The organism is Streptomyces sp. NPDC030893 (assembly GCF_055571535.1).
Window position 1 is genome coordinate 794,897 of record NZ_JBVIFC010000001.1, and the last position, 55,675, is coordinate 850,571.

A 55,675-nucleotide genomic window follows, 5' to 3' on the forward strand; every position below is an offset into this window, starting at 1 on the left:
CGGCGAGTCCGTACCCGGCGACGACCCGCGCCCACTCCTCGTCGAACGTGCTGTGTTCTCCCGGGGGGTGCCCCCGGACCCCCGGATCACGTGAGCGTGCTGCGGGGGTCAGTGGCGGCGGAGGCGGCCGGCGATGGTGTGGCCGATGAACAGGTAGACGACGGCGGCGAGTCCGTACCCGGCGACGACCCGCGCCCACTCCTCGTCGAACGTGAACAGATCACGTGACCAGGCGGCCAGCCAGTTGGCCGCGTCATGGACGAACTGGACCAGGTCGTTGGCCCGGTTGGCGTCCAGCAGGTACATCAGAATCCACAGTCCGAGGATGACGGCCATGATGTCCGCGATCACCGCGATGACCGTCCCCGCGGAGGTGGAACCAGAGCGATATCGAGGGGACATACCTTCCGACTGGCCCCGAACGTCCGGTTGAAACCCGGGACGTTCGGGGCCGTGGCGGAAGCCGGGCGTCGGCTCAGCCGTGGGTGAGCAGCAGCCGCCACGCCTCCGGGCCGCGCTCCTGGTACTCCACCGAGAAGACACCGGGGTGCCGGTCCTCGATCTGCCGCAGCAGCGGCAGCGGGTCGTGCGGGGCGACCAGCACCATGGCCCGCCCGGCCGGTACGGCACCGAGCGCACCGAACACCGTCGCGTGCCGCAGCGCGTGCGGGACCTCCCGGACGTCGAGTTCGGGCACGTCGGCGTCGTCCGAACCGCCGCAGCCGCAGGTGCCGCCGCAGCCGCCGCCCGACGGCTCGCCCCCGGCCTGCTCGCCGCCGCCGAGCAGTTCGTGCATACCGCCCAGCAGGTCGGCCAGGGAGATGTCGGGGGCGCCGGCGAGCAGCGGCAGGACGAGGTCGTTCTCCTTGGCCAGGTGCTCCTCGAACAGCACCTGGAGCGCCCGCCCGTCGGCCGCCGCCCGTACGGCGGGACCGGCCTCGCGCAGCGCGTCGACCAGGGCGACGAGCCTGCGGTGCTCGGCGAGCATGCCGTCGACGAGGAGACGGGCCTCGGGCAGGTCGCGGGCGGCGGCGTACAGGGTGCTCTCCTCGGCGACCGCGTGCGGGAGCAGGTCCCGGTCGCAGAAGGCGACCAGTCCCGTGCGGACCTCGTCCGCCTCGGCCGGATCGCGGTCCGCCGCGGCGACCAGCATCGCCACCCGTCCGCCCAGCTCACCGGCGAGCTGGGCGTGATGCGCCTCGACGGCTTCGACGGCCGCCGCGTCCTTGGGGTCCGATGCGAGGGTCAGAGTGCTCATCAGGGGGCCGTTCCTTCCAGCCGTCGACGACCCGTCCGAATGGACCGGGCCGGTACCTGCAATATAGTACGGACATGACCGTGGAAAATAACGGCCCGCTCCCCGGCAGCGGAGCACACCGCGACCCGCTGTCCCGGCAGCGGCGCGGTGTCCTGCAGTACCTGCGCGGCCAGTCCGGTCCCGTCACCGCCACCGCCCTCGCCCAGGTGTGCGCGCTGCACGTCAGCACCGTCCGCGAGCACCTGGACGCCCTGGTGGACGACGGCCTGGCGAACCGTGAACGGTCCGCCCCCGCCGGCCGCGGCCGGCCCGCCTGGCGTTACCGGGCCCGCCCGCCGCAGGAGTCCCCGGCCCGGCAGTACGCGGGGCTCGCCGCCGTACTGGCCGCGCGGATCGCCCGTACCAGCGACGATCCGCGCGGGGACGCCCTCGCCGCGGGCGAGGACTGGGGGCGGGTCCTGACGGACGGGCAGGAACCGTCGGCGGATCCGCGGGAGGCACGCGAACGCGTGCTGAACCTCCTCGGGGAGATCGGCTTCGCCCCGGAGGCCGACGCGGAGGCGCGCCGGGCGCGGCTGCCGCGCTGCCCCTTCGTCGAGACGGCCCGCGAACACCCCGGCGTCATCTGCGGCGTCCACGAAGGACTGGCCCGGGCCGCCCTCGCCGCCCTGAGCCCGACCCCCCAGCAGGTCGAACTCCTCCCCTTCGCCGAACCCCACGCCTGCCGCCTCCACCTGGACACGAGCACGACCCCGGCCGACACGGCCGCCGGCCCGGGCGCGGGCGGGGCCGCCGGGCCCGCCGGTGCTCCGGGGGCCGATGCCGCATCCGGGTCGGGTGCGGCCGCCGGGCCCGCCTCCGGTCCCGCGCCGGACGGGAGTTCCCCGCCGCCCGCCACCCGTGCGCGTCGGGGCGGTGCCGGGTCCGGGGAGGCGCCGTGACCGCCGTCGCCCCGGCCGCCCGGCGCGCGGGCGCCCGCCGCGCACCCCTGCTGCTGGCCGCCGGCGCCTGCCTCCTCGCCGGGCTCGATGCCGCGCTGCTCCTGCTCGGGCTCCCCGCCCCGGTCACGAGTGACCGTCTGCCCCAAGTGCACGGTGTGCTGCTGGTGCTGGGGTTCGCCGGCACGCTGGTGGCGCTGGAACGCGCCGTCGCCCTCGGCAGCCGCTGGGCCTACCTCGCCCCCGCCGCGCTCGGCGCCGGGGGCCTGCTGCTGCTCGGCCCCGTGGACCCGGCCGTCCCGCGGCTGCTGCTCGTCGCCGGGACCGCCGTACTGACCGCGCTGTACGTACGGTTCTGGCGGCGGCAGCCCGGCGCCGCCCTGCTCGCCCAGGCCGCCGGCGCCGTGTCGGCACTCGGCGCGGCACTGCTGTGGCTGGGCGGACTCGACGTCCCGCGCCTGCTGCCCTGGCTGGTCGCCTTCCTCGTCCTGACCATCGCCGGCGAGCGCCTGGAACTCGCCCGCGTGGCCCTCCTCGCGCCCCGCGCCGAGCCGGCCTTCCTGGCCTGCGTCGCCGCCGTCGGCGCCGGCGTCGTCACCACCCTGATGTGGCCGGCCACCGGCACCCTGCTGCTCGGCGCGGCCCTGCTCGCGCTGGTCGCCTGGCTCGTCGTGCACGACGTCGCCCGCCGGCTGCTGCGCTCCACCGGACTGCCCCGCTTCTCCGCCGCCTGCCTGCTCGCCGGCTACGCGTGGCTGGGCCTCGCCGGAGCCCTGTGGCTGCTGGGCGGTCCGGTCGCCGAGGGCAGCCGCTACGACGCCGTCGTGCACGCCGTGTTCCTCGGCTTCGTGATGTCGATGATCATGGCGCACGCCCCGGTGATCCTCCCCGCCGTGCTGCGCCGCCCGCTGCCCTACCACCCCGGGCTCGCCGTGGCGGCCTGGCTGCTGCACGGCTCCCTCGCCCTGCGCGTGGTGGTCGGCGACCTCCGGGGGATCCGCGGGGCCTGGCAGCTCGGCGGGGCGCTCAACATCGCCGCGGTCCTGCTGTTCCTCCTGACGGCGGCGGCCGCGTCGGTGACCGCCACCCGGCGCGCGGCCGTCGCCGCCCCGCCCACGCCCCCCGCCGATCCCGCCCCCGTGCCCGCCGACCCGAGGAACGACCGGTGACCACGCAACTGTCCGCACCCCCGGCGAACGGCCCGGCCCCGAAGCCGCCCGGACGCTCACCCCGCGCCCTGTGGCATCTCGGCGTGAACGCCGTCGTCGTGGCCTGGCTCGCCCTGTTCGCCGTCGTCGGCAGCGCCCACCACTTCCTGCCGCACGCCTACTGGCTGCTCGTCCACACCCTGCTGCTCGGGGCGGTCACCAACGCCGTCGTCATCTGGTCGGGGCACTTCGCCGCGTCCGTACTGCGGCTGCCGGAGGCGAACCGGGGCGCCCCCGCCGCGCTGCGGCTGGTCTGCCTGAACGCCGGAGCCGTCGCCGTCATCGGCGGCATTTTCACCGACCGGTGGCCCGTCGTGCTCGTCGGCGGAATCCTGGTCGCCGCCGCCGTCACCGCCCACGCCGTGTGGCTGGTCCGGCTGCTGCGCCGGGCGCTGCCCGGCCGGTTCTCCATGACCGTGCGGTACTACATAGCCGCCGCCGCCCTGCTGCCCGTGGGCGCCGCGCTGGGCGTCGTCATGGCGCGCGGCGATCTCGGCGGTGATCTGCCGGAACGGATGCTGCTCGCCCACGAGATGATCAATCTGCTCGGCTGGGTCGGTCTCACGGTCGCCGGGACCCTGATCACCCTGTGGCCGACGATGCTGCGCACCCGGGTGGTGGACGGAGCGGAACGGGCCGGGCGCCGGGCACTTCCCGTGCTGCTCGCCGGGCTCGGCGCGGCCGTCGCCGCCGCGCTGCTCGCACCCCCGCCGCTGGCCGCCCCCGGTGTGGCCGTCTACACCGCCGGGCTGGTGATCGCGGGCATCCCCTGGGTGCGCGAGGCCCGCGCCAGGGTCCCGCACTCCTTCGCCGCATGGTCGGTGGCCGCGGGCAGCCTCTGGCTCGCCGGGTCCCTGCTGGTCCTGGCCGGCATCCTCCTCTCCACGACCTCCTGGGTCACGGTGGGGGAGCGCACGTCGATGCTCACCGCGCCGCTCGCCGCCGGCTGGATCGCCCAGGTACTGCTCGGCGCCCTCAGCTTCCTCGTCCCCGTGGTCCTCGGCGGCGGCCCCACGGCCGTACGGGCGGCCACCGCCGGACTCGAACGGGCCTGGCCCGCCCGCCTGACCATCACCAACACCGCGCTGCTGCTCTGTGTCCTCCCGGTGCCGTCCACGGTCCGGGTGGTCTGCTCGGTGCTGCTGCTGGTGATGCTGCTGTACTTCCTCGTCCTGCTGGTCGGCACGGTCGTACGGGGCCTGCGCGACCGCCGGAACGCGACGCCCGTACCGGCGCCCGCCCAGGTACCCGACCAGGCACCGGCGGCCCCGTACCGCGTGCTCGGGGGCGTGGCCCTCGGACTCGCCGTGGTGATGCTGGCCGTCGCGGGCGGCGGCGCGGCGGACGTGCGGTCGCTGCCGATCCTGGAACGCTCCGCCGCGACGAGCGCGGACGGCGGGGAGGTGACACCCACCGGCCGCACGACGACGGTTCAGGTGACGGTCCGCGGCATGCGGTTCTCCCCGGCCTCCGTCGACGTGCCCGCCGGCGACCGGCTGGTGATCGAGCTGCACAACACCGGCACCGACACCCACGACCTGGTCCTGGAGAGCGGCGCCCGCACCGACCGGATCACCCCGGGCGAGCGGGCCACGCTGGACGCGGGCGTCGTCGGCCGGAACCTCGACGGCTGGTGCTCGGTGGTCGGGCACCGGCAGATGGGCATGGTCTTCGGGGTACGGGTCACCGGACGCCCCGCACCCTCCGAGGACCCCGGCACCGCGCACGACCACACCGCGACGGAATCCGAAGGCACGAGCACGTCCGCCGCCGACGCCTTCGACCCGATGGCCGAACCCGCCGCCGGCTTCACCGCCCGGGACGCCCAACTGCCCCCCGCCGGCGAGGAGTCCGGGCCCACCGTGCACCGGCGCACCCTCACCGTGAAGGAGGCGGAGGCCGAAGTCGCCCCCGGCGTACGCCAGACGCTGTGGACCTTCGGCGGAACGGCCCCCGGGCCCGTCCTGCGCGGCCGGGTCGGCGACACCTTCGAGATCACCCTCGTCAACGACGGGACCATCGGCCACTCCGTCGACTTCCACGCCGGAGCGCTCGCCCCGGACCGGCCGATGCGCACCATCCAGCCCGGCGAGTCGCTGACGTACCGCTTCGAGGCCACCCGCAGCGGGGTGTGGATGTACCACTGCTCGACCATGCCGATGTCCCTGCACATCGCCAACGGCATGTTCGGCGCCGTCGTCATCGACCCGCCCGAACTGCCGCGCGTCGACCGTGAGTACCTGCTGGTCCAGTCGGAGTTCTACCTCGGCGAACAGAACGGCACCGCCGACCCCGCCAAGGTGAACGCCAAGGAGCCCGACATGGTCGCCTTCAACGGGTACGCCAACCAGTACGACCACGACCCGCTCACCGCGAGGACCGGCGAGCGCGTACGGATCTGGGTGCTGACGGCCGGACCGAACGTGCCGAGCGCCTTCCACGTCGTGGGCGGCCAGTTCGACACGGTGTTCCGTGAGGGCGCGTACGACCTGAAGCCGGGGAACGCGGAGCACGGTGGCGCGCAGGTCCTCGATCTCGCGCCCGCGTCGGGCGGGTTCGTCGAACTGACCCTGCCCGAGGCCGGCACCTACCCGTTCGTCACGCACATCATGAGCGACGCCGAACGCGGCGCGCACGGCGTTCTGCGCGTGCGCTGACCGGGCACGCGCGGGGGCGACGCACGGCGACGGCCCCCCGCCCGCGGGGGCGAGGGGCCGTGACGAGGAGGGGCCGGGGATCAGCCGCGCTGGATGCCCGAGGTGTCCTGCAGCACGCCGCGACGGCCGTCCTGCGTCTGCGCGACGAGCGCCTGACCGCGCTGCTCGACCGCCAGGTACCAGGTGCCGGGCGCGAGTTCGGCGATCGGAGTCGGCGAGCCGTCCTCCGGGAACAGCGGCCGGGCCACCGGCACGGCGAACCAGAACGGCGAGAAGTCGGCGGCGGGCGCCGGAGCGGCGGGCTGGCCCTGCTGCGGCTGGCCCGGGAAGGGCTGCTGCCCCGGCTGACCGGGCTGGCTCTGCTGCGGCTGACCGCCGAAGGACGCCTGCTGGGCGCCCGGGTAGCCGTAACCGCCGGGCGGCTGGGCGCCGTAGGGCTGAGGGGCGGCCGGACGGGCCGCCGGGACGAGGGCACCCTTGAGGGCCGGCACCAGCGGGGTGGCGACCGCTGCGGCGGCCATGACGAGCGTGGCGACGAGGGCCAGGATCAGACCGACACCCGCGTCGGGGCCGTCGCCCCCGCCGCCGAAGTTGTCGGCGCCGCCGGCCACGTCGAAGATGTTGCCGAGCGCGCTCCACGCCGCGAACACCGTGAACGCGATGCCGAACTGGGCCAGGTCGAGCCCCGCGACCTTCGGCGGCTGCGGCAGGCCGCGGGCGACCACGATCAGCGTGGCGCCGATGAGACCCGCCAGCACGACACCGAGCACCACCGGCCCGCTCGACCACAGGCTCGGCATGTCCAGGCTGTCGGGCGCGCCATCGACGGAGTACAGATCGAGGAACGACGCGATGAACAGCAATACCGCTGCTCCGATCACCACGCCGTCGCCTCGAGTGAGGGAGCGGATATTCACTTCAGGTCCTTCGTAGGTCGTCTCGTCGTCGGAAGAGGCGTCGCTGTCACCATGTCGCCCGAAGGTTCCGGTGCGAAGCGCGGGGGTGGCCCCTCATCGTACGGAGGACACTATCGTCCGCGGGATCCGCCTGTCCGCCCGGAGCACCGCGCGAATCCCTACCCGCGCAGGAAACTCACGATTCCGTCGGAAATCCCTCGCGCCGCCTTCTGCCGCCAGTCACCGCTGGTCAGCAGCGCCGCGTCCTTGCCGTCACGCATGTTGCCGCACTCGATGAACACCTTCGGAACCGTTGACAGATTGAGACCGCCCAGGTCCTTACGCGTGACGAGTCCGGTACCGCCGCCGGTGTAGTTGGAGGGCGCGCTGCCGGTGGCGCGCACGAAGTTGCCCGCGATGCGCTCACCGAGGTCGCGCGAAGGCTCCACGATGGCGCGGGTGTCGGCGGCACCGGCGTCGACGGCACCCGGCAGGATGACGTGGAAGCCGCGGTTCCCGGCGCCGGAGCCGTCCGCGTGGAGGGAGACGACGGCGTCGGCCTTCGCGTCGTTGCCGATCCGGGCCCGTTCGTCCACGCACGGCCCGAACGGCCGGTCGTCGTCCTGCGTCAGCTTCACCGTGGCACCCTGCTCCTCGAGGAGCGCGCGCATCCGGTGCGCGAGGTCGAGCGTGAACTCGGCTTCGGCGTACCCGTCGTTGGTGGCGGTGCCGGTGGTGTCACAGGCCTTGCGGTTCGTGCCGATGTCCACCTGGCGGTTGATCTCGGTGGTGTGCCGGAAGTTGCCCGGGTTGTGCCCCGGGTCGATGACGACGACCTTGCCCTTGAGCGGACCCGTCCCGGCGGGGGCGGAGGCGGAGGCGGAGGGGGACGTCGTGGTGGCGGGGGCGCCGGGCTTCCGGTCCCCGGCGGACGGCGACGCGCTCCCGTCGGAGGGCGACGGCGTCCGCGACGCGGCGGACCCGGAAGCGGAGGGCGAGGCGCTCGCCGACGCCCCGTCGTCCCCCGGCCCGCCCACGGCCGCGTACACCGCCCACCCGAGCAGCCCCCCGGACACGAGCGCGGCGAGCGCCACGGTCAGGGCGCGCCGCCGGGACCGCCGGGGCGGGGAAGGTTCGAGACCGGGACCTGTGTACGACACGCAGCCACCCTAACGGTGTCAGACGCCCGCTCCCGTACGGCGCAGTACGCGCAGCGAACCGGTGGCCGACACCTCCGTGAACGCTCCGGAGGCGAGCGCGCGGAGGTGGACGCGGTAGGGGGCCTGCCCGGTGAACTCGTCGGCCGGGTCGGGGAACACGTCGTGGATGACGAGGAGACCGCCCTCGGCGACATGCGGGGCCCAGCCCTCGTAGTCGGCGGTGGCGTGTTCGTCGGTGTGGCCGCCGTCGACGAAGACCAGGGCGAGCGGGGACGCCCACAGCGCCGCGATCTGCGGGGAGCGGCCGACCAGGGCGACCACGTGGTCCTCCAGGCCCGCCCGGCGCAGGGTGCGGCGGAAGGCGGGGAGGGTGTCCATCACGCCCAGTTCGGGGTCGACGGTCTGCGGATCGTGGTACTCCCAGCCGGGCTGCTGCTCCTCGCTGCCGCGGTGGTGGTCCACGGTGAGCGCGGTGACACCGGCCGCGCGGGCCGCGTCGGCGAGCAGGATCGTGGAGCGGCCGCAGTAGGTGCCGATCTCCAGGAGCGGCAGCCCCAGCCGCCCGGCCTCGGCCGCCGCCGCGTACAGGGCCAGGCCCTCGTCCACGGGCATGAAGCCCTTCGCCGCCTCGAACGCGGCCAGGATCCCGGGCCCGGGTGCCATCGACATGGGGCTTGCCTCTCCCGAGGTCGTACGTGTGTCCACGCGCCCATGCTGCCGTACCTCCCGCGCGGGCGGGACGACAGGGGGTGGGAGGCCCGCTCCCCGTCGGCCCGGGAACGCGGCGCGGTCGCCTACGCCGGGCGACCGAGGCCGCGTCGGCCGAAATGCCGATGCGGGGGACGCGCGCCCGTTGAGAGCATGGCCGGCATGCTCGAAGCCACCGACACCACCCGCATGCCCGGACGCACCGCACCCCCCATGTGGCTGGTGGTGGCCCTCGCCTGCGCCGGCCAGTTCCTCGTCGTGCTCGACATCTCGGTGGTGAACGTCGCCCTGCCGTCGATGCGCAGCGCCCTCGCGCTCGACGAGCGGGGACTGCAGTGGGTGGTCAACGCGTACGCCATCGCCTTCGCCGGTTTCATGCTGCTCGGCGGACGCGCCGGTGACCTCTACGGGCGCAAACGCATGTTCCTCGTCGGCCTCGGCCTGTTCACCCTGGCCTCGCTCGCCGGCGGGCTCGCCCAGGAGGGCTGGCAGCTGCTGCTGGCGCGGGCCGTGCAGGGGCTGGGGGCGGCCGTGCTGGCGCCCTCCACTCTGACCATCGTCACCTCGGCGGTGCCCGAGGGCGCGGCCCGTGCCCGCGCCATCGCGACCTGGACGGCCGTCGGGGCGGGCGGCGGCGCGGCCGGCGGCTTCGTCGGCGGGGTACTGGTGGACACGCTGTCGTGGCGGTGGGTGCTGCTGATCAACGTGCCGATCGGCGCGGTGGTGCTGGCCGGGGCCGCCCGGTGGCTGACGGAGAGCCGGGCCGGGGACGGGCGCCGGCTCGACCTGCCCGGCGCGGTCCTGGTGACGGCCGGCCTCGCCACCCTCGCCTTCGGCATCTCACAGACCGAGGCCGAGGGCTGGACGGCGGGCGCCACCCTCGTGCCGCTGTGCGCGGGGCTCGCCCTGATCGCGCTCTTCCTCCTCGTCGAGGCCCGGGCCAAGGCCCCGCTGATGCCGCTCGGGCTGCTGCGGCTGCGGTCGGTGGCGTCGGCGAACGCGGCGATGTTCCTGAGCGGCTCGGCGATGTTCTGCATGTGGTTCTTCATGACCCTGTACGCGCAGAACGTGCTCGGCTACACCCCCCTGGAGGCCGGCCTCGCCCTGGTGCCCAGCTCGCTCGCCGTCGTCCTCGGCTCCAAACTCGCGCCCCGCCTGATGCGCACGGCGGGAGCGCGCACGGTGGCGGTGCTCGGCACGCTGATCGCGCTGGCCGGGTTCGGCTGGCAGGCGACGATGACCGCGGACGGGGCCTACCTGACCGCGATCATGTTCCCCGGCATCCTGATGATGCTGGGCGCGGGCCTCGCGGGCACCCCGCTCGCCGCACTCGCCACGTCCGGCGCGGCACCGCAGGAGGCCGGCCTGGTCTCCGGCCTGGTCAACACCTCCCGCACGATGGGCGGCTCCCTGGGCCTCGCCGTCATGTCGACCCTCGCGGCGGCGCACACGGCGGGCGTCCGCACCCCGGAAGCCCTCACGGCGGGCTACGCGCTGGTGTTCGGCGTGGGGACGGGGGTCCTGGCGGTCGGCGCCCTGGTGATGTGGTGCTGGCTGCCTGGACGGAAGGCGGCGGCACACTGATGATCAGGAGCAGGTGATCCGGCGAACCGGCGATCAGGAGACCCATGCCCATCGACGCAGCCCGGGCGCTCGCCGCCCCGCCCCGCACCACCCGGATCTCCTGGACCGCCGACGACGTCCTGCTCTACCACCTCGGCATCGGCGCGGGCCGCCCCGCCACCGACCCCGGCGAGCTGCGCTACACCCTGGAGTCCCGGCTGCACGTGCTGCCCAGCTTCGCCACCGTCGCGGGCGGCGGACCGCCGGGTGTGATCGGCGCCCTGTCCATGCCCGGCGTCGACGTCGACCTCGCCCGCGTCCTGCACGGCGGCCAGTCGCTCACCGTGCACCGCCCGCTGCCGCCCGAGGGCACCGCCACCACCACCGACAGGATCACCGCCGTCCACGACAAGGGCGAGGCGGCCCTCCTCGTGCTGCGCACCGAGGCGGCCGACGGCGAGGGCCCGCTGTGGACCTGCGACGCGCGGGTCCACGTACGCGGCGAAGGCGGCTGGGGCGGCGACCGCGGCCCGTCCGGCCGGGGCGAGCCGCCCACGGGCCCGCCGGACCGGACCCTCGACCTGGCCGTCCGGGAGGACCAGGCCCTGCTCTACCGCCTGACCGGCGACCGCAACCCGCTGCACGCCGACCCCGACTTCGCGGCGCTCGCCGGGTTCGAACGGCCCGTCCTGCACGGGCTGTGCACCTACGGCATGACCCTCAAGGCGGTCGTCGACACCCTGCTCGGCGGTGACGTCACCCGCGTCCGCTCCTGCACCACCCGGTTCGCCGGGGTCGCCTACCCGGGGGAGACGCTGCGGGTCCGGATGTGGCGCGGGGACGGCGAGGTGTCCGTCACCGTGAGCGCGGCCGGCCGGTCGGAGGCCCCCGTGCTCACGGACACCACCGTCACCCACTCCTGAACGGGCGGACGGCGAACGGCCCCGCCCGTCGACGTGCGACGGGCGGGGCCGTTTCGGACCGTACTGCCTGACCTCTCGTCAGGCGGCCGACTCCGCGTGCTCGTTCTCCGGTGCCGGCCTGCGGTGCCGGCCGCGCGGGGACACGTCGGCCTCCTGCGTGGAGACCGGCCCCCGGTGCCTGCCGTGCCCGGCAGTGGCCTGCCCGTCCTCGGCGGTCCGCGCCTGGTTCGTGCTGACGTCGTTCATCGGTAGGAATTCACCCCGTAGACATGATCTTTCCTGCAAACCGGGCGAGTGTAACCGGCCGACCACGCCCCGAATCCAGGCGGCCACGCCAACCGGCACTACTTCGTTACAAGCCGTCCCAAAGGCGCCTGTTGCAGCGGAACGGGGCGTGGAGCGGAGAGCGTTTCGCAGACGCCGTACGCCACGGGAGCGGCGGCGCAGGGCAGTTCACCGGGTGGTGCCTGCGACTCACCCGCCTCCGCGGGGAGTTCACCCGGCGCCGGTGACGGGCCCGCCGCCGCGCGGACCTCCAGCCCCTCCGGCTGCCGCTGCTGCCCCGGCATCCGCAGCACCGCGACACCGCACGGCACCGCCCGGGTCGCGTACGGCAGTCGCAGCGCCCCGTCCGCCGTCCACAGCCCGGAACCCGCCAACCACCCCGCCGGAGCCGGGAAATGGCGCACCTTGCGCTCCGCCGGCCGCCACACCCCGAGCCAGCTCCCGGCCGCGCCGTCGACGCGCAGCGCCACCGCGCAGCCCTCCGGGGCCAGCATCTGGCCCGGCTGGATCGCGAACGGTGTCACCGTGCAGTCCGGCAGCAGCAGGCACTGCGGGAAACGCACCGGCAGGGTGCTGCCCAGCACCCCCCAGCCCAGCCGGTCCCGCCCCGGGGAGGGCGCGTCCGAGCGGATCAGCAGCAGCCCGCTGTCCGGGTCGGCGAGCAGTACCCGGTCGTCGCTGCCGTCGGTGATCTGCAGCAGCGGGGACATCTCGCCGCCGCGCCCCAGGTCCACCACGACCGCCTTGGTGCACCCGCCCGTCTCCCGGTCCAGGGCCAGCATCCGCCCCGCCCGGTCCAGCCACACCCCGCCCGAGCAGCGGCCGGGGACCTCCGCGACCCGCTCGGGCCCGTGCGCGCCGCCCGCCACCAGCCACACCGCCGTCGTGTGCCGGCCCACGGCGACCGCGTACGCCCGCTGCCCGCCCGGCGCGGGCGGCAGCAGCCGCAGCCGGGTGTCCTCCTCCGGGCGGTCGACCGTGCCCAGCGGCAGCTCGCCGGTGCCGGTGCCGGCCGGGTACAGCAGGGAGAAGGCGTGCCGTCCGTCCGCCGGCCGGTGGATGAGGACCCGCCCGTCACCGAGCGGCTGCACCTCGGTGCCGGGCTCCTCCGGCCGGTTTCCGGGCAGGGGGACGGCGTAGGGCTCGGGGCCGTCCAGGGTCCAGCGCTCCGGGAAGAAGGAGTCGCCGGCGGGGACGAGGCGTGCGCCGTAGGCCCCGTCCGCGGTGATGGTGCAGCCCGCCCGCCCGGCTCCGTCCTCGTGTCCCGCCTGGTGTTCCGCCACAGGTTCGATGGCACAGACCGTCATCGTTCGGTCACCTCCGGTGACGAACGGTAGTTTTCGCCCGCACGGACGGTGGACGGGTGGGCCCCCGCTTCACACATACGGGTGCTCCAGGAACGATTCGCCCGAGGTGAGGGGGAAGCTGTGCTCCACCGCGGCGCGGGGATCACTTCCCGGTGGCGCCGCGGGGACCCCTCGCGGTGGCCACCGCGACCGACGACCGGGCGGCCGGGACGGCGGGCGGGCGCCCGCGGGGGAGCGGAGCCGGTTCGGGTGCGCGGGCCAGGCAGGTAGCCTTGCAGGCGTGCCCCGTCTGTCAGAAGTCATCGCCGCGCTGGAGAACCTGTGGCCCGCCGAGCGGGCCGAGTCCTGGGACGCGGTCGGCACCGTCGTGGGCGAGCCCGGCCAGGAGGTCACGCGCGTCCTGTTCGCCGTCGACCCGGTCCAGGAGATCGTCGACGAGGCGGTGGCGCTCGGCGCCGACCTGCTCGTCACCCACCACCCGCTCTATCTGCGCGGGACGACCACGGTCGCGGCGTCCACCTTCAAGGGCCGCGTGGTGCACACCCTCATCAAGAACGACATCGCGCTGCACGTCGCCCACACCAACGCCGACACCGCCGACCCGGGTGTCTCCGACGCCCTCGCCGGCGCCCTGGACCTGAGGGTCGTACGGCCCCTCGTGCCGGACCCGTCCGACCCGGACGGCCGTCGGGGTCTGGGCCGCGTGTGCGAGCTCGACCACCCGCTGACCGTCCGCGAACTCGCCGCCCGCGCCGCCGAACGGCTGCCCGCCACCGCGCAGGGCATCCGCGTCGCCGGCGACCCCGACGCCCCCGTGCGCACGGTCGCCGTCAGCGGCGGCTCCGGCGACAGCCTCTTCGACCACGTCCGGGCCGCCGGAGTGGACGCCTTCCTCACCGCGGACCTGCGCCACCACCCCGTGTCCGAGGCCCGCGCCGCCCACAGCCCCCTCGCGCTGCTCGACGCGGCGCACTGGGCCACCGAGTGGCCCTGGTGCGAGCTGGCCGCCGCCCAGCTCGACGAAATCTCCGACCGCCATGGATGGGGCCTGCGCGTCCACGTCTCGAAGACGGTCACCGACCCCTGGACCGCCCACGCGGCGTCCACCGCCACCACCGACACCTCTGGAGCCCCCAACTGAACGCCGAGCCCGCCGACCAGATCCGACTCCTCGACGTCCAGGACCTCGACGTCCGTCTCCAGCAGCTCGCCCACAAGCGCAGGACCCTTCCCGAGCACGCCGAGATCGAGTCGCTGAACCGGGACCTCGCCCAGCTGCGCGACCTGCTCGTCGCCGCGCAGACCGAGGAGAGCGACTGCGCCCGCGAGCAGACCAAGGCCGAGCAGGACGTGGACCAGGTGCGCCAGCGCGCCGCCCGCGACCAGAAGCGCCTCGACTCCGGCGCCGTCTCCTCGCCCAAGGACCTGGAGAACCTCCAGCGCGAGATCGCCTCCCTCGCCAAGCGGCAGGGCGACCTCGAGGACGTCGTCCTGGAGGTCATGGAGCGCCGGGAGTCCGCGCAGGAGCGGGTCACCGAACTGACCGAGCGGGTCGGCTCCGTGCAGGGCAAGACCGACGACGCGACCGCGCGCCGGGACGCGGCCCTCGAGGAGATCGACGGCGAGGTGGCCTCCGTGACGAAGGAGCGCGAGGTCATCTCGGGCGCCGTGCCCGCCCCGCTGCTGAGCCTGTACGACAAGCTGCGCGAGCAGCAGGGCGGTATCGGCGCGGCGAAGCTGTACGCCCGTACCTGCCAGGGGTGCCGTCAGGAGCTGGCCATCACCGAGCTGAACGAGGTCCGCTCGGCCGCCCCCGACACGGTGGTGCGCTGCGAGAACTGCCGCCGCATCCTGGTGCGTACGTCGGAGTCGGGGCTGTAGGGGTCCGGGCCGTGCGGGAGTTCATCGTCGAGGCGGACGGCGGGTCGCGGGGCAACCCGGGACCGGCCGGCTACGGGGCCGTGGTGAGCGACGCGGCGACGGGGGAGACCCTGGTGGAGGCGGCCGAGTACATCGGTGTCGCCACCAACAACGTCGCCGAGTACCGGGGCCTGCTGGCCGGGCTCACCGCCGCCCGTGAACTGGACCCGGGGGCGCGGGTCCACGTCCGGATGGACTCCAAGCTGGTCATCGAGCAGATGACCGGCCGCTGGAAGATCAAGCACCCGGCGATGAAGCCGCTCGCGGCGGAGGCGGTACGCGCCTTCCCGCCGGAGCGGGTGACGTACGAGTGGATCCCCCGCGAGCGCAACAAGCACGCCGACCGCCTGGCCAACGAGGCGATGGACGCGGGCAAGCGCGGCGAGCAGTGGTCACCCGAGACGTCCCGCGCGGCACTGGACACGCCGACGGCGCGTCCGGCGACGCCCGAGCCCTCCGGCCCGCCCGGAGACGCGAAGGCGGGCGCGGCCCGGGCCCGCGCGGCCCTGGCCTCCGCGGCAGACGCCTCACGCCGCTCCGCCGAGCCCGTCGCGGAACCCGCGACCGACGACGCCACCACCGAGACCCCGGCCGCCGACCGCACCGTACCCGGGCCGGAGCCCCGGGACGCGACCGCGGCGCCCGGGACCGGTACCGGCGGCCCCGCGCGGGCCGGGTCCGGGAGCGGGAGTGGCCAGGAGGTGTCCGGGGCCGAGGGTGCTGGCGTGGACCGGGCGGGTGCCGGTGCGGCCCGGGCCGGCGTTGGTGTTGAGGTGCCGGCCGGGCGCCCGCCCGGAGGCCGGGGTGACAAGGTTGACGCCGACCGCCGGGCCGCGCAGGCCGTCGCCACCCCGGTCTCCGGGTGGGCGCCCGCCGACATGGGCGCGCCGGCCACCTTCGTGCTGCTGCGGCACGGGGAGACCCCGCTGACTCCGCAGAAGCGCTTCTCGGGCAGTGGCGGCAGCGACCCGTCCCTCTCCGGCCCTGGACGGGAACAGGCGGAGAAGGTCGCCGAGTTCCTCGCCCGGCGCGGCACCGTCCAGGCGGTCGTCGCCTCACCCCTCGCCCGTACCCGCGAGACCGCCGCCATCGTCGCCGCCCGCCTCGGTCTCGAGGTGAGCGTGGAGGACGGGCTGCGCGAGACGGACTTCGGTGCCTGGGAGGGCCTCACCTTCGGCGAGGTCGGCGAGCGTCACCCCGACGACCTGAAGGCCTGGCTGTCCTCCCCGGACGCCGAACCCACCGGCGGCGGCGAGAGCTTCGCGGCGACCGCCGCCCGGGTCGCCGAGGCCCGCGACAGGCTGATCACCGCGTACGCGGGGCGCACGGTCCTGCTCGTCACCCACGTGACACCCATCAAGACGTTCATACGGCTCGCCCTGGGCGCCCCGCCCGAAGCCCTGTTCCGCATGGAACTGTCCGCCGCCTCACTCTCCGCCGTGGCCTACTACGCCGACGGCAACGCCAGCGTCCGCCTGTTCAACGACACCTCGCACCTGCGCTAGACCCCCTCGGCCCGCAGTCCCGCCGCCTGCCGCGCCAGCCCTTCGATCCGCGTCCAGTCCCGGGCGGTCACCGCGTCCGCCGGGAGCATCCAACTTCCGCCCACGCACCCTACGTTGGGCAGCGCGAGGTACTCCGGCGCGGAGTCGGGGCCGATGCCGCCGGTCGGGCAGAAGCGGGCCTGGGGGAGCGGCCCGGCGAGCGACTTCAGATACGCCGTCCCGCCCGCCGCCCGCGCCGGGAAGAACTTCATCTCCGGTACCCCCCGCTCAAGGAGCGCCATCACTTCGGAAGCCGTGGACACCCCCGGCAGGAACGGCACCCCGGACGCCCGCATCGCTTCCAGCAGTACGTCCGTCCACCCCGGGCTGACCAGGAACCGCGCCCCCGCCGTCACCGCCTGGCCCACCTGATCCGGTGCGATCACCGTCCCAGCCCCGACCACGGCCTGAGGCACCTCACCGGCGATCGCCCGGATCGCGTCGAGCGCGGCGGGCGTCCGCAACGTCACCTCGATCGCGGACAGCCCCCCGGCCACCAGCGCACGCGCCAGCGGTACGGCGTCGGCGGCGTCGTCGATGACGACGACGGGCAGGACGGGCGCGAGATCCAGCACGGAGCCGGACGAGGGCAGGGGAGAGCTCATACCGTCATCCTGCCGCCCCCGCCGCACCCCGCGCAAAGCCCGTTGCGCAGAGCGCAATGCACCCCGCCCCCAACCCCTGCGGCCGGCTCAGTGCACCTCGTCCACCAGCACGTCGAGCGCCCACGCCGTCCCCGCCCGGGCCGGCGCCGCCGCCTCCACCTCGTACCCGAGGTCCCGCAGCGCCGTCACCAGCTCGGCGGGGTCCCCCGGCGCCGCCCCGGACGTCAGCAGGCTCCGTACGATCCGGCCCTTGGTCGCCTTGTTGAAGTGGCTGACCACCTTCCGCGTCGGCGCGTGCAGCACCCGCACGGTCGCCGTCCGCGCCGCCACCTCGCCCTTCGGCTTCCACGCCGCCGCGTACGCCGCCGACCGCAGGTCGAGGACCAGCCCGCTGCCCGCGGCCTCGGGCAGCACCTCGGCCATCGGCGTACGCCAGTGCCCGCCCAGCGCCCCGAGCCCCGGCAGCTTCACGCCCATCGAGCAGCGGTAGGAGGGGATCCGGTCGGTGACCCGGACCGCGCCCCACAGGCCGGAGAAGACCAGCAGCGACCTCGCCGCCCGCCGCTTCGCCGCCGTGTCGAGGGACGCCAGGTCCAGGGCGTCGTACAGCACCCCGGTGTAGATCTCCCCGGCCGGCCGGGCGCCGGCGGTCCGCAGCCCGGCGTTCTTCGCGACCTCGCCCCGCAGCCCCTCACTCAGCCCGAGCACCTCGCGCGCCTTGTCCTCGTCGCCCGCGCACAGGTCCACCAGCTCGGTCAGCACCGCTTCCCGCGCGGCGGCCAGCCCGGGCAGCGACAGCGACTCGGACTTCAGCGGGGCACCGCGGCCGGAAGCGGCCTTGCCCTCGGACGGCGGCAGCAGGACAAGCACACGTACTCCTTCGGTCGAACCCGTCAGTCAGGGTACGGCCTGGTCAGCGTGGACAGCTCGGCGCCGTAGAGGAGGGAGGAGTCGAAGCCCATGCCCGTGAAGTGGCCCGCCAGCTCCAGGGAGAGCACACCGTGCAGGCGGGTCCAGAAGGTCAGCGCGCGGCGCAGGGCGGCAGGGTCCGCGGGGTGGTCGCCGGCCCACTGCCGGTGCCCGGCGAGATGCTCGTCGAGTCCGCCGTCCCCCGCCGGGCCCTCGACCCCCCGGGCCCCGTCGAGCAGGGCCGTCATGATCTCGCGCGCGATGCCGGTGACGTCCTCGGGGGCGTGGTAGCCGGGGACGGGCGTGCCGAACACGAGGAAGTAGCGCTGGGGGTCGTCCAGCGCCCACGCGCGCATGACGTGCCCCAGCCCCTCCAGGTCCGCCCCGGACGCGGCGGCGGCGCGGAAGGCGTCGGCGAGGCCGCGGTAGGCGTCCCGGATCAGCTCGGTGATCAGTTCGTCACGGCCGGAGAAGTACCGGTACAGCGCGGGCCCGCTCAGGCCCATCTGCTTGGCGATGGCGTTCAGCGACAGCCCCGGCGCCCCCGAGGTGGCGATCTGCTCCCAGGCACGCTCCTTGATCTCCGCGCGCACCTGGCTCCGGTACCGCTCGCGGGGCGTCCGCCCCTCCTTGCCCGCCACGTACCGTGCCCCTTCCTCCGCCGCCCGTCCCTCGCCCGTCGGCTGCCCGGGCCGTCCGGTGAGAAGGTATCACTGCGGGGAGAGGGTGCAGCGAGCGTGCGTACGGGCCGCGCGGAGTGGTCCGCGCGGCGGCCGACCACACGCCGATGCCGTACTTGCGCCGGGCCATCCACAGCCAGAGGCTCATCATCGGCCGCGGTCCGTGCCGGGCCGGCGCCCCCGCGGAGCGCGCCCCACGCGCACGCCCCTCACGGCCGTCCCTCCGCGACGATCCGCACCATACGGCGGAACACCTCCGCCTGGGCCGGCGCAAAGTCGGCGTAGAGCGCCTCCAGGAAGCCGTCGATCCCACCCAGGCCGGTCCCCTCCGGGACCAGCCCTTCCGGCACCGTCGCGGCGAGCGCCCGGGCCGCCTCCTCCACCCGCGGGTCGTCCGGATCGGCGTCGGCGAGCGCGTCGAGCATCGCGTACAGGGCACGCGCCCGCTCCGCACCGCCCGGTGCGCTCACCACCCCGCCGAGCAGCCCGATCAGCCGCTCCCGCTCCTCGGGCGAGGCCGCGGTCTCGACGAGCGCGAGCATCTCGCGGTCCTTGACGGCCATGGGGGAGTCGGACAGAGGGGCCGTGTCCCGGAACAGCGCCGCCAGTTCCGGCGAGACCGGCCCCTCGGGGCTCGGCCCGCCCTCGCTCTCCAGCAGGCCCCGCAGCCGCGCCCGCCGTTCCCGGATCGCCGCCTCCTGCCGCGCCAGGTCCTCGTCCAGCTCGGTCAGCACCTCGACGAGGTCCTTCCCGGCCTCGTCCGCGAGTACGTCCCGCACCTCGGCCAGCCCCAGCCCCAACTCGGTCAGCCGCCTGATCCGCGCCAGCACGACGGCGTGCCGCAGCGTGTAGTCCCGATACCCGTTACCGAGCCGCTCCGGCTCCGGCAACAACCCCGCCTGGTGGTAATGCCGCACCGCCCGCGTGGTGACCCCGACAACGGCGGCAAGCTCTCCGATCCGCATGCCCCCAGTAGAAACGTTGACGCCGCGACAGGGTCAAGCGACCCGATCGAGCGAACACCCCGGCCCGCCTCCTCCTGGACTGGTTCGTCACCCCGGACGCCCCGGACGGCTTCCCGGCGGAACCGGTCCCCACCCCGAGACCGACCGGCGAACGAGAGCTCGACCGCGCTGTTCAGCGATCCGGAGAGGGACGCATACCGCGAGCGGTGCACCCGCCTCTTCGGCGAACCACGCGCACTCCGCGCCCCCCTTCGACTTCGACCTGGACACCACCGGCTTCCTCCGACCCTCACGGGGACGGCCGCCGCGCCGGAGCCGGCCTCACGCCCGGTACCATGGTCCACACGGCAGACGAGCCGGGCGGGCGGCCGCGTGGAGTCCCTCAGGGGACTTCCCGAGGAACGTCCGGGCTCCACAGGGCAGGGTGGTGGCTAACGGCCACCCGGGGTGACCCGCGGGACAGTGCCACAGAAAGCAGACCGCCGGAGGCCTCGGCCCCCGGTAAGGGTGAAACGGTGGTGTAAGAGACCACCAGCGCCTGAGGTGACTCAGGCGGCTAGGTAAACCCCACCCGGAGCAAGGTCAAGAGGAGACGCCTCCTCGGAAGAGAAGGCGTCTCTGCGCGGACGTTCGAGGGCTGCCCGCCCGAGTCCGCGGGTAGACCGCACGAGGCCGGTGGCAACACCGGCCCTAGATGGATGGCCGTCGCCCGGGGCTCCGTGAGGAACCCCGGGAACAGAACCCGGCGTACAGCCCGACTCGTCTGCCGGCCCGCCGTCGGAGCGGGCGTGACGGGCAGGTCACCGGGGCCGGCGCCGCCGCGCGCCGCCGAGGAAGCGCCTCCGCCCCTGCTCACCCGACGGACACCCGGGCCGCCATCAGTCGCTCGGGCCGTACGTCGCCGTCAGACCGTCCACCGTGAATCCGGACCGGGACACCGCGACCAAGGGCGTGTCCTCGTCGGGGCCGGGGACGGCGAGGGTGTCCCAGGCCGGCGAGGCCAGGGCGCGGCGGTCGAAGGAGCCGTGCTCGTGCCACTTGATCGAGCCGACGAACCCGGTCACGCGCGCCGGTGACCGGTCCGCCCCGACGAGGTCGACCTCGGGGTTGTTGGTCCGGGGCCACCAGCCGCCAACCTCCCGCACCCGCGGCCACGTGCCGTCGGGCAGGAGCCGCGCCAGGGACTCCCGTACGACGGGTTCGATCGCCCGCCCACGCCACGAGGTCCAGCCGCGCTCGACCGCCTCGGCCACGATCCGCCCCTTGAGGGGCAGGCCGCCGGTGATCGGATGCGCGTCGAAGGCTTCGGCGGCGGACAGCCCGGTCATGGTCATGACCTCGGCGGGGGAGAGGGGAGCGAGGACCATCTCGACCCCTCGCTGGTGGACGGAACCGGGGGCGGGGGTCGGGGTTCCTGCGGGTGTTCGGGCGGCGGAGGACGCTGTGCCGGATCAGGGTGGGGCTGGAGCGGGCGGAGGTCGGGGCGCGGGCGGGGTACTCGGCGTCCACCATCGCGGCCTACGAGCAGGGGCGGCGGATCTCCGCCGGTTGTCGGTGGGGAACTCCCCGGCCCTGTCCCTGAAGACGCGTTCGACGTCCTCGTACCGCGACACGGTGGAGCTGCGCGTGGCCTCACGACAGGAGGCGGGCCGCCGGGGGACACGAGCGGGCACCCGTGGTGCCCCATCGGGCAGCTCACCCTGTCCCCGAGGCCGGTGACGACGTGCCGCGGGCTCGCTAGCGTCGGGGCGTGAGCGACCGATACACCCCGCCGCCGGCACGCCTCGCCGTCGCGCCCTCCTGGAGTCGGCCCGGCAGGTGACCAAGGACAGGGACGGCACGGTCCACCCCCACGCGGCGGGGACGACCGTGGACGAGAACACGCGCGACGAGCCCGCGGGCGGCGAAGCGGAACAGCCCGAGCCGCAGACGACCGCCACGCAGCCGCCCGCCGCGAAGAAGCGCCGTCGCCGCGGTCCCGGTCCGTTCACCCTGATCGTGCTGCCCAGCCTGGTGACGCTCGGCGGGGTCTTCGCCTTCCTCTCCCTGGCCGGCGGCCTGGACAGCGCCCCGGCGGCGGGCCCCGCGCCGGGCCCGTCGGCGGTCAGCAACGTCGACGGCTCCTACGTCCCCTGGCTGCGCAGGGCGACCGCGGACTGCGCGGGTGTCACGCCCGCGCTCCTCGCCGCGCACATCGACCAGCTCTCCGGGTGGCAGGACGACACCGCGAGCCTCTCCGAGCAGGGCATCGCCCGCTTCACGGACGCCGGCTGGAAGAAGTGGGGCCGGGACGACGACGGCAACGGCACGGCCTCGCCGCGCGACGCGGTGGACGCGATCATGGCGCTGGGGCGGCAGGACTGCTCCCTGGCGGAGAAGATGACCGCGCTGCGCACCAAGGGCACCGTCAACGGCGACCTCGCCGACCTCACCCTCGCCGCGTACGCGGTGGGCCCGGACGAGGTCAAGGAGGCCGGCAAGGTCCCGGCCGGGGCCCGCGCCTTCGTCGCCGAGGTCAGGAAGCGGCTGCCGCAGTACGACGCCCTGGTCCGGCAGAACCCCGAGCAGGAGAACGGCCCGGCCGCCGGCGCGCTGCTGGCAGCGCCCGTCACCACGCCCACCGTCACCTCGCCCTTCGGTTCGCGCGCACACCCCCTGACCGGGGTCACCAAGCTCCACACGGGCGTCGACTTCGCCGCGCCGCAGGGTGCCCAGGTGTCCGCGGCATGGGAGGGGCGGGTCACCTTCGCGGGCATGACCCCGGCCTACGGCTACCGCGTGGTGATCGACCACGGCACGGTCGACGGGAAACGGCTGGAGACCACCTACAGCCACCTGTCCGCCCTCCAGGTGACCACCGGCCAGGGCGTGGCCACCGGCCAGGCCGTCGGGCTCGTCGGCTCCACAGGCCTGTCCACCGGCCCGCACCTCCACTTCGAGGCCCTCCTCGACGGCCAGTACACGGACCCGACCGCCTGGCTCGAAGGCGGCGGCCGGCAGTGAGCCCCCCGGCCCCCGGGGGCTCCCGGACGGAAAATCAGACGACAGCACGGATGGGGCGCCGATAGATTCCCCGTGTTCGAAAGAGGGGGACGACGTGGCGAAACTGAACCAGATCATCGCGGTCGAGAAGGGTGTCAAGAGCAAGTCGCTCCAGGACATCACCGCCGCGCACCACAAGGTGCAGAAGCCGGCCCTGCTGGCCGGAATCTCGCGTACGTACCAGCCGAAGGACGAGGAGGGTGAGCAGCTGCCGCCCGAGTCCACCCGGGTGCAGGTGCAGGGTGAGGACGTACTGCGGGAGATGGCCGCCTCGCTGACCCGGCTGTTCGACGTGACCGCCACCAAGGACTGGGCGAACTGCGCGGCGCGCGCGGACGTCACCGTCGACGGGCGGACCGTCGTCGCCGATGTGCCGGTCAGCTACCTGCTCTTCCTGGAGAAACAGCTCACCGACCTGCACACCTTCGTCAAGAAGCTCCCCACCCTCGACGCCGCCGAGTCCTGGTCGCACGACCCGTCGACCGACTGGTGGAAGACGGACCCGGTGCGGACCATCCGCACCAAGAAGGTGCCGCGCAACCACGTCAAGGCCGAGGCGACCGACAAGCACCCGGCGCAGGTCGAGGTGTACTACGAGGACGTGCCCATCGGGTACTGGACGACCGTGAAGTTCTCCGGGGCGCTCCCCGCGCGGCGGGTCAACGAGCTCGTCGAGCGGGTCGAGAAGCTCCAGCAGGCGGTGAAGTTCGCCCGCGAGGAGGCCAACGGTGCCGAGGTCACCGACCGGCGGGTCGGGGACGCGGTGTTCGGGTACCTGTTCGGCTGACGCCGGACGCGGGTACCACCACCATGAACGCCCCCGCGTGCGAGCGCGGGGGTGCGCGACGGCGCGGGCCGGATTGAGGACCGGTTCGCGCGACGAGCGCAAGCTGACGCTGAAGTTCAGCCTGAAGCAGCGGCCCGCCGAAACGGCGGCCGTGGTCAATCTCAGACTCTCGCTCCAGTCTCAGCATCGCCGCCGATCGCCGGAGCGACCGGGGACGGACGAACGCCGTCGGATGCGAGTTCGAATCTCGCCTGCGCCTCTTGCCTGGCGCGGTAGTTCAAAGGAAGAACACGACGGCTTCATGACTGATCCGTCCTCTTAAACGCCACCGGCGTGCGCAATTGGGTGGCATCCCCAGGGGCCCGGGAGCTGGATACGACTCCCGGGCTCCGCCACGTCATGCCCAGGCCGCGACCAGGAGGAGCGGGTAAAGCAGGCCCAGGGATCCCGTTACGAGCCCGATTCCGCACCGGACCCGGTGGAGTCCCCGGCCCAGGCCGAGCAGCGCGAAGGTCACGGCCAGGCTGCCGCAGAGCAGGGGGATCGCGAGGCCGAGGAGGCCGGTGAACGCGGCGGTGACCAGGGCGGCCGTGCCGAAGGTGAGGGAGACGGGCCCGTAGAGGGCCGCAGGGCTGTCTGCGGATCCACTGGCCATGGTGGGCTCCTCGCTGAGGGTGGTCGGCTCGTCGGCGTGCGGGTGGCGGACGCCCGTACCGCCGGCATGGCACGTCGGACCACTTATTTGAACACGTTCAAAATGATGACAGGCGAGGGCGTCTCTTCGCAACGGCGGGAGCGCGTCGAGTAGTTGATTCGCGCAACCCCTTGACCGGAGCATGCCTATCGGTATGGTCTAGACCTAAGTCGTTCAGGTCTAGACCTTTACTGAAAGGGGTACGGCATGAACTCGAAGAGACGAGTGGCCGTCGCCGTAGGGGCGCTTCTCGCTCCCCTCCTCGCCGTCAGCCTTCCGGCCGGCACGGCCAACGCCCACGGCTGGGTGACCGACCCGGGCAGCCGGCAGGACCAGTGCGCCGCGGGCGTCGTCGACTGCGGGCAGATCAAGTACGAGCCGCAGAGCGTCGAGGGGCCGAAGGGCCTGCGCAGTTGCAGCGGCGGGAACGCGCAGTTCGCCGAGCTCGACGACGACGGCAAGGGCTGGCGGGTCACACCGGTCGGCAGCACGCACACGTTCAACTGGCACCACACGGCACGGCACGCCACCGACACGTGGCAGTACTTCATCGGCAACCAGAAGATCGCCGAGTTCGACGGCCACGGTGCGCAGCCCCCCGCCGACGTCAGCCACCAGGTGAACTTCGGCGGCTTCACCGGCCGTCAGAAGGTCCTGGCCGTCTGGAACGTCGCCGACACGGGCAACGCCTTCTACGCCTGCGTCGACGTCAACATCGGTGGCGGTGGCGGCGACGACGGCGGTGGCGGTGACGGCGGTGGCGACGACGGCGAGCCGGGCGCCTGTGCCGCACCGCTCTGGAACGCCGGGAACGTCTACCACGGCGGCGACACCGTCTCCCACGACGGACACACCTGGCGCGCCAAGTGGTGGGTGACGGGCGAACAGCCCGGGACCACCGGGGAGTGGGGCGTCTGGGAGGACCTCGGAGCCTGCGCGGCCGGCTGACCGCGGCCACGGCGGCGCGCGCGTGAAAGCCGCGCGCGCCGTGACGCGCGGACGGCCGGTGCCCGCCCACCCGGCCGTTTCGCGCGGCAGCCGTTCCACCCACCGGAGCGACCCGCGGTCCCGCGCGGGTCCACCCCCCACCGATGGCGTGGAACGGCTGCCGCCTCCCCCCTGGACATGGCCTGCGGAAACGCCCTGCTCCAAGTGTGAAGCTTTGGTGTAGGAGAGTTGAGCATAAGTCCGTTACCGGCCGCAATGGGGCGGACTCGAGAACTCCGTTTGTGGAAGGTCCCCACGCCCGCCCGCCCCGCGTCCGTGGGTCCCCGCCGTCCGGCCCCCTCAGCCCCGCCCCACGTACGGCATCCCCGTGGCCAGGACCGTCGCGAACTGCATGTTCGCCTCCAGCGGCAGCTCCGCCATGTGCCGCACCGTACGGGCCACGTCCGCGACATCCATCACCGGCTCGGGAGCGGTCTCCCCGTTCGCCTGGAGGGCGCCCGTCTCCATGCGCCGTGTCATGTCCGTCGCCGCGTTGCCGATGTCGATCTGGCCCACCGCGATCCGGTACGGACGCCCGTCCAGGGAGAGGGACTTGGTCAGGCCCGTCAGCGCGTGCTTGGTCGCGGTGTAGGCGACCGAGAGGGGACGCGGGGTGTGCGCGGAAATCGAACCGTTGTTGATGATCCGGCCGCCCCGGGGGTCCTGCTCCTTCATCTGCCGGTACGCCGCCTGAGCGCACAGGAACGCCCCGTTGAGGTTGGTGTCCACCACGTGCCGCCACGCCTCGTAGGGCAGTTCCTCCACCGGCACCCCGCCGGGGCCGAACGTGCCGGCGTTGTTGAACAGCAGGTCCACCCGGCCGAACCGCCCGACGGTGTCCGCGAACAGGGCGTTCACCTCCTGCGGGCGTGACACGTCCGTCCGTACGGCGAGCGAGGGGCCGCCGGACTCCCGTGCGGCGAGCGCCGCCGTCTCCCGCAGGGTCTCCTCGCGGCGCCCCGCCAGCGCCACCGACCAGCCCGCGCGCAGCAGTTCCAGCGCCACCGCCCGTCCGATGCCGGAGCCCGCCCCGGTCACCACCGCGATCCCTGCCCGTCCGTCCGTTTCCTTGGGGTTCATGGCTCCGCAGCGTACGGGAGGGTCCGCCATGCGGAACTCATCCGACCGCCATCCGGATGCTGTGTACGCGTCAACACAGGGTCGTCCCCGCGCACTCCAATGCCTTCCGTATCCACACGCCAGGGGAGGAACGGATGACACCCGAGGTCCGCCGGACACAGCACGCCCCCGAACTCCGCGCAGCCGCCCGGCACATCGGCCGCCGCCGCTTTCTGACCGCCACCGGCGCAGCCGCGGCACTCGCCTTCGCGGTGAACGTGCCCGGCGCGGGCACCGCGGCCGCCGCCGAACTCGACGCCGCCCGCATCACCGAGGACCCCTTCACCCTGGGCGTCGCCTCCGGCGACCCCCACCCCGACTCGGTCCTGCTGTGGACCCGCCTCGCACCCGCCCCGTACCGGGTGGACAGCGGACTGCCCGCCCGCCGCGTCGTCGTCGACAGGGAGATCGCCCTCGACGAACGGTTCCGCCGTGTCGTCAGACGCGGCAAGGCCACCGCCCACCCCGAGTTCCACCACTCCGTCCACGTCGAGGCCGGCCGTCTCGCCCCGGGCCGGGTCTACTTCTACCGCTTCCGGGCGGGCCGCTTCCTGAGCCCGGCCGGCCGCACCCGCACCGCACCCGCCACCCGTGGCCGAGCCGCCGGCCTCACCTTCGGCCTGGTCTCCTGCCAGCGCTACGACCAGGGCTACTGGACCGCCTACCGGCACCTCGCCGAAGAGGACCTGGACCTCGTCCTCCACCTCGGCGACTACCTCTACGAGTACGCCGTCAACGACGTCGCAGGCGCCCGCGCCTACCCGGCCGGCACCCTGCCGGACCTGTTCCGGCGCGAGACGGTCACGCTGGAGGACTACCGGCTGCGCTACGCCCTCTACAAGTCCGACGCCGACCTGCGGGCCGCGCACGCCGCGCACCCGTTCGTCGTCACCTGGGACGACCACGAGACCGAGAACAACTACGCCGGCGACACCCCGGAGAACAGCGTCCCGCCGGAGGAGTTCCTGCTCCGCAGGGCCGCCGCCTACCGGGCCTACTGGGAGAACATGCCGCTGCGCCGCCCCCAGTTGCCCGACGGGCCGGACCTGAAGCTGTACCGCCGCCTGCACTGGGGCAGGCTGGCCCAGTTCGACGTGCTCGACACCCGCCAGTACCGCTCCGACCAGGCCTACGGCGACGGCTGGCAGTACCCGGGCCCCGCGTCCGAGGACCCCGCACGCACCCTCACCGGCGACGCCCAGGAACGCTGGCTCGTCCAGGGCTGGCACCGGTCGGACGCCCTGTGGAACGTCGTCCCCCAGCAGGTCACCTTCTCGCAGCGGTTCAACTCGACCACCATGCCGTCCAAGGTCTCCATGGACTCCTGGGACGGCTACCCGGCCTCCCGCGAACGGGTCCTGGTCGGCGCGCAGGCCGCCGGTGTCGAGAACCTCATGGTCCTCACCGGCGACGTGCACGTGCACTACGGCTTCGACATCAAGCGCGACTTCTCCGACCCCGGCTCGAAGACCGTGGGCACGGAGATCGTCACCTCGTCCGTCTCCAGCGGCGGCGACGGCTCGGCGAAACCGGCCAACTGGGAGACGTACCTGGCCGCCAACCCGCACCTGCGGTTCTACAACGGGCTGCGCGGCTACACGACGGTGACGCTCGGGCGTGAGCTGGCGCGCGCCGACTTCAAGACCGTGTCCCACGTGACCACGCCGGGCGCGCCGCTCACCACCGCCGCCTCCTTCGTCACGGAGGCGGGAGAGCCGGGGCTCAAGCCGGCGTGACCCCGGCGGCCGGCGCCGTCTCCTGGGGGTAGCGGACGCCGACGCGTTCCCGGATCGCGTCGAGCGTCCGCATCACGGCGAGGGTGCCGTCGAGCGGGACCAGCGGCGACTCGGTCCCGCCCGCGCGCAGCACCCGCATCACCTCGGCCGCCTCGTGCTTGAGGCTGCCCCGGGGACCGTCCGCCGGGTCGGCCGTGAACTCCTCCGGGTCACGGCCGTCCCGGTGCAGCGTGAACCGGTCCGGGAAGAAGAAGCCGTACGGGATGTCGATCCGGCCCTGCGAACCGGTGATCGACGCGGAGGTCGCCGTACCGCCCACGATGGAGCAGTGCACCGAAGCGAGAGCACCGCTCTCCCAGGAGAGCAGGGCACCCGTCTGGAGATCGACGCCCTCCTCCGAGAGCACTGCTCGCGCCGTGAGGTCCGACGGCTCCCCGAGCAGGAGCTGCGCGAACGACACCGGGTACACCCCGAGATCCAGCAGCGAACCCCCGCCCAGCGCGGGGTCCCGCAGCCGGTGCGTGGCCGGGAAGGGCCCCTCCAGCCCGAAGTCCGCCCGCACATGGCGCACCTCACCGACCGCCCCGCCGTCCACCAGCGCCTTCAGCCGCCGCACCATCGGATGGCAGTACATCCACATGGCCTCCATCAGGAAGCGCCCGTTGCCGCGCGCCAGCGCGACCAGCTCCTCCGCCTCCCGCGCGTTCAGCGTGAACGGCTTCTCGCACAGCACGTTCCGCCCCGACTCCAGCATCAGCCCGGCCGCCGCGCGGTGCGCCGAGTGCGGAGTGGCGACGTAGACGACGTCGAGCTCCTCGTCCCGCGCCAGCGACTCCCAGTCGCCGTACGCCCGCGGTATCCCGAACCGCTCCGCGAACGCCTTCGCCGACTCCGCCGACCGCGACGCCACCGCCACGACCTCCGCGTCCGGCATGTCCACCAGATCCGCCGTGAACGTCGCGGCCATGCCGCCGGTCGCCAGGATGCCCCAGCGCGTCTTCTGCTCCGTCATTCGTCCCACCCTGTTCCGTGTCGCGTCGACGCATGGTCGCCGGACTGCCGTGGAAGCGCTCCCATGACATCGTCGTCGACGCCGAGCACTCCGTACGAGCTGAGAGCATAGGGAGCCGATGGCGTGAAAAGGGAGGGGCCACATGCCCGAGGGTGGGGCGTTCATACCGGACTCGGCGGCGAAGCCGGCGGAAGGCGGGGCAGCGGACACGGCGCCGGCGGCGGCCGTGAGGGACGTGGGGGACGGGAAGGCGGCCGCGCCGGGGCACCGCACGACCGGCGCCACGGCCGCCCGCCGCACCAGCCTGCTGGTGACCCTCCTCCTCGGCGGACTGACCGCCACACCACCGCTGGCGATGGACATGTACCTCCCCGCCCTCCCGGAGGTCACCCGGTCCCTGCACGCGCCCGCCGCCACCGTCCAGCTCACCCTCACCGCCTGCCTGGCCGGCATGGCGTTCGGGCAGCTGGTCGTCGGCCCGATGAGCGACCGCTGGGGCCGCCGCCGCCCGCTGCTCGTCGGCCTCGCCGTCTACATCGTCGCCACCGCGCTGTGCGCGTTCGCGCCGACCGTCGAACTCCTCGTCGCCTGCCGGCTGGTGCAGGGCCTCGCGGGCGCGGCCGGCATCGTCATCGCGCGCGCCGTCGCCCGAGACCTGTACGACGGCGTGGCCATGGCCCGCTTCTTCTCCACCCTCATGCTGATCTCCGGGGTCGCGCCGATCGTGGCGCCGCTGATCGGCGGGCAGGTCCTGCGGATCACCGACTGGCGGGGCGTGTTCGTCGTCCTCACCGTCGTCGGCGTGTTCCTGACGGCCGTCGTCTGGGCGAAGCTGCCGGAGACCCTGCCCCCCGCCGAGCGGCACGGCGGAGGCGTCGGCGAGGCCCTCGGCTCGATGCGCCGGCTGCTCGCCGACCGGGCCTTCACCGGCTACACGCTCGCCGGCGGATTCGCCTTCGCCTCCCTCTTCGCCTACGTCGCGGCCTCCCCGTTCGTCATGCAGGAGATCTACGGCGCCTCCCCGCAGACCTTCAGCCTGCTGTTCGGGCTCAACTCGATCGGCCTGATGATCATGGGTCAGGTCAACGGGAAGATCCTCGTCGGCCGGGTCCGGCTGGACAAGGTGCTCGGACTCGGGCTCGCCGTCGTGGTCCTCGCCGCGGTCGCGCTGCTGCTGATGTCGCTGGGCGTGTTCGGCGAGGCAGGTCTGGTGCCGGTGGCCGCCGCGCTGTTCGTGCTGATGTCCGCGATGGGCATCACCCTGCCCAACACCCAGACCCTCGCCCTGATGCGCACCCGGCACGCGGCCGGCTCCGCCTCCGCGCTGCTCGGTACGACGTCCTTCCTCATCGGCGCGATCGCGACCCCGCTGGTCGGGGTGGCCGGCGAGGACACCGCCGTGCCGATGGCCGTCGTCCAGCTGGCCGCCGCGCTGGTGGCGCTCGGCTGCTTCCTGGGTATGTGCCGTCCGTGGAACGGGCGGACGGGAGTGAAGGGCGGGGGCATCTGAGCACGCCGCGACTGCGCCACGGCACACCGGAACGGGCCGGGCTCGACGCCGGGGAACTCCGGCACCTGGTCCGGGCGGTCCACGCCCGCACCGGCGGGGAGCGGCCCTGGGCGGCCGGCGCCGTCGTGGTCGTCGGGCGCGGCCCGGTGCTCGCCGTGCAGGAGGCGGCGGGCTGGGCGGTGCGCTACGCGGCGTACGACGAGGAGACGGACACCTCCGTCGAACTGCAGCCGGACGAACGCGTCCCGATGACCGTGCACACACCCTTCGACCTGGCGTCCCTCACCAAACTGTTCACCTCGGTGGCCGCCGTGCAGCAGATCGAGCGGGGCACACTCGGCATCGACGCCCGCGTGGGCGCGTACCTGCCGGACTTCACGGCGGCGGTACGGTACGGCATCACCGTGCGCCAGCTGCTCACCCACACCTCCGGGCTGCGCCCCGAACTCCCGCTGTACGGCTGCGCCGACGACGCCGAACGGCTGGCGCTGCTCCGCGCGGAGCCCCCGGTCGGCGTGCCCGGCACCTATTGCTACTCCGACCTGAACATGCTGCTCCTCCAGCACGTCCTGGAACGCCTCACCCGGCGCTCCCTCGACACCCTGGTCCGGGACGGCATCACCCGGCCGCTCGGCATGACCGCGACCCGCTTCGGACCGTGCCCGTCCGCGGCGGCGACCGAGGACCAGCGGCGGCCGTGGGCCAAGGCGGACCGGGGGATGCTGCGCGGCGAGGTGCACGACGAGAACGCCTGGGCGCTGGGCGGGATCGCCGGCCACGCCGGCCTCTTCTCCACCGGCCGTGACCTGGCGGTCTTCTGCCGCACCCTACTGGCGGGCGGCTCCTACGGGCCCGCCCGCATCCTCGGCCCCGACTTCGTCGACCTGCTCCTCACCCCGCCCGGCCTGGGCTTCGCCGTGGACCAGCCGTGGTTCATGGGCGAACTCTCCGGCCGGGGCGCCGCGGGCCACACCGGCTTCACGGGCACGTCCCTGACCCTCGACCGCACCACCGACACCTACGTCATCCTCCTCGCCAACACGGTCCACCCCCGCCGCCCGACGTCCCCCGACAGCAGCTTGCGAGCGGAGACGGCGACACGGGTGGCGCGAGCGGTGCGGGGAGTGTGAGCGGGGCCCTTCTTCCAGCGAGGCCTGTGCACTCGCCGGAGGCGCTGCTTGAATGTGCCGGTGATCGAATGGGTGGGCATGCTCGTGGCCGGTGCGGTCACGGGGTGGCTGTTGCGCCGGAAGGTGCGGCACCGTGCGGTGGGAGCTGCCCGAGGGGATGTGATCAGGGTTCCGTGTCTGCTCCGGCATCCTGCCCGTGAGGGGCGGTGGCTCCGCGGGCGGATGCTGGTGGGCCCGTCCACGATGGCCTGGGAGCCCCGCACCAGAGCCGGCGCGGATGTCTCACTGCCGGCCGGATTGCGGCAGGCCGGCCTGCGTTCGCCTTCACGGCGCGAGGGCATGAGGATCAACCCTCGGTGCACCATCGTCGAGTGCGCGTCCTCCGAGGGAGTTGTTGAGATCGCCGTGATGCCGAACGAATTGGGTCACGTGCTGCTCGCCTTGGAGCGGACCGCGGCGGAAGAGGAGGCGTAGGAGCGGTCACTACGGCCGTCTCCGCGGGACAGTCGTGCCCTCCCGGCGCAGGTACCCCAGGCAGCAGGGGTGGGCGCGGCAGCACCCTGGGGGGTGGGCGGCGCCCCCAGCCGCTCTCGCTCTCCGCTCTCCGCTCTCCGCTCTCCGCGGGCAGTCGTGCTGCAGGGCGGCACGGGTGGGCGCGGCGGCGCCGCGCTCGCGCCGGGCTGCGCGGACACCCCCCGCCCGGCACCGACCCGGGGCTCCCGCGAACACCGGCGGCAGCGGCGCGGCCCGCGTCGCGCGGCGAACGCGCACCGTGGCAGCGGCGTCCGCACCCGGCAACGGGCAGCCACACCCACCCCGCCCACTAGAATCGCCGGGTGAACGCCCCAGCCCCCCTGCCTCCGCCGCGCACCGCCGAAACCCTCCGCTCCGCCCTCGCCGCGGTGCTCGACGGGCTTCCGCCGCGGCAGGCCGCGCAGGCCGTGGAGCGGCTGATCGCCAACTACCGCGGGGCCACCCCCACCGACGCCCCCATCCTGCGCGACCGCGCCGACGTCGCCGCGTACGCCGCCTACCGCATGCCCGCGACCTTCGAGGCCGTGCGCTCCGCGCTGGAGGCGTTCGCGGACGCCGTGCCCGGCTGGGCACCCGGCGACCACACCGACGTCGGCGGCGGCACCGGCGCGGCCGCCTGGGCCGTCAGCGCCACCTGGGCCGGGGACCGCCCCGTGACCGTCCTCGACTGGGCCGAACCCGCCCTCGCCCTCGGCCGGGACCTCGCCGCCGCGAACCCCGCCCTGCACCGCACCACCCGCTGGCACCGCTCTCGTATCGGAGCGGCGCTCACCATCGAGAGCACCGATCTCGTCACCGTCTCCTACGTCCTCAACGAACTCACCGCCCCCGACCGCGCCGCCCTCGTCGACGCCGCCGCCGGCGCCGCGCAGGCCGTCGTGATCGTCGAACCCGGCACCCCCGACGGCTACGCCCGCGTCATCGAGGCCCGCGACCGTCTGGTCTCCGCCGGTTTCCACATCGCGGCCCCCTGTCCGCACAGCGCCGCCTGCCCCATCGCCCCCGGCACGGACTGGTGCCACTTCTCCGCGCGGGTCAGCCGTTCCTCCCTGCACCGCCAGGTCAAGGGCGGCTCGCTCCCGTACGAGGACGAGAAGTTCAGCTACGTGGCCGCCACCCGCCTCCCGGTCGTGCCGGCCCCCGCCCGGGTGGTCCGCAAGCCGCAGATCCGCAAGGGCCAGGTCCTCCTCGACCTCTGCGAGAAGGACCCGGCCCTGCGCCGCACCACGGTCACCAAACGCCACGGCGACCTGTACCGGGCCGCCCGCGACACGGACTGGGGCGACCCCTGGCCCCCGGCCGACGAGCCGGAAGCGTCCGACCGGCCCTAATCGGCCGACGCTCCCTCCTCCCCTTCCTGCCGCTTCTCCTGCAGCTTGCGCAGCAGCTCCCGCTTCTGCGTCTGCGCGTCGGGCCCGCCCCCGATCCGTCCGCCGCGCCCGCCGCCGCGCAGCGCCTTGCGGCCGAGGTGCTGTCGGGTCCCGCCGACGCCCAGCATGTTTCCGGCTCCGCCTCGAGTCATGAGGATCGCTCTCCCTCCATCATTCAACGAGACGTCTCGTCTCGCATCCGACGGGTCACCACTGTCCGGCGAGACGCACCGTCTTGTCAACCTGATAAATTCCACCCATGGCCCAGAACCAGTCCGCCCAGTCCGCCCAGTCCATCCAGTCCGCAGGTCAGCCGGCCCCCGACGTCACCCGCCGCAGCGAGCGCTCCCGGCGGGCCATCTACGACGCCGCCCTCGCCCTGGTCGTCGAGGTCGGCTACCCGAAGACCACCATCGAGGGCATCGCCTCCCGCGCCGGCGTCGGCAAGCAGACGATCTACCGCTGGTGGTCGTCGAAGGCCGACGTACTCCTGGAGGCGTTCCTCGACCTGAGCGAACAGGCGGCCGAGGCGGCACGGACCGAAGGACAGACCTCGTACGGCATCCCGGACACCGGCGACCTCGCCGCCGACCTCAAGAACGTGCTGCGCGCCACGGTCGACGAACTGCGCGACCCCGCCTTCGAGGCCCCCTCCCGCGCCCTGGCCGCCGAGGGCGTCGTCAACGAGGAGCTCGGCCGCAGGTTCGTCGCCAGGCTCCTGGAACCCCAGCTCCAGCTCTACGTGCAGCGCCTGCGCTCGGCCCAGGAGGCCGGGGACGTCCGCGCGGACGTCGACCCGCGCATCGCCCTGGAACTCTTCGTCTCCCCCCTCGCCCAGCGCTGGCTCCAGTACACCGCCCCGATCAGCCACGACTACACCGACACCCTCGTCGACTACGCCCTGAACGGCATCGCACCCCGCTGACCCGGGGCTCCCGGCGCCTCCTCACCGCCCCAGCGCCGCCGTCACTGCCCCCGGACCCCGCACCGGATGACGGGACAGCCGGCCCGGGATGTCCGTGATGACGCCGTTGCAGCCGAGGGCGAGCGCACGGTCGCGCTGGGCCGGGCTGACGACCGTGTGGGCCCAGACCCGGGGGATGCCGGAGCGCACCGCACGGCTCAGGTCGGCGTCACGGGCCTTGATGTCGACGTCCAGGAGGTCGACGTAGGAGCGCCAGCGCTCGGGGCGGTCGGTGCGCAGCTGACGGGCCGAGCGCCACAGCTGGGTCAGCAGGCCCAGGCCGTGGACGCGGCGGGCGACCTCGGGGTCGTTGGTGTTCACGAACACCGAGCGGGTCAGACCGCGGGAGCGGATCAGCCCGGCCAGCCGGTCGAGGCCGCGCGGGTCCTTCGCCTCCAGCATCAGCACGATCCGCCCGCCGAGCCGGTCCAGTACCTCGGCGACCGTCGGCGGCCGCTCCGCACGCCAGCTCCCCGGCAGCCGGTCGCGCGGACGCAGCCGTACGTTCCGCCACTCCCCGGCGTCCAGCCCGCGCACCTCGCCGCCGAGGAACGTCGTACGGTTCAGGGTCGCGTCGTGGAACACCACCAAGGTGCCGTCCCGCAGCACCCGGGTGTCGAAGTCCAGCACCTGCGCCGTACCCCGCCGGAACGCCGCCATCAGCCCCGACATGCTGTTCTCCGGCACCTCGCGGGCCCCGCCCCGATGGGCGACGTACGGCACCCGGGGCAGCGAGTCCACCGTCAGCGGGCCCGCGCCCCACTCCAACGGGGGCCCGCCGGCGGGACCGCCGGTGAGGGTCAGCGAGACGACGGAAGCCACGGAAACCACGGAAACCACGGCGGCCAGGCCCGTCGACGCGATCAATGCGACCATGCCGACCACGGTAGGGGCGCACATCCCGGCACATCGTGCAAGGACACCCCGCGCCGCGCCCGCGCCCACCACCCGGCCCGGCGTCCCCTTCGTCCCGCGAGGCACCCTGCGTCCGCTCGGGTCACCCTCGTCCCACCTGCGCCGATTGTGGGCTCCGGCCCCCCGATGCGCACGATCGTGGGACCATAGGGCATGCTGATGCGCAGGACGGCGAGGCGAGGAGATAGATGAGCGCGGAGTTCGGCGGCCGGAGCGGCCGACAGGGCAGAATCTCCCAGTGGCTGCGCGGACGCCGTCCGAAGCCGGCCGCCGACGAGGGCGGCCGTGAGGCCCTGCTGCTCGCCGCCGCCGACGCGGGACTGCCGCTCGCACCCGCCGCGCACCCCGCCGGATACCGCTGCTCCTGCGACCGCGTGGGCTGTCCCACCCCCGCCCGGCACCCGGTGTCCTTCGCCTGGCAGACGCAGTCCACCACCGACCGCGCGCAGATCGAGCGCTGGGCCCGCCACCAGCCGCAGGCCAACTTCATCACCGCGACCGGCATGGTGCACGACGTCCTCGACGTCCCCCTCGAGGCCGGCCGCGAGGCGCTCACCCGCCTGCTCGACGCCGGTGTCGAGGTCGGCCCGGTCGCCGAGAGCGACGACGGCCGCCTGCTGTTCTTCACCCTCACCCGCGGCACCCCCGAGGACGAGGACGAGTGGTGGCCGTGCGAGCTGGACTGCCACCCGGAGACCATGGACGAGCATCCCGGCCTGCGCTGGCACTGCCGCGGCTCCTACGTCCTCGTACCGCCCGCCCGCCTGCCCGGCGACGACGACCGGTCGGTGCACTGGGTACGCGGCCCCGAGCATCCGCTCCCGGACCCGCTGAGCCTGCTGGAGTTCCTCACCGACTCCTGCGCCCGCCACATCGGCGAACACTCCGACCACCCGGGCACGGTCTGGCCCCTGCGCCGCTGAGCCCGGCGGTACGCGCCCCGTACACGGCCGGGGCCCGGCCCGCCTACTCGCCCTTCGCCGACGTCAGTCCCTGGATCCGCCCCAGGACCCGCACCTGCCCGTCGGCCGGAGCCAGCGCCACCTCGTTGGAGACGAACTCCATCGTCAGCGACTGCCTGATCTCCCCGGTGGTCAGCGCCAGCACGTCCTTGTTCGGCGTCGGCACCGACGCCCCCTCCGCGGCCGTCTGCTTCTCGAAGTGGCGCGTGGTGAAGAACACCAGTGCCCCGCCGTCCTCGGTGCGCAGCGCCAGCGGAGCGTAGTCGCCGTTCGTCACCGGCTCGTCGATGTACTGCGTGGCCAGACCCGGCCGTTGCGACTTCTTCGCCCGCGCGGCCCGCCAGGTGCTGGTGTGCAGACCGTCCGCGAAGACGTCCCCGTCGTCCTTGAGGAACGTCGTGTACTCCTCGCTCAACTCGCCCGGCGGCACCGCCACATCGGCCGCGTTCGCGGGCACGGCCTCCGCCCAGCCGTCCTTGTCCTTCTTGAACTCCGGTATGTCGTCCGGGGCCATCAGCGTCAGATACGCCGCTTGCCACGGTTCTTCCATCCCGCTCCGGGTGAACACCAGCACCCAGCGGGCCGTGCCGCCCTTGTTGCCGTCCGCGTCCGCGACGAACCAGCGCGGCCAGCCCGCCTTCGCGGGGATGGTGAACCGCGCGTCCGTCAGCTCCAGCGGCGTGTGCCGGGGATTGCCCTCCGGGCTGTTGGCCCGTCCGGCCTTCAGCCGCGCCGAGTCGATGTCGGCGAGGGCACCGGTGGTGTGGTCGGCGTCCAGGGAACTGTCGTACGCCTTGTCGGCCTTGTTGTACGCGGCCGTGAACTCCTCGAGGGTTTCGGCGGCTTCGGCGCGGGTGGTGGCCGGGAGCACCTCGCGCTCACCGTGCACCACCACGCAGCCGCTCGCCGTCAGCGACAAGGCGACCATGAGTACGCCCTGGCCAAGACTGCGGTGCCTGCGGAGCCTCAGAAGGCCGCGATCCCTGCTCATCCGGTTCCTTCACCTTCCCCTTCCCGCAGGCGACCCTACCGGGGCGAGGAACACCGCGAGCCGCGGGACCGGCGACAGCGGCCACACCGTGACCTGACAGCCACCCGGGACCTGCGACGGCCGACTGCCTTGGGCGCCCGCTTCGTTCCGGGAGGGCGGTCGCCGGCCGCCGGCCGCCGGCCCGGGGCGGCCGGGGTGTTCGGTTGGGTGGTGCGTACAGGCCGTTGGGCGCGGTGGGTGCGGGCCGTCCCTGCCCGGGCGGGAGCAGGCCCTGTGGTGCGGGTCGGCGCGGGTCCTTCCTCCCCGGTACGGGGGGAAGCCGGTCCATACCGGGGCGGGAGGACGGGGCCACCGTCCGCCCCCGGGCGGCTGCTCACCGTGGCCGGCTCGGCGGCAGGGTGAGGCCCGTCGAGCCCGTTCGTCCCCCGGCCCGCGCAGGGCCGATCCGTCCCGGGCGGGCGGTTGCCGGTCTGTCCCGTCCGGGGGGTTGCCGGTCTGCCCGGTCCGGGGGTTGCCGGTCTGCCCCGGCCGGGCGGTTGCCGGTCCGTACCGGCTGGGCGTTTGCCCGTCCGGCGCGGGACCGAGGGCCGAGCCCGTGCCGCTGGGGCGTGGGTCCGGCGGGCGCATCCCGGGCCGGTGCCGGGGGAGTTCGGGCGCGGGTCAGGCCGGGGTCCGACCGGTACGGTCCGGGAGGACCAGTACCGCTCCCGTCCGCGGGTGCGGGAACACCTCGACCGGCTGGTCGTACACCTCCGACAGCAGTCCCTCCGTGAACACCTCCCGCGGTGGCCCCTCGGCCGCGACCCGGCCGGCCCGCAGGACCGCCACCCGGTGCGCGTAGGCCGCCGCGAGCCCGAGGTCGTGCAGCACGACGACCACCGCGTCACCGGCGAGCGCCCGCTCCCGGCACAGTCGCAGCACCAGTTCCTGGTGCCGCAGGTCGAGTGCGGCCGTCGGTTCGTCCAGCAGGAGCAGGGGAGTGCGCTGGGCGAGCACCCGGGCCAGTGCCACCCGGGCCCGTTCGCCGCCGCTGAGCGCGGAGAAGGGGCGCGCGGCGAAGCCGGTCACCTCGGTCGCCGCCATCGCCCCGGCGACGGCGGCCTCGTCCTCCTCGGGCCGGGCCCCGGTCCAGGGCGCGCGGCCCATCCGGACCACCTCCTCGACCGTGAACGGGAAGGACAGGGACGCGGCCTGCGGCAACACCGCTCTGCGCAGGGCGAGTTCGGGCGCGGACCAGTCGGCCGCCGGGCGCCCGTGGATCCGTACGCACCCCGCGGTGGGCGGGAGATCGGCGGCGAGGACGCTCAACAGGGTGGACTTTCCCGCCCCGTTGGGCCCGACGAGGGCCAGCACCTCGCCCGCGCGGACCCGGACGCCCACATCGGCCAGGACCTCGCGGGCACCGAGCCGCACGGACACCCCCTCGGCCTGGGCGAGCACCTCACCGGGTGCGGGAGCGGCCGGCGGAACGGGACGGTGGCGCAGGCGGAACATGCCCAGGGGACGGCTCAGGCCCAGGGGACGGTTCATGCGCGGCGGACGGTTCATGCCCAGCCTCCCTGCCGGCGCCGGGTGCGGCGCAGCAGCCAGAAGAAGAACGGACTGCCGATCAGCGCCGTGAGGACACCGAGGGGCAGCTCGGCGGGTTCGGCGACGGTACGGGCGGCGAGATCGGCCGCCAGCAGCACCAGCGCGCCCAGCAGCGCACTGCCCGGGAGCAGGAACCGGTGTCCGGGACCGGCCGCCATCCGCAGCAGATGCGGGACGACCAGCCCGACGAACCCGATGATCCCCGACACGCTCACCGCCGCCGCCGTCAGCAGCGCGATCACCAGCACGAGGACGATCCGCAGCCGCTCCACGTCCACGCCCAGATGCCGGGCCGGGCGTTCGCCGAGCGCCAGCAGGTCGAGACGGCGGGCGTAGAGGGGCGCGACGAAGAGTCCGAGGGCCGCGCACGGCAGTACCGCGAGCACCTTCGGCCAGGTGGCCTGGGAGAGCGAACCGAGCTGCCAGAAGGTGATCTGATTGATGGCGGCGGTGTCCGCGAAGAACAGGAACAGCCCGATGAGGGCGCCCGCGAAGGCGTTCACCGCGATACCGGTGAGGATCAGCGTCACCACCTCCGTACGGCCGCCCGAGCGGGACATCCCGTACACGAGCAGCACGGTGAACAGCCCGGCGGCGAACGCGAGCACCGAAACCGTCCAGTTCCCGGCGAAGTTCAGCCCCAGCGCGATGGCCGCCACCGCGCCCACCGCCGCGCCGGAGGAGACGCCGATGACGCCCGGCTCGGCGAGCGGATTGCCGAACACGCCCTGCATCAGCGCGCCCGCGCACCCGAGCGACGCCCCCACGAGCAGCGCCAGCACGATCCGCGGGAACCGTACGTTCCACAGCACCGACTCGGCGACCCGGTCCAGTTCGCCGCCGCCGAGGCCCGACCGGTGCTGCACGGAGGCGAGTACGTCCCCGACGGGCACGGGATAGGCGCCGGTCCCGGCGGCCACCGGAACGAGGACGAGCAGTCCGGCGACGAGCCCGACGGTCAACAGCCACGCGGTGCCACGGCGTTGGCGTGGCCGCTCCGGGGCCGGCCTCACCGTGTCCCGCACGGCCTTCTCGACGACACTCACGCGCCACCGCCGTACAGCTGCTCGACGACCGAGGCGAGCACCTGGTCCGTACGCGGCCCGTAGTTGAGCAGCACGCCGTCCTCGACGGACACGACGCGCCGGTCCATCCCGGCGGGTGTCTGCGCCACCCCGGGGATCTTCACCAGCCCGTCCACACCCCCGACGGACTCCAGCCCCTTCGCCATGACGAGGATGGCGTCGGGCGCCGCCTTGACCAGCGCCTCGCTGGTGATGGCGGTGAAGTCCTTCTCCAGCCCGGACTCCGCCCCGGCGTCGACCGCTCCCGCCGCCTCGATCAGCGAGGTGGCGCCGGAGCCCCTGCCGCCGATGAGATACACGGAGGCGGAGCCGCGCAGGTACAGGAACGCGACCCGCGGCTTGCTCCCCTTCCGCGGAACCGACTCGGTGACGGCCGCGATCCGCTGCTCGGTGCGACGGGTCAGCTCCGTGCCCGCGGAGGGTACGCCGAGCGCTTCGGCGACGGCCCCGATGCGCGGGCCCACGTCGTCGAGCCCGGTGGCGCCTTCGACGACCAGGACCGGTATCCCGGCGGCGCGGATCTGGTCCATCGCCTCCGCGGGCCCGCTGGTGGATTCGGCGATCACCAGGTCGGGCCGGAGCGACAGCACGCTCTCGGCGGAGACGTCATGTCCCCGGGTGACGACGGGGAGTCCGGCGGCCTGCTCGAAGGTGGCGGAGACGTCGCGGGCGACGACCCGGTCCCCGAGGCCCAGGGTGAACACGATCTCGTTGAGGCTGCCGGAGAGCGGTACGAGCCGCTCGGCCCGCTTCACCGTCAGTTCGCGGCCGTCGGCGGAGCGGACGGTGACCGGGAGCCGCGGCCGCGGTGGGCCGGCGAGGGGCTCCACGCGGTCGGGTGCCGCGGAGGCGCCCTTCGGCGGGGGAGCGGACGCCGTGCCCGGTGAGCCTCCGCATGCCGTCGCGGTGAGGGAGAGGGTGAGCACGGACAGCAGTGCTCCCGCCAGTCTGGTGCGCAAGCGTCGCACGGTTCCGCCCGATCCTTCCGGCCGTGGTGGATGTTTTCCGAGGTGCAGCTTAGGTTAGCCTTACCTTCGTTCGCTACCGGCTCGTCTCCGGAGGACTTCCCATGCCCACCCGCCCACGCGCCCTGGTGACCGTGCTCTGCGCGGCCGTCCTGTGGGCGCTCCTCCCGGCCGCCACGGCGCACGCCGAGAGCCGCACCGTCCAGGGCGGCCGGCTCGACTGGGGCATCAAGACGTCCTTCCAGCGCTATGTCACCGGCCCCGTGGCGAACGGGAGTTTCTCCCTGACGGGCGGCGCGGCCACCGTCGGCGGCAGCGGCTTCCGCTTCCACTCGGCGACGGGGACCTACGACGGCGACACCGGCACCTTCCGCGCCGCCTTCTCGGGCGGGGTCCGCTTCACCGGCCACCCCGCCGGGTCCGGTTCGCACCAGCTCGACCTCACCCTCAGCCGCCCCACCGTGAGCATCTCCGGCTCCACCGGCACGCTCCATGTGGACGTCACCAGCAAGGCGAAGGACACCGGGGCGGTCACGACGTCCCGCCAAGTGCCCTTCGCCTCCCTCTCCCTGGGCGGGATCGACATGCGGGGCGGCGGCACCTCCGTGGTCCTCAACAACGTCCCCGCCACCCTCACCGCCCAGGGCGCGCGGTCCTTCGCCGGCTACTACACGGCCGGGACCGCACTCGACCCGGTGAGCCTCTCGGCGGACGTACGGCAGGCCGCACGGCGCGATCCGTCGAGCACACCGACGACGAAGAAGCCGAAGCCCAAGGAGACTTCGAACGGCTCGGAAGCCGGGAAGCTCACCGACGGAGCCGTCGACTGGGGCGTGCGCCGCACCTTCCGCGAGTACGTCACCGGGGACATCGCCAAGGGAAAGTGGACCCTGTCCTCCGGAGCCCTCGACGGCGGCGCCCTCTTCCGCTTCCCCGACGGCGAGGGAACGTACGAGAACGGCGACTTGACCGCCGCCTTCCAGGGCACCGTCCGCTTCACCGGCGCACACGGCCTCGACCTCGCCCTGAGCGCGGTCCGCGTCACCGTCGCGGACGGCAAGGGCACCCTCTACGCCGACGTGACCGCACCGGACCACACCGGCGAGAAGGTCCCGCTGGTCACCTTCACGGCCAAGGACCTCGAACCGGAGAACGGCCTCGTCACCGTCACCGAGGCCCCCGCGAAACTCACCGCGCAGGGCGCGAAGGCCTTCACCGGCATGTACCCCGAGGGCACCGCGATGGACCCGGTCTCCCTCGCCGTGGCCCTGACGGAGAACGCCGAACTCCCCGCCCTGCCCGACCTGGGCAGCGCCCCCTCCGCCTCCGCCTCCCCGTCCGCCGCCTCCCCCGAACCGGTGGCGAAGGCCTCGCAGCAGGAGACCGACGGCGGAACTCCCGTCCTCCCCCTCGCCATAGCGGCCGGTTCCCTGCTGGCGCTCGCCGCCGCGGCCGCGTTCACCGTCCGCAGGCGCCGCGCACACCCCGCCGCCGCGGACACCCCGCAGAACGACTGAACCTCCCTTCACCTCAAGGAGATCCGACCATGCCCGCAAGACGACGCCGCTCCCTCGCCCTCGCCGCGGCGGTGGCCACGGCGGCGGCCCTCGGCGCCACCGTGGCCCCCTCCGCCTCGGCCGCCGAAGTCCCCCTCGCCGACTACGAGTTGACCTGGGGCATCAAGGAGTCCTACCGCAACTACGTCGCCAACTTCGCCAAGGGCACCTTCACCCCGGCCGACGGTGCCACCCAGGCCGACGGCAACGGCCCGTTCACCTTCACCGACGGCACCGGCAGCTACGACGCCACCACCCACGGGACGTCCCTCGCCTTCAAGGGCACGCTGCTGATCAAGTCCGAGGCGCACCGGTTCGAAATCGGGCTCTCCGACGTGAAGTTCGACAGCGCGGACGCGGCGATCACCGCGGACGTCACGCGCGACGGCGCCACCGAGGACGACGTCCCGCTCGCGACCGTCACGGTCACCCGCCAGATGACGGACATGGCCACCACGCTGACCGAGCAGGCCGCGGAGGTCTTCGGCAGCGCGAGCTACGCGGGAGCGGCGGGCGACCCGCTGACGGTCGCGAAGAAGACGGCGCCGGAGCCCGAGCCCGAGCCGGACCCGGACCCGACAACCACCCCGCCGTCGAACCCCGACCCGGACCCGGAGCCCGAGCCGGAACCCGAGCCCACGAAGTCCGCCACCACCGCGCCGACGACCAAGGCCCCGACCCCGGACCCCTCCGCCACGAAGCCGCAGACGACCGCGCCCGCCGCCACCAAGGGCGAGATAGCCGACGGCACGCTCGGCTGGGGCGTGAAGCAGTCCTTCCGTACCTACGTGACCGGTCCGCTCGCCAAGGGCACGGTCACCGCGTCGGCCGGCGCCACGCAGGCCGCGGGCAACGGCACCTTCACCTTCACCGGCGCGAGCGGCACGTACGACACGGAGGCGGGCACGCTGAAGGCCGCCTTCAAGGGCGCGGTGAACTTCAAGGGCCATGAGAAGAACGGCACATACAGCCTGGACCTCACCCTCACCGACCTCAAGGCGACCCTCGACCAGGGCACCGGCACGCTGTCCGCCGATGTCAACAGCCTCGGTGAGGCCTCGCAGGACGTGGTTTTGGCCGAACTGAAGGCCAAGTCGCCCGCGTTGGCCGCGAAGAACGACGTCATCACGGTGAACGGCGTGACGGCGACGCTCACCGAAGCCGGCGCGAAGGCCTTCGGAGACTTCTACACGGCCGGCACGGCACTCGACCCGGTCGGCCTGTCGGTCGCCGTGAGCGACGACGCGAAGCTCCCCGACGGCACCGGCGGTTCCAACGGCACCGCGGGCGGCGCGGGTTCCGGCACCGGCGGCTCGGGCACCGGCGGCTCCACGACCGGCGGCGTCGGCTCGACCACCGGCGGCGCCTTCGGAGGCAGCCTCGCCGGCACCGGTTCGGACGTCCCGGTGGGCGCCCTCGGCACGGCGGCCGGAGTGGCCGTGGCGGCGGGCGCGGGTGTCGTCCTCGCCCTGCGCAGGCGGCGCCCGACGGCCGGGTGAACCGCGGAAGGGGTGCCCTCCGGGAGGGCACCCCTTTCCGTACCGCGGGGGGTCAGATCAGGTCCTCCCCGTTGCGGCGGGCCTCGGCCCACTCGCGGAAGAACCCGCGGCTGATCACGAACAGGACGACGGCCACGAGCACGGGCCACATCAGGACGTACGCGGTCAGAGCTGCGGTGGACATGCTGCCTCCTCGGGAGCGGGGATCACTTGCTGCTGGTCGCGACGGGCTCGGGCTCACCGCCGGCGCCCCCGGCCGGTGCCTCCGCGCCCGTCTCCGCGCTCGCCGCCGAGTCGCCGTCGTCGAAGTCACCGGTGCGCTGGGCGATGAGGGAGAAGTCGAAGCCCTCACGCCGGCGCGCGCTCATGGCCCAGCAGACGACCGTGGACACCGAGTAGGCGACCAGCGAGCCGCACAGGGTGGCGTACTCGTGCAGGGACCCGATCGCGAACGGCGCGGACACCACGACCGCCGCCGCACCGACGACCTTGGCCGCCCTGATGCCGAAGAAGCCGAACACCATCAGACCGAGGACGACACCGATACCGACGACCGACAGCACGTCCACCACGATGCCGAAGACACCGTCCACCGGGATCCAGCCGAAGCGGACCGGCAGGAACACCGCGAGCGCCGCGACCACCGAGGTGGTGAACGCCTTCCCGGTGACCTTGTCCCAGTAGAAGCTGGCCAGCACCGGGAAGACCAGCGCGCCCCACAGCGCGCCGACGAACACCAGCAGGTCGAGGATGTTCAGCTGCAGGCTGGCGAAGGCCACGGCCATCGCGGTCGCCACCACCATGGTGATACGGCCGACCAGCAGCATCGTCTTGGGGTTCGCCTTCTCCTTGCCGGCGACGTTCTGGCCGTAGACGTCGGCCATCATGATCGAGGAGAGGGCGGAGAGATCGGAGTCGGCGGTGGACGACAACGCACCGACGATCATGATGAAGAACAGCGCGAGCAGCACGGGCGGCAGATACTCGGCGGCCATCCCGGGAATGATGTTGTTCATGTCGCCGCCGACCGGCTCGTAGCCGAGGTAGAGGGCGAGCACACCGAGCATGCCGACACCGATGACCATCGCGCCGTAACCGACCGTCGCCGTGAGGAAGGTCGGCTTGATCAGGCTCTCCTTCACCGCGAACAGCCGCTGCGCGATGGTCTGGTTGCCGATCGCGTAGGCGAGCACCGCGGCGATGTACGGGGCGCCCTGCTCCATGAAGGCCGTGCTGGAGAAGAAGTCGCCCTGCTCCGGGGTGAGGTTCCCCGCGCCGGTCTCGAAGGCAGCCGGGAAGTCGGCCGCGAAGAAGATGAACGGGACGATGACGGCGACCGCGCCGAGCATCGCGACGACCTGGACGAAGTCGGTGAGCACCGAGGCGCGGAAACCGGACCACAGCGTGTAGAGCAGCACACCTGCCGCGACGGCGAACACGCCCTGCGTGAAGGTGAACGGCGACAGCATCGAGATCAGCACGCCGCCGGCGATGAAGTTGGACATCAGGCTGATCAGGCTGCCGACGATGTTCGACCCGGCGAGCATCAGCTGACTGGAACGGCCGTGCCGGGCGTACATCACCTCGGCGAGAGTGTGCGCCTTGGGCGCCACGGCCCGGATCCGCTTGCCGAAGGGGTAGATGAAGAGAATCATCAGCGCACCCCACAGCCCGTAGTGGATGGGCCCGGAGATACCGTACGTGTACCCCGACGTCGCGGACGCGTACATCGACGACGCCCAGATCCAGGTCGCCGTCATGCTGGCCGCGGAGATACCGAAACCGATGTTGTTGCCGGCGGTCATGTAACCGTCGGCGTTCTCTTCCTTCTTGCCGATCCGCGTCGAGATCAGGAAGGTCCCTCCGTAGAAGAAGACCAACAGACCCACGACCACCAGCACACTGAACTGAGCCGTTTCCAGCTCACCCACAGGCGCCACCTCCTCATCACCGGAACCGGGAGCGTTCACAAAGAGGCGGACTCTTTGAGCCCGCAAACTTTCCGCACGGTAACAGCTATTTCAGGACGCCACGGGGCCACATGGGCCGACTTCACATGAGCCTCGTCACCTGTACTTTTGCCCAATTCGTACAAGTCAAGGACATGTCGGATGGGCCTTTCGCCGCAAAAGCTCCCCTTCGCCCCACCTTTCCCCGGCCAATCGTTCGCAACTTGCAAAAGCAAAGTTGATCACTTTGTTACGCCAAAGAGACTCACCAGCCCAGGCGGACAGCGCCACCGGGCACCCATGACGGGCACCCGGCGGCCGTCGTTCACCCGTCAGTCAGGGCACCCCGAGCTGCTGGCGTACCAGGTCTCCGGCTGGGACTTCCAGCCCTCCAGCGGTGCGCCGAAACCGCCGCTCGACTGCGCCGTGAAAGTGTGCAGCGCCGTCACACCGCCGTCGTGCCGATACATCACCGCGGCGTCGGTGCGCTTGTCACCGTTGTAGTCGCCGCTCGTCAGCTCGACGCGATCGCGTTCCCAGGTACCCGACTCCACGTTCCACGACTTGAACGGCCGGTCCAGGGTGCCGTCGGCCTGGGCGATGAAGGTCCACAGCGCGGCGGCGCCCGTGCTGTAGCCGTAGAACGCGATCAGGTCGGCCCGGCCGTCGCCGTTGGCGTCGCCCATCGTGTAGTGGGCGTTCTTGGCCCACCAGGTTCCGTCGCCGGAGTTGAAACCGCGCACGGGGTTGTCGAAGCCGCCGTCGGCGCGGCCGAGGAACTTGTGCAGGTCCATTTGGCCGTCGTCATCGTCGTAGACGGCGGTCAGATCGGTGCGACCGTCTCCGTTGACGTCGCCGGCCTGGACCGAGATCACCCGAGGGTCGGGCCGGGGCCGCCCAGCGAGGACGGGATCTCCATCGGGTACGACCAGGTGGGCTGAACTACTCCTCCGCGAGCGTCGACGGCCGCTCCTCCGCGTCCTCGCAGCAGAGCAGTTGGGTCGGTGACGGCTGGGACACCGGCGCCAACTTCATCGAGCGCCAGTTCGTGCCGTGCTCCAACGACCGCAAGGAGGGCTCGGGGTACAACAACCCCAAGCACCCCACCGGCGACCTGTGCCAGGGCCCGCCGGTCGTCACCCTGTCGCTGAACGGCAGCTCCACGCAGCTCGTCCTCGACGACAAGACGAAGAAGTCGGTCCCCGCCGGGGACGACGGCTCACGCGTCGAACTCCTCAAGGGTGTCGCCAACGGCGACAATGAGAAGGAGTACTGGCGCGTCACCAACGAGGAGGCCGTGCAGTACTACTTCGGCATGGAACGGCTGCCCGGCTGGGCCTCCGGCAAGCCGGAGACCAACTCCGCCTGGTCCGTGCCGGTGTACGGCAACCACCCGAACGAGCCCTGCCACAAGGCCGCGTACGGCAAGGAGCGTAACCACTACGGCTCCAACGTCACCCGCGAGGGCAAGTCCACCAACCGCGGTTACGACCGCGGCGGCTGGCTCAAGCGCATCTCCTACGGCCTGCGCAGCGACGACCTGTTCGCCGCAGCCCCGGCCCCAGGTGACCTTCCAGGTCGCCGAACGCTGCGTCAAGACGGCCTCGTTCGACTGCGCCGAGGGCAAGCTCACCTCCGAGGCCGGACCTGGTCGCCCGACCGCGACCCGGCCACCCAGACCCCGGACGCCGAGTTCAGCTACACCGTCACTCCGGACGCGCCCGTGGTCATCACGACGAAGCAGCTCATCGAGCGGGGCGACTACCGGGTCACCTACGACATCTACGACGGCGCGCTGCGCCTGCGCCAGACCCAGCAGCCCGCGCTCGACGGCGGCCGGGTCATCACCGACACCTTCTACGACAGCCGTGGCCTGGTCTGGAAGGAGAACGGCGCTCACTTCAACTCTCAGGACGCCTCATCCGAGTTGTGGTCCTCGGACGACAACAAGGTTCCGGCATCCACGCGTACCGAGTACGACGGTCAGGGCCGTCCGGTCGCCACCATCGCCCGCAAGTTCGGCGAGGAGACCTGGCGCACCACCACCACGTACGGCGGCGACTGGGTCGCGGTGGATCCGCCGAAGAAGCAGTCCAAGATGGACATGGTCATCCACGTGGCCAAGGAGGCGGTGAAGGAGGGCACCGGCTACAACGACATCGTCGACTGTCTCAACGGATCCCTCGGCACCTGCGCCATGATCGCTCTGGAGGCCGCGGTCCCGTTCGCGGGCAAGGCCAAGCGAGTCCTCAAGGCGCTGGACAAGGCCTGGAGCGCCTACCGCAAATGGGAGGACGAGGTCCGCTGGGCCACCGGCATCATCAGGCGGGCCGACGAGGACGCCAAGGCCATGGCCAAGTACACGGAGGACATGGCCGAATGGAAGAAACAGGCTGACGCCGCCAAGGCCGCGAAAAAGGCGAAAGCCGAGGAAGCCGAAGCGACAGCCGCCAAGAAGGCCGACAGCAACGGCGACGGCGGAGGGGGCGACGGCACCCAGTCGGCCGGCGAGTCCTGCCGGGTGAACAGCTTCACGCCCGAGACCCCGGTTTTGATGGCCGACGGGCGGAAGAAGCCCATCAAGGACGTCAAGCCCGGCGACAAGGTGGTGGCCACCGACCCGGAGACCGGCAAGACGGCGGTCAAGGAGGTCACGGCCCTCATCATCGGCAAGGGCGCGAAGAACCTCGTCGAGATCACCATCGACACCGACGGTGAGAAGGGCGAGAAGACCGCCAGGACCACGGCCACCGACGGCCACCCCTTCTGGGTGCCCGAACTGCGCGAGTGGGTCCGCGCCACGGACCTGAAGTCCGGCGACTGGCTGAAGACAAGCGCCGGCACCCACGTCCAGATCACCGCCGTCAAACGCTGGACCCAGCAGGCCAGGGTCTACAACCTCACGGTCGCGGACATCCACACGTACTATGTGCTGGCGGGCGCTGCGCCGGTACTCGTTCACAACTGCGGGGAGGCCGATGATGACCTGCTCGACTTCGCGGACGAGGCGCTGAGCATGAGTCCGGAATCGCGTCCCAATGTTGCCACGAAGATTACGTCTGCGGATGGAAAGCATGTCCGCTTCTCCTATGCAACGGATACGCGCAGTGGTGCAATGCCTCCGCAGACAGCGAGGGCAGTAGCCAACTCCGGACACCATGGCGGGTGCGGGGAAGTCGGGTGTGCCATTCAGTTCGAGAGCGCCGACATCCCGCTGGAGGGGGCGACATTCCAGTCCGTCAAGATCGGTGGTGGCGGTAGAGGGAATTCGTTCCCGATCGAGGATCATGGCGAGCTGATCGGACCATGCCCTGCCTGTCAGCGGTTCTTGCCTCAAATCGGTGGACGTGGGTGAGTCTCGTGCCTGTCTCTCCGGAGTTGCGCGCCGCACTTCAAAGATTGAGAGAAGTGCGGTCCGAAAGGCCCCGGGGGGAGTGCGAAACCGAAGCATTCGCTGCATGGCGGGAAAGGATCGCAGACGCGTTGGATTCACTGGCCGGCGTTCTGATCTATCAGGAAGATCGCCAGAGGGCTGCCGCCGAAGCGGCCGCTGCTCGCGCTGAAGCGGAAAGAATCCGTGCTGACCTGGGTCAACTAGGCTGACCGCTGGATCTCTGCCCTGATCCGTCCGTTTCTGCAACTGCAAGGCGGGCATGGCCCTGCACATTCCAGAAGCCCCACCGAGAGTGACTCCGGTGGGGCTTCTGTGCCGTTTGACGCAGTTGCAAGCCCCTGTGACTGATTGCGACGTGGTGCGTGTCTTCTGAAGGCCCCGGGGTGGGTACGGCAACGAGCTCAGTGCGGTCCGGGACGGGGCCGTGATACCGGAGCAGGATGAGTGACAGGTGTTCGCCGCGAAGCTCGGGTTCAGCGAGACGGTGTTCGTTGACGACCCTGAGCGTGGGGTGGTCGGCATCCACGTGCCCGTGCTGCGTCTGCCCTTCGCCGGTTATTCCTGCGTCAGCGCGGCCTGGCTGAACGCGGTCCCGCGTCTACACGTACTATGCGCCGGCGAGGCAATGGTCTCGGGGACGGGACTGCCACTCCTTTGAGCATGCGAGGTGGGAAAGTGCGGTTCGAGGGGCGACCGTGAGGCGTTTCTCCGTAGAGGGACGCGACTACTTCGCGCTCATCGTCCAGAGTGACCACAACGACTTCGATGCCATGGAAGTGGTGGAGTGGGTCGAGGGCGCGTCCGGCGGGACACTGCTCGAATTCCGTATGGACGACACCTCGGCACGGCTGAGCTTCATCCGGCCGGACATCGACATCGCCCTGCTCAGGACGGCGGTGGACATCTTCCGGGAGGAGTTCTTCGAACCCAGATGGGCTTCAGGGGCACCCTGCCCTCCCTGGGGGGAAGTACCGTGAGAGGGGCCGAGGGCCGGCCCCGAAAACAGTTTCCGTCCGTTCCGGCCGTCGCCCAGACTCGGCCCCATGACGAGGTGGAGCAGACAGTCTCAGCCGGGAGGCGGGCTGGTGCTGGCCGTTTCGGGTCGGCCCGGTCCGCCCCCGCTGCGTTTCGAGACGGTGGACGGGGGCCGGATGCTGCTGCGGCAGCAGGACCGGCCGTTGCTGCTGGGCCGTGCGGACACCGACGGCTGCTGCCGTGACCTCTCCCTCCACCGCCTCGACGCCTACCGCTCCCCACTGCCGCCCCTGCGCTCGACCACGCAGCGTTCTGCCATCGACTGGCCCCACCAATACGCTCGTTGGATGGAGGAGTCCCCCGCCCACCCGGTGCATGACGGACGCTGGCACCTGTCCCCGCGGGCTGCGTTCGCCCCGGGTATCTGGACGGAGGACCTCGTACGCGATTGGCCGGGCGGCAGCCTGGAGCTGTACTGCGGCGGTGGCTGGCACGGCGTCCTGCCCCTGCGCCGGCTGTCACCACCCGACGCCCCGCGCGTGAAGGCGTACCGCAAGCACGTCCGCGAGGGCACCCTGGCGCCCGTACTGCTGTGGTGGGTCACCTTCCTCGACGGCTGGCTGATCCTGGACGGCCACGACCGTGCCGTCGCCGCGCTGGCGGAGGGCGGGGAACCTCCCTGTCTGGAGCTCATACGACTGACTGGCGACGAGGAGTGGCGGCGCACCGTCGACGAGGTGACCGAGGCGTACCGGCGGCAACTGGAGTGTCTGACGCACCCGGCGGACGAGGCCCGGCGGACTGCCGTGGAACACCGGTACGCCGACACGGTGGCCTCCCTGCCGTACGACGGTGCCCCGACCCTCACCTGGCCCCTGGCCGGTGGCGCCCCGACCTGGGACGACCTCGCCGCCCGTACGGTGCTTGAATGCCCCCGTGACTGACTACGACGTGCTGCGCGTCTTCTGCGGACCTCGCGGCGGGTACGGCAACGAACTGGGTGTCGTGCGCGACGGTTCCGTGATGCCCGAGCGGGAGGACCGGCAGGCGTTCGCCGAGAAGCTCGGTTTCAGCGAGACCGTGTTCGTCGACGACCCCGAGCGCGGGGTGATCGACATCTACACCCCCACCCTGCGCCTGCCCTTCGCCGGCCACCCCTGCGTCGGCACGGGCTGGCTGCTGGACGTACCCGAGCTGGTCGTCCCCGCCGGGGTGGTGGGTTCCCGGCAGGACGGGGAGTTCTGCTGGACCGAGGCGCGGGCGGAGTGGGTGCCGCCGCGCACCCTGCGCCAGTACGCCACCGCTGCGAAGGTCGACGACCTGCCCGTGCCGCCGAAGGGGGAGTGGATCTAGGCCCTGTCTCCTTGGTCCTCTACCGGCCGGGACGTCTGCGGGTGGTTCATGGTGGTGCCGTCAGGATTCCGTCCGAAGGCGGCCTCTAGAACGGCGGGGAGGTCCTCCTTGGGGACCGTGGTACGCAGGTCTGCCAGAACCTGGGGAAAGTCATCATCGTCGATGACGCCCATGTGTTCCTGACGTAGTTGGTAGATGATCTCGACGAGCCCCGGTCTCAGCTGCATCCAGGCACGGGAGCTACGGATCTCTTCATCGACCTGGTGCATGAACCAGCGCATGACCTCGTACGGGACGTCAGTGTGTGCTGAGCTCGGGTTGAAGCACACTGTCGGCTCCCGTGCCGGATCCTCATCGGGGATGGTTGCGGTCACGAGATTCCGTTGCCTGGCCACGAGATCCAGTTCCAGATACCAGGCGTCATCGGGCACGGAGTAGATCGCGGTGATCGCGTAGTCGCCGTCGGGGTGCCGAAAGACCATTGCCGCATGCTGCCACGCCGGGCTGAGGACGTGCCTCTCCAAATTGTGCGGCCCGACGCCCCTACGCCCGGGCCCAGAACAGGACGGCAGCGAAGTGGAGGCCCGGCAGCCGGTGGAGTCCACAGACACAGTCCAGTCCAGCCGATGTCGTCAGCACCGTCGGCCGTTGCCAGGCGCGCTGCGAGAATACGATCCCAGGTACCGTCCGCAGCCCACCTGAGCAGCCGTTTGCGAGCGGTCTGGAATGAGCCCAGCTCGTCCGGCAGGTCCCGCCAAGGCGAGCCGGTGCGGTACTTCCACTCGATGGCTTCCAGGGTTCGACGATGGTTGGCCCACCGCGGGCCGCGGACCGCATTGGTCGGCATCAACGGCTTGATCCGGTCCCACATCACATCAGTGATCACTAGACGGATGGACATATCCGATCAACCAAAAAACGGATCAAGGAGACACGCTCTGGTTCTGGGCCTGGCTGGACGAGCCGGCCGGCCGCATCCGGGCCCGTGCCTTCCCCGGCCGCGACGACGGCATCGACGAGGACGAGGCGACGGGCGCCGCGGCCCTCCTCCTCACCGACCGACTGGGCTGCGCCCTGAACATCACCCAGGGCACGGGCTCCCAGATCCTCACCGCGACCCAGCCGGAGGGCTGGACGGAAGTCGGCGGCCGGGCTACCTGGAACCCGTCGCTGAAACCCTCGGCTCCCGGGTCCACGGCATGCTCGCCGGGATCGCCCTCGCCGTCCAGCAGCATCACCATCGTCCGCTCGGCGTTCGTGACGAAAGCCGGCGACCGGCCGGACGAACTGGTCAGCCACGTCTCGAACCGGCCCCTGTCGCACTCGCTTGAAGCGTTGCCGACACCGTTCCGGACGGCACAAGGACGGTGCCGCCGTCGAGGATCATCCAGGACTCGACCATGAACCGCTCGTCCCCGTTGTCGGACGGGGGCCGCATCCACTGGTCATGCGATGCTGATCCGGATCGCTACCTGGAACGCTGACCGCTCCACTGCGCGACGAAGACGCCCCAGGCGTCACGGCCGAAGGGGAGCACCGGACTGGTCGGGTGCTTGCTGTCGCGGACGGGGGCGAGGGCGGGGATGTTGTGGGCGAACTCCAGGCACTCACCCTGTCCGCCGCTGTAGCTGCTCTTGGACCATATGGCTTCGGTCAGGCAAGGGGGTATGGAGCGTTCGACGCTCATGAGGTGAACTCCTCGGCGATTCGGCGGATGAGTGCGAGCGACTCCGTCGGCGGCAGCGCGAGAGTGCGCGCATCATCGAAAAGGGCCCGGTAGTGGGCCACTTCGGGTTCCTGTTCCATCCAGAAGTTGCCCGTGGGTGTCTCTGTCAGCACGAGATCCTGCGCCGTCGCCTGAGGAAAGCTCATCAGCAGGTACGGGCCGAACATACCCGAGTGGGCTCCGCGCGAGAACGGCAGGACTTGGACGGTGACGTTGGGGAGCTCTGCCAGAGCGATCACGTGGTCCAGTTGTGCACGCATGACGTCGGACCCGCCGACCTGCTGGTGCAGAACTCCTTCGGCAAGCACCGCCCAAAAGGTCAATGGCGTCTCACTGGTGAGTCGTTGCTGGCGAGCGAGTCTCACTTGGACGAACTGGTCGATGTCCTCGGACGACTGCCATGCGCGAGACGCGACAGTCACGGCTCGGCTGTACTCCGGAGTCTGGAGCAGCCCGGGAACGAGCTGAGCCTGGAATGTCCTGATGCTCTCGCAGATGGACTCCATCTCGATGTAGTCCTTGTACGTTTCGGCCAGCACCGAGCTGTACTGGTGCCACCAGCCCTCGCGACGGCGGCGGTTGGCCGTCCTCGTGAGCAGGGTGAGCCGCTCCCGGGTCTCGGGATCGTTCACGCCGTAGGCGTGCAACAGAGCCATCACATCCGGTGTGCGCACCAGAACCCGGCCGTTTTCCATGCGGCTGATCTTGCCCTTGGTGCAGTCGAGAGCCTCGGCTGCCTGGGTGGTGGTGAGGCCTGATGCCTCGCGGTGGCGGCGCAGTTCGTCGCCCAACTGCCGTCCCAGAACGGTGGAGGGGCGGTCGGTCGTACCTCGCGTGTTCATGCTCCTCTTCTAGCAGAGACGTATAGGTGCGAACCCGGCACTCACTCGAAAGGATGAGAAAAGCTCTAGATCTCCGATGCAACGTTGCGAGGACCTTCCGAGTGCGGGCAGCCTACGGAACGCGCGACTGCAACTGGATCCATGTTGCTGGGACTTCGCTGCTGGCTCCGGACCCTGAGGAGGCTTCCCTATGAGCGCACTGAACGAGATCACCTTCCGGCTGCCCCGCAGCCGGTCCAGCGTCCCCCGCGCCCGGGCGCTGCTGCACGCCGTGCTCGGTGACTGGGGTGTGGGGCAGGAGGCGCTGGACAACGCCGAGTTGGTGCTGTCGGAGCTGGTCACCAATGCGTTGCGCGTCGCCGTGCCCGGGGACCGGCAGGTGGGCGTGCGGATCAGCCGCTCCCTGGCGGACGGGGTGCTGCGGATCGAGGTCAGTGATGCCGGGGGCGGGCGGCCCGAGGTGCGGGAACCGGGTGAGGACGAGACCGGTGGGCGGGGGTTGCTGCTCGTCGCGGCGCTCGCGCACCGCTGGGGCTGGGAGGAGCGCGCGGCCGGGATCGGGAAGACGGTGTTCGCGGAGCTGAAGGCGTCGGACATCGTCGCCGGGCCCGGGACGCGTGAGGTGGCGGCGGCTCTGGTCGAGGCGGGGCAAGAGGTACGGGTGTGGGGTGAGTGGCGCACCGTGGTCTGCGTACGCGGTGATCAGTACGCGGCCGGTGGACCCGCCGTGCTGCTTGAGTTCGGGGCCGGCCCTGCACTGCGGGTGCACGCGGCGGAGCCGTTGGCCGTACGGACGGAAAGGCGCTGCGGATAATGTGGCGCAGTGCACATGCGGCAGCGTGGAGAGGAGGTGGCAGGGTGATCACGCGGATCGAGATCGACGGATACAAGTCGTTCGACGACTTCGCCCTCGACCTGCCGCCGTTCACCGTCCTGGTGGGAGCCAACGCCTCGGGCAAGTCGAACCTGCTGGAGGCCGTCGACCTGCTGGGACAGTTGATCCGCGAGCCGACGAGTCAGACGCTGGTCGACCATGCCCGGCGGGGAGGCCCGAAGGAGCTGTTCCGGCGCGGGCCGGACGGGGCACCGGTCGGGGCCATGCGTATCGCGGCCCACGTTCTCGTGCATGGCTACGCCGGGTACTGCCACGTCAGGGTCGAGGCCGAGGTGACGTACGCGGATCCGCCGGACCCCCTGCGGATCGACACCAAGGTGCTCAATGTGCATGACCACCATGCGGGCGAGGACTGGACCCCGTCCGTGCCGTGGCACCTGTTCCCCGACGAGACCGGCCAACTCCACTGCACGGAGGTGTCCGTACAGGATGCCGCGTATCGCAGGGAGCTGGCCGAGAGCACGAGGAACTGGCGGATCCTCGAACCCTCCCCGAAGGCGATGCGCGTCGTCTCGTCCACGTACGACACCGCACCCCTCGCGGAGGACGGCAAGAACCTCGGCGCCG

At 72.5% G+C, this 55,675-nt stretch carries 53 protein-coding genes, 1 other RNA gene and 4 pseudogenes (1 of these 58 only partly in view); 30 read left to right on the forward strand and 28 right to left on the reverse strand.

The genetic code is table 11. The features are described from left to right. Window positions 1–108: 108 nt before the first annotated feature. Window positions 109–402, reverse strand: coding sequence for a hypothetical protein (locus ACZ434_RS03505; RefSeq protein ID WP_468451309.1), 294 nt, complete (start codon window positions 400–402; stop codon window positions 109–111). 73 nt (window positions 403–475) lie between these two features. Next, entirely contained in the window at window positions 476–1,258 is a 783-nt protein-coding gene (locus tag ACZ434_RS03510; protein ID WP_468451311.1) for a DUF2249 domain-containing protein, read from the reverse strand. A 74-nt stretch (window positions 1,259–1,332) separates the two neighbouring features. Between ACZ434_RS03510 and ACZ434_RS03515 the strand changes: the two genes are divergently transcribed. From ACZ434_RS03515 to ACZ434_RS03525, 3 genes are read left to right on the forward strand one after another with little or no spacing between them, the layout of a single operon-like run. Next, entirely contained in the window at window positions 1,333–2,199 is an 867-nt protein-coding gene (locus ACZ434_RS03515; protein ID WP_468451313.1) for a helix-turn-helix transcriptional regulator, read from the forward strand. Next, on the forward strand, window positions 2,196–3,365 hold the full coding sequence (locus ACZ434_RS03520; RefSeq protein WP_468451315.1) for a hypothetical protein: 1,170 nt from the start codon (window positions 2,196–2,198) through the stop codon (window positions 3,363–3,365). The genes ACZ434_RS03515 and ACZ434_RS03520 overlap by 4 nt, the downstream gene beginning before the upstream one ends. Then, entirely contained in the window at window positions 3,362–6,061 is a 2,700-nt protein-coding gene (locus tag ACZ434_RS03525) for a multicopper oxidase domain-containing protein (RefSeq protein WP_468451317.1), read from the forward strand. The genes ACZ434_RS03520 and ACZ434_RS03525 overlap by 4 nt, the downstream gene beginning before the upstream one ends. Before the next feature lie 80 nt (window positions 6,062–6,141). Here ACZ434_RS03525 and ACZ434_RS03530 read toward each other — a convergent pair whose 3' ends face one another. From ACZ434_RS03530 to ACZ434_RS03540, 3 genes are all read right to left on the reverse strand, one after another. After that, window positions 6,142–6,978: a hypothetical protein gene (locus ACZ434_RS03530; RefSeq protein ID WP_468451319.1), complete on the reverse strand. Its 837-nt coding sequence runs from the start codon at window positions 6,976–6,978 to the stop codon at window positions 6,142–6,144. Between the two features lie 158 nt (window positions 6,979–7,136). Beyond that, window positions 7,137–8,117, reverse strand: coding sequence for an N-acetylmuramoyl-L-alanine amidase (locus ACZ434_RS03535; protein ID WP_468451321.1), 981 nt, complete (start codon window positions 8,115–8,117; stop codon window positions 7,137–7,139). Between the two features lie 18 nt (window positions 8,118–8,135). Beyond that, entirely contained in the window at window positions 8,136–8,786 is a 651-nt protein-coding gene (locus ACZ434_RS03540; protein WP_468451323.1) for a class I SAM-dependent methyltransferase, read from the reverse strand. A gap of 192 nt (window positions 8,787–8,978) precedes the next feature. Between ACZ434_RS03540 and ACZ434_RS03545 the strand changes: the two genes are divergently transcribed. Beyond that, window positions 8,979–10,409, forward strand: coding sequence for an MFS transporter (locus ACZ434_RS03545; RefSeq protein ID WP_468451325.1), 1,431 nt, complete (start codon window positions 8,979–8,981; stop codon window positions 10,407–10,409). 44 nt (window positions 10,410–10,453) lie between these two features. Continuing rightward, complete coding sequence (locus ACZ434_RS03550) at window positions 10,454–11,311, forward strand: MaoC/PaaZ C-terminal domain-containing protein (protein WP_468451327.1); 858 nt, start codon at window positions 10,454–10,456, stop codon at window positions 11,309–11,311. Between the two features lie 78 nt (window positions 11,312–11,389). On the opposite strand, the gene ACZ434_RS03555 is transcribed toward ACZ434_RS03550, so the two are convergent. Together ACZ434_RS03555 and ACZ434_RS03560 are read right to left on the reverse strand one after the other, a co-directional pair. Beyond that, the gene (locus ACZ434_RS03555; RefSeq protein WP_468451329.1) at window positions 11,390–11,557 is read right to left on the reverse strand and encodes a hypothetical protein; all 168 of its coding nucleotides are present in this window, start codon (window positions 11,555–11,557) and stop codon (window positions 11,390–11,392) included. Between the two features lie 98 nt (window positions 11,558–11,655). After that, window positions 11,656–12,903, reverse strand: a complete 1,248-nt coding sequence (locus ACZ434_RS03560; protein WP_468451330.1) for a hypothetical protein — start codon at window positions 12,901–12,903, stop codon at window positions 11,656–11,658. A gap of 280 nt (window positions 12,904–13,183) precedes the next feature. Here ACZ434_RS03560 and ACZ434_RS03565 point away from each other — a divergent pair, with 280 nt between their 5' ends. The 3 genes from ACZ434_RS03565 to ACZ434_RS03575 are packed head-to-tail and all read left to right on the forward strand — an operon-like array spanning window position 13,184 to window position 16,328. Beyond that, window positions 13,184–14,044 carry a Nif3-like dinuclear metal center hexameric protein gene (locus ACZ434_RS03565; protein ID WP_468451332.1) on the forward strand — a complete coding sequence of 287 codons (861 nt, stop codon included), beginning with the start codon at window positions 13,184–13,186 and terminating at the stop codon, window positions 14,042–14,044. Then, the gene (locus tag ACZ434_RS03570; RefSeq protein WP_468451801.1) at window positions 14,041–14,784 is read left to right on the forward strand and encodes a zinc ribbon domain-containing protein; all 744 of its coding nucleotides are present in this window, start codon (window positions 14,041–14,043) and stop codon (window positions 14,782–14,784) included. The genes ACZ434_RS03565 and ACZ434_RS03570 overlap by 4 nt, the downstream gene beginning before the upstream one ends. Window positions 14,785–14,795: 11 nt before the next feature. Beyond that, window positions 14,796–16,328, forward strand: coding sequence for a bifunctional RNase H/acid phosphatase (locus ACZ434_RS03575; RefSeq protein WP_468451334.1), 1,533 nt, complete (start codon window positions 14,796–14,798; stop codon window positions 16,326–16,328). Here the strand turns inward: ACZ434_RS03575 and ACZ434_RS03580 are convergent. The 4 genes from ACZ434_RS03580 to ACZ434_RS03595 all read right to left on the reverse strand — a co-directional run bounded on the left by ACZ434_RS03580 (window position 16,325) and on the right by ACZ434_RS03595 (window position 19,526). Beyond that, window positions 16,325–16,972, reverse strand: coding sequence for a bifunctional 4-hydroxy-2-oxoglutarate aldolase/2-dehydro-3-deoxy-phosphogluconate aldolase (locus ACZ434_RS03580; protein WP_468451336.1), 648 nt, complete (start codon window positions 16,970–16,972; stop codon window positions 16,325–16,327). The two genes, ACZ434_RS03575 and ACZ434_RS03580, sit on opposite strands and share 4 nt — an antisense overlap. A gap of 87 nt (window positions 16,973–17,059) precedes the next feature. Beyond that, on the reverse strand, window positions 17,060–17,842 hold the full coding sequence (gene yaaA, locus ACZ434_RS03585) for a peroxide stress protein YaaA (protein WP_468451338.1): 783 nt from the start codon (window positions 17,840–17,842) through the stop codon (window positions 17,060–17,062). 23 nt (window positions 17,843–17,865) lie between these two features. Further along, entirely contained in the window at window positions 17,866–18,522 is a 657-nt protein-coding gene (locus ACZ434_RS03590) for a TetR/AcrR family transcriptional regulator (protein WP_468451340.1), read from the reverse strand. A 248-nt stretch (window positions 18,523–18,770) separates the two neighbouring features. Next, window positions 18,771–19,526 (reverse strand): MerR family transcriptional regulator, encoded by a 756-nt coding sequence (locus ACZ434_RS03595; protein ID WP_468451342.1) that lies wholly within the window; start codon window positions 19,524–19,526, stop codon window positions 18,771–18,773. A 352-nt stretch (window positions 19,527–19,878) separates the two neighbouring features. Between ACZ434_RS03595 and rnpB the strand changes: the two genes are divergently transcribed. Then, window positions 19,879–20,292, forward strand: an RNA gene (gene rnpB, locus ACZ434_RS03600) — RNase P RNA component class A. Between the two features lie 112 nt (window positions 20,293–20,404). Here the strand turns inward: rnpB and ACZ434_RS03605 are convergent. Next, the gene (locus tag ACZ434_RS03605; protein ID WP_468451344.1) at window positions 20,405–20,893 is read right to left on the reverse strand and encodes a DUF234 domain-containing protein; all 489 of its coding nucleotides are present in this window, start codon (window positions 20,891–20,893) and stop codon (window positions 20,405–20,407) included. Window positions 20,894–20,982: 89 nt separating this feature from the next. On the opposite strand from ACZ434_RS03605, the gene ACZ434_RS03610 reads away from it, so the two are divergent. From ACZ434_RS03610 to ACZ434_RS03620, 3 genes are all read left to right on the forward strand, one after another. Further along, window positions 20,983–21,108 (forward strand): helix-turn-helix domain-containing protein, encoded by a 126-nt coding sequence (locus tag ACZ434_RS03610; protein WP_468451803.1) that lies wholly within the window; start codon window positions 20,983–20,985, stop codon window positions 21,106–21,108. A gap of 236 nt (window positions 21,109–21,344) precedes the next feature. After that, the gene (locus ACZ434_RS03615; protein WP_468451346.1) at window positions 21,345–22,529 is read left to right on the forward strand and encodes a M23 family metallopeptidase; all 1,185 of its coding nucleotides are present in this window, start codon (window positions 21,345–21,347) and stop codon (window positions 22,527–22,529) included. Window positions 22,530–22,623: 94 nt separating this feature from the next. Continuing rightward, a complete protein-coding gene (locus tag ACZ434_RS03620; RefSeq protein WP_468451348.1) occupies window positions 22,624–23,355 on the forward strand; it encodes a DUF7873 family protein in 732 nt (243 codons plus the stop codon). Between the two features lie 397 nt (window positions 23,356–23,752). Here ACZ434_RS03620 and ACZ434_RS03625 read toward each other — a convergent pair whose 3' ends face one another. Continuing rightward, window positions 23,753–24,010, reverse strand: coding sequence for a hypothetical protein (locus ACZ434_RS03625; protein WP_468451350.1), 258 nt, complete (start codon window positions 24,008–24,010; stop codon window positions 23,753–23,755). A 246-nt stretch (window positions 24,011–24,256) separates the two neighbouring features. Between ACZ434_RS03625 and ACZ434_RS03630 the strand changes: the two genes are divergently transcribed. Continuing rightward, a complete protein-coding gene (locus ACZ434_RS03630) occupies window positions 24,257–24,997 on the forward strand; it encodes a lytic polysaccharide monooxygenase (RefSeq protein ID WP_468451352.1) in 741 nt (246 codons plus the stop codon). Window positions 24,998–25,336: 339 nt separating this feature from the next. On the opposite strand, the gene ACZ434_RS03635 is transcribed toward ACZ434_RS03630, so the two are convergent. Next, window positions 25,337–26,116, reverse strand: coding sequence for an SDR family oxidoreductase (locus ACZ434_RS03635; RefSeq protein ID WP_468451354.1), 780 nt, complete (start codon window positions 26,114–26,116; stop codon window positions 25,337–25,339). 134 nt (window positions 26,117–26,250) lie between these two features. Here ACZ434_RS03635 and ACZ434_RS03640 point away from each other — a divergent pair, with 134 nt between their 5' ends. Next, on the forward strand, window positions 26,251–27,891 hold the full coding sequence (locus ACZ434_RS03640; protein WP_468451357.1) for an alkaline phosphatase D family protein: 1,641 nt from the start codon (window positions 26,251–26,253) through the stop codon (window positions 27,889–27,891). On the opposite strand, the gene ACZ434_RS03645 is transcribed toward ACZ434_RS03640, so the two are convergent. After that, entirely contained in the window at window positions 27,878–28,903 is a 1,026-nt protein-coding gene (locus ACZ434_RS03645; protein ID WP_468451359.1) for a Gfo/Idh/MocA family protein, read from the reverse strand. The genes ACZ434_RS03640 and ACZ434_RS03645 overlap by 14 nt on opposite strands. A 142-nt stretch (window positions 28,904–29,045) precedes the next feature. Between ACZ434_RS03645 and ACZ434_RS03650 the strand changes: the two genes are divergently transcribed. The 4 genes from ACZ434_RS03650 (at window position 29,046) to ACZ434_RS03665 (ending at window position 33,408) form a co-directional block, all read left to right on the forward strand. Next, window positions 29,046–30,413: a multidrug effflux MFS transporter gene (locus ACZ434_RS03650; RefSeq protein WP_468451361.1), complete on the forward strand. Its 1,368-nt coding sequence runs from the start codon at window positions 29,046–29,048 to the stop codon at window positions 30,411–30,413. Next, a complete protein-coding gene (locus ACZ434_RS03655) occupies window positions 30,365–31,543 on the forward strand; it encodes a serine hydrolase domain-containing protein (RefSeq protein ID WP_468451363.1) in 1,179 nt (392 codons plus the stop codon). The genes ACZ434_RS03650 and ACZ434_RS03655 overlap by 49 nt, the downstream gene beginning before the upstream one ends. A 339-nt stretch (window positions 31,544–31,882) precedes the next feature. Continuing rightward, complete coding sequence (locus ACZ434_RS03660) at window positions 31,883–32,017, forward strand: hypothetical protein (protein WP_468451365.1); 135 nt, start codon at window positions 31,883–31,885, stop codon at window positions 32,015–32,017. A 362-nt stretch (window positions 32,018–32,379) separates the two neighbouring features. Continuing rightward, window positions 32,380–33,408, forward strand: coding sequence for a small ribosomal subunit Rsm22 family protein (locus ACZ434_RS03665; RefSeq protein WP_468451367.1), 1,029 nt, complete (start codon window positions 32,380–32,382; stop codon window positions 33,406–33,408). On the opposite strand, the gene ACZ434_RS03670 is transcribed toward ACZ434_RS03665, so the two are convergent. Continuing rightward, window positions 33,405–33,599 carry a DUF6243 family protein gene (locus ACZ434_RS03670; RefSeq protein WP_468451369.1) on the reverse strand — a complete coding sequence of 65 codons (195 nt, stop codon included), beginning with the start codon at window positions 33,597–33,599 and terminating at the stop codon, window positions 33,405–33,407. The two genes, ACZ434_RS03665 and ACZ434_RS03670, sit on opposite strands and share 4 nt — an antisense overlap. 107 nt (window positions 33,600–33,706) lie before the next feature. Between ACZ434_RS03670 and ACZ434_RS03675 the strand changes: the two genes are divergently transcribed. Beyond that, window positions 33,707–34,372: a TetR/AcrR family transcriptional regulator gene (locus ACZ434_RS03675; RefSeq protein ID WP_468451371.1), complete on the forward strand. Its 666-nt coding sequence runs from the start codon at window positions 33,707–33,709 to the stop codon at window positions 34,370–34,372. 21 nt (window positions 34,373–34,393) lie between these two features. Here the strand turns inward: ACZ434_RS03675 and ACZ434_RS03680 are convergent, their stop codons facing one another. Beyond that, a complete protein-coding gene (locus ACZ434_RS03680) occupies window positions 34,394–35,287 on the reverse strand; it encodes a glycerophosphodiester phosphodiesterase (RefSeq protein WP_468451373.1) in 894 nt (297 codons plus the stop codon). Window positions 35,288–35,514: 227 nt separating this feature from the next. Between ACZ434_RS03680 and ACZ434_RS03685 the strand changes: the two genes are divergently transcribed. Further along, window positions 35,515–36,249: a bifunctional DNA primase/polymerase gene (locus ACZ434_RS03685; protein WP_468451375.1), complete on the forward strand. Its 735-nt coding sequence runs from the start codon at window positions 35,515–35,517 to the stop codon at window positions 36,247–36,249. Between the two features lie 43 nt (window positions 36,250–36,292). Here ACZ434_RS03685 and ACZ434_RS03690 read toward each other — a convergent pair whose 3' ends face one another. From ACZ434_RS03690 to ACZ434_RS03705, 4 genes are all read right to left on the reverse strand, one after another. Beyond that, a complete protein-coding gene (locus tag ACZ434_RS03690) occupies window positions 36,293–37,279 on the reverse strand; it encodes an SCO2278 family lipoprotein (RefSeq protein ID WP_468451377.1) in 987 nt (328 codons plus the stop codon). A gap of 660 nt (window positions 37,280–37,939) precedes the next feature. Further along, entirely contained in the window at window positions 37,940–38,773 is an 834-nt protein-coding gene (locus ACZ434_RS03695) for a heme ABC transporter ATP-binding protein (protein ID WP_468451805.1), read from the reverse strand. A gap of 50 nt (window positions 38,774–38,823) precedes the next feature. Beyond that, window positions 38,824–39,882 (reverse strand): FecCD family ABC transporter permease, encoded by a 1,059-nt coding sequence (locus ACZ434_RS03700; RefSeq protein WP_468451807.1) that lies wholly within the window; start codon window positions 39,880–39,882, stop codon window positions 38,824–38,826. A 29-nt stretch (window positions 39,883–39,911) separates the two neighbouring features. Continuing rightward, window positions 39,912–40,922, reverse strand: a complete 1,011-nt coding sequence (locus ACZ434_RS03705; RefSeq protein WP_468451379.1) for a heme/hemin ABC transporter substrate-binding protein — start codon at window positions 40,920–40,922, stop codon at window positions 39,912–39,914. 101 nt (window positions 40,923–41,023) lie between these two features. Here ACZ434_RS03705 and ACZ434_RS03710 point away from each other — a divergent pair, with 101 nt between their 5' ends. Both ACZ434_RS03710 and ACZ434_RS03715 read left to right on the forward strand, forming a co-directional pair. Beyond that, complete coding sequence (locus ACZ434_RS03710; protein ID WP_468451381.1) at window positions 41,024–42,436, forward strand: HtaA domain-containing protein; 1,413 nt, start codon at window positions 41,024–41,026, stop codon at window positions 42,434–42,436. Window positions 42,437–42,465: 29 nt separating this feature from the next. Next, window positions 42,466–43,974: an HtaA domain-containing protein gene (locus ACZ434_RS03715; protein WP_468451383.1), complete on the forward strand. Its 1,509-nt coding sequence runs from the start codon at window positions 42,466–42,468 to the stop codon at window positions 43,972–43,974. 52 nt (window positions 43,975–44,026) lie between these two features. Here the strand turns inward: ACZ434_RS03715 and ACZ434_RS03720 are convergent, their stop codons facing one another. From ACZ434_RS03720 to ACZ434_RS03730, 3 genes are all read right to left on the reverse strand, one after another. Further along, the gene (locus ACZ434_RS03720; RefSeq protein WP_468451385.1) at window positions 44,027–44,158 is read right to left on the reverse strand and encodes a putative transporter small subunit; all 132 of its coding nucleotides are present in this window, start codon (window positions 44,156–44,158) and stop codon (window positions 44,027–44,029) included. Between the two features lie 22 nt (window positions 44,159–44,180). Then, window positions 44,181–45,905, reverse strand: a complete 1,725-nt coding sequence (locus ACZ434_RS03725) for a sodium:solute symporter family protein (RefSeq protein WP_468451387.1) — start codon at window positions 45,903–45,905, stop codon at window positions 44,181–44,183. Window positions 45,906–46,255: 350 nt separating this feature from the next. Then, complete coding sequence (locus ACZ434_RS03730; RefSeq protein WP_468451389.1) at window positions 46,256–46,798, reverse strand: FG-GAP repeat domain-containing protein; 543 nt, start codon at window positions 46,796–46,798, stop codon at window positions 46,256–46,258. A 173-nt stretch (window positions 46,799–46,971) separates the two neighbouring features. Between ACZ434_RS03730 and ACZ434_RS03735 the strand changes: the two genes are divergently transcribed. The 5 genes and pseudogenes from ACZ434_RS03735 to ACZ434_RS03755 all read left to right on the forward strand — a co-directional run. Beyond that, complete coding sequence (locus tag ACZ434_RS03735) at window positions 46,972–49,278, forward strand: polymorphic toxin-type HINT domain-containing protein (RefSeq protein ID WP_468451391.1); 2,307 nt, start codon at window positions 46,972–46,974, stop codon at window positions 49,276–49,278. A 379-nt stretch (window positions 49,279–49,657) separates the two neighbouring features. Next, window positions 49,658–49,918: pseudogene (locus tag ACZ434_RS03740) on the forward strand (PhzF family phenazine biosynthesis protein); the annotation flags it as partial. A gap of 94 nt (window positions 49,919–50,012) precedes the next feature. Further along, window positions 50,013–50,294: a hypothetical protein gene (locus ACZ434_RS03745; RefSeq protein ID WP_468451393.1), complete on the forward strand. Its 282-nt coding sequence runs from the start codon at window positions 50,013–50,015 to the stop codon at window positions 50,292–50,294. Between the two features lie 108 nt (window positions 50,295–50,402). After that, window positions 50,403–51,236 carry a hypothetical protein gene (locus tag ACZ434_RS03750; protein WP_468451395.1) on the forward strand — a complete coding sequence of 278 codons (834 nt, stop codon included), beginning with the start codon at window positions 50,403–50,405 and terminating at the stop codon, window positions 51,234–51,236. Beyond that, window positions 51,229–51,642, forward strand: a pseudogene (locus ACZ434_RS03755) (PhzF family phenazine biosynthesis protein); the annotation flags it as partial. The gene ACZ434_RS03750 and the pseudogene ACZ434_RS03755, both read left to right, overlap by 8 nt. On the opposite strand, the gene ACZ434_RS03760 reads toward ACZ434_RS03755, so the two are convergent. Both ACZ434_RS03760 and ACZ434_RS03765 read right to left on the reverse strand, forming a co-directional pair. Then, window positions 51,642–52,127 carry a hypothetical protein gene (locus tag ACZ434_RS03760; RefSeq protein ID WP_468451809.1) on the reverse strand — a complete coding sequence of 162 codons (486 nt, stop codon included), beginning with the start codon at window positions 52,125–52,127 and terminating at the stop codon, window positions 51,642–51,644. The pseudogene ACZ434_RS03755 and the gene ACZ434_RS03760 overlap by 1 nt on opposite strands. Window positions 52,128–52,226: 99 nt before the next feature. Then, window positions 52,227–52,546, reverse strand: a pseudogene (locus ACZ434_RS03765) (transposase); the annotation flags it as partial. 41 nt (window positions 52,547–52,587) lie between these two features. Here ACZ434_RS03765 and ACZ434_RS03770 point away from each other — a divergent pair. Next, window positions 52,588–52,797 (forward strand): annotated as a pseudogene (locus ACZ434_RS03770) (PhzF family phenazine biosynthesis protein); the annotation flags it as partial. A gap of 316 nt (window positions 52,798–53,113) precedes the next feature. Here ACZ434_RS03770 and ACZ434_RS03775 read toward each other — a convergent pair. Together ACZ434_RS03775 and ACZ434_RS03780 are read right to left on the reverse strand one after the other, a co-directional pair. After that, a complete protein-coding gene (locus ACZ434_RS03775) occupies window positions 53,114–53,332 on the reverse strand; it encodes a DUF397 domain-containing protein (RefSeq protein ID WP_468451397.1) in 219 nt (72 codons plus the stop codon). Continuing rightward, window positions 53,329–54,213, reverse strand: a complete 885-nt coding sequence (locus tag ACZ434_RS03780) for a helix-turn-helix domain-containing protein (RefSeq protein ID WP_468451399.1) — start codon at window positions 54,211–54,213, stop codon at window positions 53,329–53,331. Before ACZ434_RS03780 ends, ACZ434_RS03775 begins: the two co-directional genes overlap by 4 nt. A 190-nt stretch (window positions 54,214–54,403) precedes the next feature. On the opposite strand from ACZ434_RS03780, the gene ACZ434_RS03785 reads away from it, so the two are divergent. After that, the gene (locus ACZ434_RS03785; protein WP_468451401.1) at window positions 54,404–55,027 is read left to right on the forward strand and encodes an ATP-binding protein; all 624 of its coding nucleotides are present in this window, start codon (window positions 54,404–54,406) and stop codon (window positions 55,025–55,027) included. A gap of 44 nt (window positions 55,028–55,071) precedes the next feature. Further along, window positions 55,072–55,675 carry the 5' portion of an AAA family ATPase gene (locus ACZ434_RS03790; RefSeq protein WP_468451403.1) on the forward strand. 581 nt of this gene lie beyond the right edge of the window, so the window shows 604 of its 1,185 coding nt (coding positions 1–604); its start codon is at window positions 55,072–55,074; its stop codon lies off the right edge, out of view.

Excerpts from the sequence above, each read along its gene's own strand:
- ACZ434_RS03505 (WP_468451309.1), bottom strand. The coding sequence starts at position 402 with ATGTCCCCTCGATATCGCTCTGGTTCCACCTCCGCGGGGACGGTCATC.
- ACZ434_RS03510 (WP_468451311.1), bottom strand. The coding sequence starts at position 1,258 with ATGAGCACTCTGACCCTCGCATCGGACCCCAAGGACGCGGCGGCCGTC.
- ACZ434_RS03515 (WP_468451313.1), top strand. The coding sequence starts at position 1,333 with ATGACCGTGGAAAATAACGGCCCGCTCCCCGGCAGCGGAGCACACCGC.
- ACZ434_RS03540 (WP_468451323.1), bottom strand. The coding sequence starts at position 8,786 with ATGTCGATGGCACCCGGGCCCGGGATCCTGGCCGCGTTCGAGGCGGCG.
- ACZ434_RS03545 (WP_468451325.1), top strand. The coding sequence starts at position 8,979 with ATGGCCGGCATGCTCGAAGCCACCGACACCACCCGCATGCCCGGACGC.
- ACZ434_RS03550 (WP_468451327.1), top strand. The coding sequence starts at position 10,454 with ATGCCCATCGACGCAGCCCGGGCGCTCGCCGCCCCGCCCCGCACCACC.
- ACZ434_RS03555 (WP_468451329.1), bottom strand. The coding sequence starts at position 11,557 with ATGAACGACGTCAGCACGAACCAGGCGCGGACCGCCGAGGACGGGCAG.
- ACZ434_RS03560 (WP_468451330.1), bottom strand. The coding sequence starts at position 12,903 with ATGACGGTCTGTGCCATCGAACCTGTGGCGGAACACCAGGCGGGACAC.
- ACZ434_RS03580 (WP_468451336.1), bottom strand. The coding sequence starts at position 16,972 with ATGAGCTCTCCCCTGCCCTCGTCCGGCTCCGTGCTGGATCTCGCGCCC.
- ACZ434_RS03595 (WP_468451342.1), bottom strand. The coding sequence starts at position 19,526 with ATGCGGATCGGAGAGCTTGCCGCCGTTGTCGGGGTCACCACGCGGGCG.
- ACZ434_RS03605 (WP_468451344.1), bottom strand. The coding sequence starts at position 20,893 with ATGGTCCTCGCTCCCCTCTCCCCCGCCGAGGTCATGACCATGACCGGG.
- ACZ434_RS03625 (WP_468451350.1), bottom strand. The coding sequence starts at position 24,010 with ATGGCCAGTGGATCCGCAGACAGCCCTGCGGCCCTCTACGGGCCCGTC.
- ACZ434_RS03630 (WP_468451352.1), top strand. The coding sequence starts at position 24,257 with ATGAACTCGAAGAGACGAGTGGCCGTCGCCGTAGGGGCGCTTCTCGCT.
- ACZ434_RS03635 (WP_468451354.1), bottom strand. The coding sequence starts at position 26,116 with ATGAACCCCAAGGAAACGGACGGACGGGCAGGGATCGCGGTGGTGACC.
- ACZ434_RS03640 (WP_468451357.1), top strand. The coding sequence starts at position 26,251 with ATGACACCCGAGGTCCGCCGGACACAGCACGCCCCCGAACTCCGCGCA.
- ACZ434_RS03645 (WP_468451359.1), bottom strand. The coding sequence starts at position 28,903 with ATGACGGAGCAGAAGACGCGCTGGGGCATCCTGGCGACCGGCGGCATG.
- ACZ434_RS03650 (WP_468451361.1), top strand. The coding sequence starts at position 29,046 with ATGCCCGAGGGTGGGGCGTTCATACCGGACTCGGCGGCGAAGCCGGCG.
- ACZ434_RS03660 (WP_468451365.1), top strand. The coding sequence starts at position 31,883 with ATGAGGATCAACCCTCGGTGCACCATCGTCGAGTGCGCGTCCTCCGAG.
- ACZ434_RS03670 (WP_468451369.1), bottom strand. The coding sequence starts at position 33,599 with ATGACTCGAGGCGGAGCCGGAAACATGCTGGGCGTCGGCGGGACCCGA.
- ACZ434_RS03675 (WP_468451371.1), top strand. The coding sequence starts at position 33,707 with ATGGCCCAGAACCAGTCCGCCCAGTCCGCCCAGTCCATCCAGTCCGCA.
- ACZ434_RS03680 (WP_468451373.1), bottom strand. The coding sequence starts at position 35,287 with ATGGTCGCATTGATCGCGTCGACGGGCCTGGCCGCCGTGGTTTCCGTG.
- ACZ434_RS03685 (WP_468451375.1), top strand. The coding sequence starts at position 35,515 with ATGAGCGCGGAGTTCGGCGGCCGGAGCGGCCGACAGGGCAGAATCTCC.
- ACZ434_RS03690 (WP_468451377.1), bottom strand. The coding sequence starts at position 37,279 with ATGAGCAGGGATCGCGGCCTTCTGAGGCTCCGCAGGCACCGCAGTCTT.
- ACZ434_RS03695 (WP_468451805.1), bottom strand. The coding sequence starts at position 38,773 with ATGTTCCGCCTGCGCCACCGTCCCGTTCCGCCGGCCGCTCCCGCACCC.
- ACZ434_RS03710 (WP_468451381.1), top strand. The coding sequence starts at position 41,024 with ATGCCCACCCGCCCACGCGCCCTGGTGACCGTGCTCTGCGCGGCCGTC.
- ACZ434_RS03715 (WP_468451383.1), top strand. The coding sequence starts at position 42,466 with ATGCCCGCAAGACGACGCCGCTCCCTCGCCCTCGCCGCGGCGGTGGCC.
- ACZ434_RS03720 (WP_468451385.1), bottom strand. The coding sequence starts at position 44,158 with ATGTCCACCGCAGCTCTGACCGCGTACGTCCTGATGTGGCCCGTGCTC.
- ACZ434_RS03760 (WP_468451809.1), bottom strand. The coding sequence starts at position 52,127 with ATGGTCTTTCGGCACCCCGACGGCGACTACGCGATCACCGCGATCTAC.
- ACZ434_RS03775 (WP_468451397.1), bottom strand. The coding sequence starts at position 53,332 with ATGAGCGTCGAACGCTCCATACCCCCTTGCCTGACCGAAGCCATATGG.
- ACZ434_RS03780 (WP_468451399.1), bottom strand. The coding sequence starts at position 54,213 with ATGAACACGCGAGGTACGACCGACCGCCCCTCCACCGTTCTGGGACGG.
- ACZ434_RS03785 (WP_468451401.1), top strand. The coding sequence starts at position 54,404 with ATGAGCGCACTGAACGAGATCACCTTCCGGCTGCCCCGCAGCCGGTCC.